Annotated in this window: 30 protein-coding genes; 6 read left to right on the top strand and 24 right to left on the bottom strand. The window is 29.5% G+C overall.

The window, feature by feature from the left end; all coding sequences use genetic code 11:
- The first annotated feature begins 20 nt into the window (after nt 1-20).
- Nucleotides 21-740 (top strand): hypothetical protein, encoded by a 720-nt coding sequence (locus Q0F58_RS04520; RefSeq protein WP_294373065.1) that lies wholly within the window; start codon nt 21-23, stop codon nt 738-740.
- A 39-nt stretch (nt 741-779) separates the two neighbouring features.
- Here Q0F58_RS04520 and Q0F58_RS04515 read toward each other — a convergent pair whose 3' ends face one another.
- The 19 genes from Q0F58_RS04515 to Q0F58_RS04425 form a co-directional block, all read right to left on the bottom strand.
- A complete protein-coding gene (locus tag Q0F58_RS04515; protein WP_294373062.1) occupies nt 780-1,481 on the bottom strand; it encodes an NTP transferase domain-containing protein in 702 nt (233 codons plus the stop codon).
- A 22-nt stretch (nt 1,482-1,503) separates the two neighbouring features.
- On the bottom strand, nt 1,504-3,354 hold the full coding sequence (locus Q0F58_RS04510) for an NTP transferase domain-containing protein (protein ID WP_294373060.1): 1,851 nt from the start codon (nt 3,352-3,354) through the stop codon (nt 1,504-1,506).
- Between the two features lie 324 nt (nt 3,355-3,678).
- Nucleotides 3,679-4,005, bottom strand: a complete 327-nt coding sequence (locus Q0F58_RS04505) for a response regulator (protein WP_294373058.1) — start codon at nt 4,003-4,005, stop codon at nt 3,679-3,681.
- Between the two features lie 311 nt (nt 4,006-4,316).
- Entirely contained in the window at nt 4,317-5,096 is a 780-nt protein-coding gene (locus Q0F58_RS04500) for a response regulator (RefSeq protein ID WP_294373056.1), read from the bottom strand.
- A gap of 35 nt (nt 5,097-5,131) precedes the next feature.
- Nucleotides 5,132-6,958 carry a sensor histidine kinase gene (locus Q0F58_RS04495; RefSeq protein WP_294373053.1) on the bottom strand — a complete coding sequence of 609 codons (1,827 nt, stop codon included), beginning with the start codon at nt 6,956-6,958 and terminating at the stop codon, nt 5,132-5,134.
- 130 nt (nt 6,959-7,088) lie between these two features.
- Nucleotides 7,089-10,205 (bottom strand): N-acetylmuramoyl-L-alanine amidase family protein, encoded by a 3,117-nt coding sequence (locus Q0F58_RS04490; RefSeq protein ID WP_294373052.1) that lies wholly within the window; start codon nt 10,203-10,205, stop codon nt 7,089-7,091.
- Between the two features lie 298 nt (nt 10,206-10,503).
- Complete coding sequence (locus Q0F58_RS04485) at nt 10,504-10,902, bottom strand: hypothetical protein (protein WP_294373051.1); 399 nt, start codon at nt 10,900-10,902, stop codon at nt 10,504-10,506.
- Between the two features lie 160 nt (nt 10,903-11,062).
- Nucleotides 11,063-13,060, bottom strand: coding sequence for an N-acetylmuramoyl-L-alanine amidase (locus Q0F58_RS04480; protein WP_294373049.1), 1,998 nt, complete (start codon nt 13,058-13,060; stop codon nt 11,063-11,065).
- Between the two features lie 292 nt (nt 13,061-13,352).
- A complete protein-coding gene (locus Q0F58_RS04475; RefSeq protein ID WP_294373067.1) occupies nt 13,353-15,563 on the bottom strand; it encodes an N-acetylmuramoyl-L-alanine amidase in 2,211 nt (736 codons plus the stop codon).
- 272 nt (nt 15,564-15,835) lie between these two features.
- Nucleotides 15,836-17,896, bottom strand: coding sequence for a methyl-accepting chemotaxis protein (locus tag Q0F58_RS04470; protein ID WP_294373047.1), 2,061 nt, complete (start codon nt 17,894-17,896; stop codon nt 15,836-15,838).
- 954 nt (nt 17,897-18,850) lie between these two features.
- Nucleotides 18,851-20,446, bottom strand: coding sequence for a peptide chain release factor 3 (locus Q0F58_RS04465; protein ID WP_294373046.1), 1,596 nt, complete (start codon nt 20,444-20,446; stop codon nt 18,851-18,853).
- A gap of 587 nt (nt 20,447-21,033) precedes the next feature.
- Nucleotides 21,034-22,122, bottom strand: a complete 1,089-nt coding sequence (locus Q0F58_RS04460; RefSeq protein WP_294373044.1) for an InlB B-repeat-containing protein — start codon at nt 22,120-22,122, stop codon at nt 21,034-21,036.
- Nucleotides 22,123-22,140: 18 nt separating this feature from the next.
- Nucleotides 22,141-25,206, bottom strand: coding sequence for an Ig-like domain-containing protein (locus tag Q0F58_RS04455; RefSeq protein ID WP_294373043.1), 3,066 nt, complete (start codon nt 25,204-25,206; stop codon nt 22,141-22,143).
- 682 nt (nt 25,207-25,888) lie between these two features.
- Entirely contained in the window at nt 25,889-27,478 is a 1,590-nt protein-coding gene (locus tag Q0F58_RS04450; protein WP_294373041.1) for an N-acetylmuramoyl-L-alanine amidase family protein, read from the bottom strand.
- Nucleotides 27,479-27,795: 317 nt separating this feature from the next.
- On the bottom strand, nt 27,796-30,009 hold the full coding sequence (locus tag Q0F58_RS04445) for a cadherin-like beta sandwich domain-containing protein (protein ID WP_294373038.1): 2,214 nt from the start codon (nt 30,007-30,009) through the stop codon (nt 27,796-27,798).
- A gap of 397 nt (nt 30,010-30,406) precedes the next feature.
- Nucleotides 30,407-31,846, bottom strand: coding sequence for a cadherin-like beta sandwich domain-containing protein (locus tag Q0F58_RS04440; RefSeq protein ID WP_294373035.1), 1,440 nt, complete (start codon nt 31,844-31,846; stop codon nt 30,407-30,409).
- A 177-nt stretch (nt 31,847-32,023) separates the two neighbouring features.
- Nucleotides 32,024-33,745 carry an N-acetylmuramoyl-L-alanine amidase family protein gene (locus tag Q0F58_RS04435; protein ID WP_294373033.1) on the bottom strand — a complete coding sequence of 574 codons (1,722 nt, stop codon included), beginning with the start codon at nt 33,743-33,745 and terminating at the stop codon, nt 32,024-32,026.
- Between the two features lie 609 nt (nt 33,746-34,354).
- Nucleotides 34,355-36,190: an N-acetylmuramoyl-L-alanine amidase family protein gene (locus tag Q0F58_RS04430; protein WP_294373032.1), complete on the bottom strand. Its 1,836-nt coding sequence runs from the start codon at nt 36,188-36,190 to the stop codon at nt 34,355-34,357.
- A gap of 378 nt (nt 36,191-36,568) precedes the next feature.
- The gene (locus Q0F58_RS04425; RefSeq protein WP_294373030.1) at nt 36,569-38,599 is read right to left on the bottom strand and encodes an N-acetylmuramoyl-L-alanine amidase family protein; all 2,031 of its coding nucleotides are present in this window, start codon (nt 38,597-38,599) and stop codon (nt 36,569-36,571) included.
- A 187-nt stretch (nt 38,600-38,786) separates the two neighbouring features.
- Between Q0F58_RS04425 and Q0F58_RS04420 the strand changes: the two genes are divergently transcribed.
- A complete protein-coding gene (locus tag Q0F58_RS04420; protein ID WP_294373027.1) occupies nt 38,787-39,305 on the top strand; it encodes a hypothetical protein in 519 nt (172 codons plus the stop codon).
- A 231-nt stretch (nt 39,306-39,536) separates the two neighbouring features.
- Here the strand turns inward: Q0F58_RS04420 and Q0F58_RS04415 are convergent, their stop codons facing one another.
- Nucleotides 39,537-41,243: an AAA family ATPase gene (locus Q0F58_RS04415; protein WP_294373025.1), complete on the bottom strand. Its 1,707-nt coding sequence runs from the start codon at nt 41,241-41,243 to the stop codon at nt 39,537-39,539.
- A gap of 216 nt (nt 41,244-41,459) precedes the next feature.
- On the opposite strand from Q0F58_RS04415, the gene Q0F58_RS04410 reads away from it, so the two are divergent.
- Both Q0F58_RS04410 and Q0F58_RS04405 read left to right on the top strand, forming a co-directional pair.
- Nucleotides 41,460-41,684 carry a DUF1659 domain-containing protein gene (locus tag Q0F58_RS04410; protein WP_294373023.1) on the top strand — a complete coding sequence of 75 codons (225 nt, stop codon included), beginning with the start codon at nt 41,460-41,462 and terminating at the stop codon, nt 41,682-41,684.
- Between the two features lie 252 nt (nt 41,685-41,936).
- The gene (locus Q0F58_RS04405; RefSeq protein WP_294373022.1) at nt 41,937-42,152 is read left to right on the top strand and encodes a DUF2922 domain-containing protein; all 216 of its coding nucleotides are present in this window, start codon (nt 41,937-41,939) and stop codon (nt 42,150-42,152) included.
- Between the two features lie 308 nt (nt 42,153-42,460).
- On the opposite strand, the gene Q0F58_RS04400 is transcribed toward Q0F58_RS04405, so the two are convergent.
- From Q0F58_RS04400 to Q0F58_RS04385, 4 genes are all read right to left on the bottom strand, one after another.
- Complete coding sequence (locus Q0F58_RS04400; protein WP_294373020.1) at nt 42,461-43,714, bottom strand: DNA replication protein; 1,254 nt, start codon at nt 43,712-43,714, stop codon at nt 42,461-42,463.
- Nucleotides 43,704-43,877: a hypothetical protein gene (locus Q0F58_RS04395; RefSeq protein WP_294373019.1), complete on the bottom strand. Its 174-nt coding sequence runs from the start codon at nt 43,875-43,877 to the stop codon at nt 43,704-43,706. Before Q0F58_RS04395 ends, Q0F58_RS04400 begins: the two co-directional genes overlap by 11 nt.
- A 292-nt stretch (nt 43,878-44,169) precedes the next feature.
- Nucleotides 44,170-44,466 (bottom strand): phage antirepressor KilAC domain-containing protein, encoded by a 297-nt coding sequence (locus Q0F58_RS04390; protein WP_294373017.1) that lies wholly within the window; start codon nt 44,464-44,466, stop codon nt 44,170-44,172.
- An 89-nt stretch (nt 44,467-44,555) separates the two neighbouring features.
- Nucleotides 44,556-44,747, bottom strand: a complete 192-nt coding sequence (locus Q0F58_RS04385; protein WP_294373015.1) for a DUF739 domain-containing protein — start codon at nt 44,745-44,747, stop codon at nt 44,556-44,558.
- 379 nt (nt 44,748-45,126) lie between these two features.
- Between Q0F58_RS04385 and Q0F58_RS04380 the strand changes: the two genes are divergently transcribed.
- The gene (locus tag Q0F58_RS04380) at nt 45,127-45,723 is read left to right on the top strand and encodes a helix-turn-helix domain-containing protein (protein ID WP_294373013.1); all 597 of its coding nucleotides are present in this window, start codon (nt 45,127-45,129) and stop codon (nt 45,721-45,723) included.
- Nucleotides 45,724-45,754: 31 nt separating this feature from the next.
- A complete protein-coding gene (locus Q0F58_RS04375) occupies nt 45,755-46,225 on the top strand; it encodes a hypothetical protein (protein WP_294373011.1) in 471 nt (156 codons plus the stop codon).
- Nucleotides 46,226-46,674 lie beyond the last annotated feature (449 nt).

Below are 46,674 nucleotides of genomic sequence, written 5' to 3'. Positions count from 1 at the left end.
GTATGAAAGGGTGAACATTAATGATAAACATAACTATCATTTATGATGATTCAACAAAAAATAATAAGCATCTTTACACTGATTTTTTATTAAGTAATTTGAAAAATCAGTATGATTTAAACTTAATGAAGTATTATCTTCCTGATAATTTAAATAGTCCTAACGACCATTTTTATAATTATTACTATATGATAAATCAAGATGCATTTTTCTATAATTTCCAATTCAAAGAACTCAAAAACTCAATAGCCAATTCTGATATTATAATATTTTCATGCTCAGATTTAAATAGACATATTCTTCCTAAAAAATTAAAAATTTTGTTAAACTCTCTATCATATTTCTGGATGCCTCATAAAAATACTGTATTTATGAAAAATAAAATCGGCATCATCATTTCCAACGACTCTATTCCTCTAATTATTTCGGCATCCAAATCCATAAAAAAGCATCTAAAATTTTGGGGAATCAAATACATATTTAACGTTACTTCTAAAAATCAAAAATGCGGGCAGTTTTCATCAGAAAATTATTTAAGTTCTATGTTTCTAGCAACTAAAATTTGCAATATAATCTCTTCTAATAATTTATTTTCACATTTAAATTCAGAAAAAGTCATAAGATTTCCACTAAAAATTTTAAAGCAAAATATAATACCTATTAAACATAAAACAGATTCACCTAAAGAACCTGTAAAACTTGAAACTTTCTCACAAAAAAAGTGCCGTAAGTCATTTTAAACTTACAGCACTTTTCTTAAACTTCTAATTAAATTTAAATTACTTTTCTATATGAAGTTTTGATTTTAAATATTCAAAATCTGAAATAGTATCTATTTCAAAAATATCATTACTTTCTATTTTTCTTATATATACATTCGTATCCTTATAATTTTCTAATGCAATATTATCCCAGTATATATCAAATCTCTTATCTTCTTCAACTGCTTTTCTTACTTTTTCAGCTATAAGAACTCCATCCTTCTCAGTCCAGTAAGATGCTCCTGACATAATATAGTTTGGCTTTGAATTTTCATCAGCAATTTCTACATCATAAATTCTGCCATCATCATCATATTTAAAAATCCATTCATTAGCTATTCTTTCTTTGCATGCTGAATAATATTCTGATGTTTCAGGCTGTGACTTAGGAAGAAAATTCCTTGTAAGATAATTATCCGCATCAATTACAAAAGTATCCTTAAGATAATCTCTTGCAACATACATGCTATATATATTGTTGTACACATCAAATTTTTCATTAAACAATTTGATAAGATTATATTTCTTAACTATATCATCAAATTTTTCATGAAGATATCCAGTTACAACTACAATCTCTTCTACTCCTATTTCTCTAAGGTTAATTATCTGCCTTTCAAGAAGTGACATTCCATTAACTTCAAGTAACGATTTAGGTGTGTTTTCTGTTAGCGGTCTGAGCCTTGTTCCCAGCCCTGCTGCCATTAATATTGCTCTCATCTTTTCAACTCCACTCTTTCCTCTATAGTCTCTTCAAATATTCCTTAGCTCTATTGTATCTATCTATTCCATAAGTTCCAAAATCATCGCCTTCTGCTTCTTTAATCAATGTCCATACTGCCCATAAGAAATCCTGGCATATCTGATGAATCAGCAATCTTCTTCTAGCATTTTCATCTGCTTCTTTTCCATTGAAATACAATCTAAACATTAATTCAATATCATCTTCTGAAAATTCATTTTCCAGTGAAAGTGCTGCTAAATCCCACATATCATCATTAACTCCACTGTATTCCCAATCTATTAGATATATTCTTCCATTGACATCCTTAACAAGATTTTCAGATACAAGATCATTATGAGATGGAACATAAACTCTTTTGCATTTTTTAAGTTCTTCTTCTAATGCCATTACCTTTTCTCTTACTTCATCGTAATCATCAAAGAACTGTCCTTCATCACCTCTTAATATATCTTCATATTTTTCAAGTTCCCTGAACATATTAAATTCATTATCCATTTTAAAATCTTCTGATTCATGAAGATCTCTTAAAATTTTTGTTACCTGTTTTAAATTTTCTTCCTTCTTTACGCTTCTATGAGTTAAAGTTTCAGCGTTTTCTATAAATTTAGATATTTTCACACCAGTTTCAAGATTGAAATATGGTACTTCTACATTAAATCCTTTTTCTGATGCTATTGCTGAGTTAAACATTTCAGTATTTCTATTTATCATCTGCTCTGTTCCTATACCCGCAACTCTAAGTATATATCTTGTTCCTTTTACACATATTCTATAGTTCTTGTTAGTCATACCACCTGCTGAAACTACTTCTGTTATATCTTCTGATTTAACTTTAAAAGCCTTGCACACTATTGATTTTATAGAATTTATCTCATAGCTTAATTCTCTTCTTCTTATTGTTGGATATAGATAATTTTTTATCTTTTCATATTCCTTTTCAGTATCTGCATCTCCCCATGCCAAATCATCTATTTTTACAAATCCTATGTTATAATCCCTTGCAACATCCAAAATTACATATTCATAATTTAAATATGGATTTACATTGTCTTTAAATTCTTCAAGCATCATTTCATAAAGTTTATATGAAATCTTTGTAAGTCCAATCATCTCTCCATCTATTTTGTTAAACTGATGTATGTCTTTTGACATTTTATATAAATGATTATCTCTTATTTCAACAAATGCTTCATCTCCTGAACCACTTTCATTTGTAAACAATATACAGTCTCTGTTTGGACTTTCAACAAGTTCCTTTATTGCTCTTTTTTCAAAAATAAGATCATTTTCAATTAGCAAAAAATCATCATCAATATATTTTTTTGCTAATGATAATGAATGCATAGTACCTGTCCACTTATATATATCACTCTTTACAATCTTTATATTTTTCACATTTTTGAAGTACTCTTCAAACATTTCACTCTTATATCCTGTAACAAGAACCACTTTATTAATTCCATTTTCTTTTAATATATTTAAAGTTCTGTCTATAAGTTTAAAGTCTTCAATTTCAAGAAGCCCAACTGGTTTTCCAAAGCTTTCAGCTTTACCTGCTGCCAATATTACAGCTTGTTTAACTACTTTCTTTTCTTCTTCATGAAGTTTTAGTCTTGTATTTTTTGCATTTAATATATTTTCCTCCAGGAATTTCATTCCTTTATCAGTAACTTTATATAAAACTCCCCTATTGTTATCTATTCTGTCTATAAACTCTTCTTCTGTAAATTCTTTCAATACTGAATTTACTTTTCCAAGAGACATGTTTGCTCTTTTAGCTAACTCTCTCTGGTTTATATTAAAATTTTCATTTAATATTTTTAGTATCTCCAATCTATCTTCCAACATTTAAATCTCTCCCTTAAATTGCCCATTAATAATTACTTTTTATCTTTAAATATTATGTTCGTTTTTTGAACTATAATCATTATATTATTATTTATTTCAAAAGTCAATTATTCAAATAAAAAACACATCTTCAGCATAAAAGAAACAAGCATACAGCTCTACCCCTAAAGCTGTATGCCTGTTTTAATTTTTTATATACACTAAATATAATGCTTGAAATACTAATTTTTAATCTCTCTCTTCTTCTCTTTATTTCATTTTACCACAGTTGAACCCATAAAACGTTTCTATATACCTTTACCATAATCTCATATACACCTTTAATTACTGTCCCAATATATCTTTTCTCACAATATACCCATCAGCAGATTCTCTCAATGCATCTTCTTTATATATATTGGTATCAGCTATTAAATAAACTTCAACATTTAGTGTATTTTTTCGTAACACTTTTAAAAATTCAAAACCATTTACAGGTTTTAAATCAACATCTACATAAACCCTATCTACTTTATTATTGCAGATATATTTTGCAGCCATAAATGGATCAGTAAACACTAAGATTTCTGCTTCAATATGTTTATTCTTAATAAATTGCTTTTCAATCTTCAGCTGATCTACATCATTATTAACAATCACAACATATTTCACATGTATCTTCCTTCCTCCATTAACTGTTACTTCGTATATTATTATAACTAAACAAGTGCAAGTATAGTGCAAGTAAAATAGGTAAAATATGAACTATTTTGTTAACTAGCTGTAAACATTTTGTTAATAAAAAAATCTTTACTTATAAATTTATTAATAAGTAAAGATTTCATGCTTTATTGTCAATTGCAACACAACATATATTGCAATATTAAAATTACATCTAAAATTTATCTACCTCACACAAAAATACCAAAGAAATCTTGAAAAGATTTCATCCTTCATTGTCAATTGTCAATTAAAATATATTTCTACATTGATGCATGTGTAAATTCTGCCCAACTGTACTGTGACATATATTCACCATTATACGCATTAATGGCATTTACATCTCCTTCTACCCATCTATAATAGTCACAATCTATATATTCAATTGCAATTCCTAAAACTCCACGCTTTTTTCTTATAACTTCTTCACATCCTGCCTTTTTAAAAGTAGACCGCAAATCACTTACAAGATTTCTTAGCTGACTGGATATTGACAGACTCTTTTCACTCTCTTCCCACAATATTCCTATCAGTTCTCCATTACTGCAGTATGCTCCTCTTCTATCTACAAGATATGCAAACAATTCTTTTGTCTTTGAATATTTAAATTCACAAGGTTTGTTATTTATGTACACTTCAAAATTACCAAAACATTGTATATGTATTAATTTATCATCTATATTCTTAACTGGTTTTCTCAAATCATGAAGTTCATTTCTTATTTCTTCTTCTATAGGAGGCTTCATAAGATATCCTGATGCATGAATCTTCATAGCTTCCATAACATATTCTGAATATGCTGTCATAAATATAATATTGATTTGAGGCTGTATCAATTTAAGTTTCTTTCCTAGTGTAATACCATCTATTTCACGCATATTTATGTCAAGAAAAGCTACATCAATCATATTTTCTTTTGCATAATCGAGAGCTTCTAGTCCATTTGTGAATCCCTTAACTTTTTTTATTTCTTCCATATTATCTAACTGTATTACAAAATCATCTAGTAAAAGCCTTTCATCATCAACTGCTATTACATTCATAACTTACTCCCTTCCAAAGTAAATGCTTCTATTTTTTATTTTTGCTTTATATTTTCTGAAACAATTTCAATTTCATTTTCATCTTTTTCTATTTCTATTGTTACTTTTGTTCCAAATCCAATTCTGCTTTTAATATCAATAGTTCCATTGCACATTTCTTTAAGCCTTTGCTTTGTATTTTCAATTCCAATGTGCAATCTTTTATTATCATTCACTTTTTTATTAATATCAAACCCAACTCCATCATCTAATACCTGTATTACATACTCATAGTCTGTTTCATATGTTTTTATAGTGACAGTTCCTCCTTCAGCTTTTTTACATATTCCATGCTTTACTGAATTTTCCACAATTGTCTGAAGTAATAAAGGTGGACAGGAAAAATCTTCAACCTCAATTTCATACTCAATATCCAATAAATCTCCAAACCTTAATTTTTCTATATAAAGATAACATTTTACATGTTCCAGTTCTTTATAAAAGGGAATACATCTGCTTTCACTTATTGCATTCATATTTGAACGAAGATATTTAGAAAAATAATCAATTGCTGTTCTTGCAGTTCCAATATCTTTAAGGCATAATGCTTTTATTGTTCCTAAAGTGTTATACAGAAAATGTGGTTTTATCTGACTGAGCATAATTTCAATTTTATTCTGTATCATTCTTTTTTCCAGTTCTTCTGCCCTTGATGCTTGTACTATATTTTCTTTTGTATATTTCATTAATACAGCAAATTGTGCAATTGCAAATAAAGATATTCCTATTTGAAATACATATACCCAGAAAACATGAGTTATGTAATAATGATATATTTCTATTCCAGTAAAAATAGTTATCATAATGCCAGAATATAAAACATGTTTTGTTCTTCTTTCATTATAAACTATATATTCATTAATCATAAGAAAAACTTCAACCACTAAAATAATTACTGCTATTATTGCCTGATTTGCAATCTGTACCTCATTTACCATTCCAAATACTCTAAATATAAAATAAAAACATATTATACCTGTCCATATTAACACAAGGTATTTTACAATATTTTTATATTTAGGATATTTTATATACGTACTTAAATACATAATTAGAAATTCACAAATAAACAGCTGAGATATGAAATCAATAATATTCACTATGGCTATATCATTGAATATCAGTGTAATATAATCATAATCCATAAATGTACATATTCCACCTGAAATGAATAATAGTGCACATGAAATATATCCTTTCAATGCAGGCACATTTAAAAACCAAAGCGCTGCTACAACAAAGAGAAGTGAAATCCCCATTCCAAAAGTAAAAAAACATATAATTATGTTAGGCAATTTCTCTTTAATATATTTATGCATTAAAGCATACCTTCCACCATGACTCAATTTATCCAAAAAGGCTCCAAAAGCCCTATTGTAGCTTTTATCATTATCAGTCTCTAACAGTATTGTTATTTCATCTTCTGTTGTTATTTCATCAGTATTCGCAAATCCCCAAAATATATTGTTTCTATCATTGCTTGAATAAATATTCTTATCATTTACAAAAACTTCTGCCTTAATTTTATCCATATAAAAAAATATTTCATCTTTCTGTGGAATATTTTCTTTTACTTTTCCCTTTATAATAAGCTGAAATCCATCTATAATTATATCATCATAATCCTCAAATTTTACCCATTTATCTGTATTTTTTTGTTTATATACCCCCTGAATCTGTAGTGGTTTTACATATAAATCTTCTTCATTTGAAATACCTGTTGATTTATTAGAGTAATATATAAAACTTAAAAATACCACAGTTGATATAAATAATGTAATATAAATACAACTAATAAAACTTATTTTTTTCTGTTTTATCATAAATATCTTATCTCCTGATTTTATGTCACTTCCATAAATGCACTCTAGTTAATTGAAATATATAGCAAAACAAACATACAGTTATTAAAGGAAAATAACTGTATGTTTGTTTTAATTTAAACTATAACTATTAATATATTCTTCCGTCACTTGCAAATCTATACATCTTATCATCTACAAACATAGTCTGATTAGTTATCATTTCACCATTTTCAGTGAAGTAATACCAATTCGGTTTAATCCATAGCCATCCAGTATGCATTACACCATTAGTTCCCAAGTAATACCAGCTTCCATTTAAATTTATAAATCCAGTTTTCATTTCACCAGTTTTATCATCTAAATAATATTTTTGTCCTGTTTCAGCATCGATTTTCCATCCAGTTGCTCTGTATCCTGCTTCATTTATATAGTACCACTTATGTCCTGTTTCAATCCATCTGTCCTTAACTTGACGTCCTCTTTTATCAAAATATGCAACCCTGTTGTTTACTACTCCCCATTCATCATACTTAGTTGTATCAACCCAGCATCTGTTGTCATAATCATAGAAAACATCATCTGTTATTCCCTGACTGCTGTCATCTTCTTCGTCAAAGCTGCTTGTTCTCTTAATTCTCAATGTATAAGTAGATGTGTTATTTCCATCTTCTGATTCAACTTGAATGTCAACTTCAACAGTCTGTTTTCCAGCAAGGCTTACATTTACAGGAGTTCCTTTGAACTTTTGTCCATCTACAGTAACTTTTGCTTTAGCATCTTCAGGTACTGGAGTTATTGAAACCTTATTTGTACTTTGGTCTACATTTACTTTGACAGTATATTCATCTGGATCAAAATCAAATTCTCCAGAACTTAATATTAAATTCTTAAGTTTTGAACTTTGTCCTTTTTTGCTGTTTATAATACTTAATGTATATATTTTTGTTGTTTTTCCATCTTGAGCAGTAACTGTTATTTCCAAGTCTGTTATTCCTGATGAATTAAGCATAAGTTCTGTTTCTTCACCTGGAGCTATGTCATATACCAAATCAGTACCACTTACTGCTGCTGATATTGATTTTACATTTTCATCTTCTGGTTCAATAGTTATAACGGCACTTTCTTGATCTTTTGGTACAGTTACTCTGTAGTTATATGAATCACTACTGAATCCTTTTCCATCAGTATCAAGGTTTTCTAATGTCTGGCCTTTAACTTTAATATTACTTAAATTTGCATTATCTGATTTTCCATTAGTATTATCTGTTGATTTTATATTTTCTCTTAAGAAGAATATATAACTTCCTCCTAATGGATAGCTTCCAATTAATTTTCCAGTATTTTCATCAACTTCATCGTAATAAGCTTGTACTTTTATTCTCTTTACATTATTTAGGTTAATATAAAGATCTGTACTTCTTTCACTGTTTTCAACAAAAACATTATTTACAGAATCTTCAGCTTCAGTAAAGTTACTGCCATCTGCATCTGATGATACCCATGCTTTGAAATATTCATTACTGTTTGTTCTTCCATCACTGTCAAGACTTATTTTTACTTCATTTTCATCCTTTGTATATAAATCAAATGTAGATCTGTTATATGAAAGACCTTCTTTAAAAGTTATTGCTTTTTCTTTTGCTTCGTCTTTCTTTTTGGCTACACCTTCTCTTGTTAAGAAAGTTTCTGCATTATTATCATCAAATATAAAGTTTACATTAAAAGAAGTTTCTGCATCTTCTCTTTCTACAACTGTTAATTTATATTTAGCTAAAAGCTTGTCACTACTACTGTCATATACTTGAAGTTCAAGCTCATTTTGCTCTCCAAGTTTAAAATCAATATAAGCTTTTCCATTGATTAGTTCATATGCTTTTATTGATTTTTTAACACCATTCTGAACATAGTTATTCCATAATATATATTTTGTAGAACTTGAATTTCTCACTAATAATGGTTCCAAGTTTATCATTCTTGCTTTAGGATCAATTATAATTGTTCCTGTATATTCAGTATAAGTACCACCTTCACCATCATCTACTTCTGTCTGTGTAAATCTTTTTCCTATATAAGCTTTAACGCTTGAATCATCAGAATAATCTGCTTTATTTATTCCAGCTGACTGAATACTATAATCATTTTCCCTATTTTTCTTGCTGTATCTCAATTCAGCAGAATACAATTTAGCAAGACTAGTATCGTCAGGAGAAGTTCCGTTTATCTTTATAACTACAAACTGATCCATGCTGCTCATGTTTCCAAGGTATCCTCTTATTGTATCATCTGTAGTATTCTTAGCATTTCCTTTAACACCATTTACATAAACTATAGTGTTTCCTGTATTAAGAGTAACACCTTTAAACTTCATGTTATAATACAATGCACTTAATGAATCAGGTACTCCCCAGGTATATCTCAATTTTACCTTTTCATCTGATTCTGCCTTGGCTGTATATAAAAATGGAGCTTTATTATTTTCCTTAGTAGTATCGGCATCTAAAATATCATTTAATTCGTCTTCTTTTGCATTTCCAGTTCCTATATACTGGTCAAATACAAGTTCGACATTATCACCAACGAAGTCTGTACCATTATTGATGATTATATTTTTTTCATTTGCAGCTATATATTTCTCTGTAAGTTCTTCATCAGCACCAACACGTTGAATAGTCTTTGTTTTTCCGTCTTCACTTACTGTCACCTTATATGTTGTCTTTATTACAGTTCCTTCAATACGATATTGAACCTTGTCTACACCATAAGGAGTCTGTACTATTCTCTGTCCTTTTCTTCCTTGTATAACACCAGCAGGTATGTCTACAATTGGATCCTGAATTCCTGTAAGTTCCTGCAATGCAGCAATACCTGTTCCATTAGTCAAATCAATATTATTAAGTCCTGTTATGATTAAATCAGTATCTGCTATAGAATAAAAATAACCTTCAGTACTTTCAGTAGCATTTTTTTTGATGTCTTCTAATTTTTTTTCTATATCTTCATTATACTGTTTTATAGATATGTCAAAAGTATCTGAACCTTGACTACTATCAAAATAAGGATAAGACGTCAAATCATCTATACCTTCTGGTAAAAACTTTCCTTCAGAACTTACCTGCACTTGCAAATATTCATCTGGAATATTAAAATTCATTGCTGTTGCCGCATTTGCAGGCTTTTCACTTATCTTCATCTGTATGGGGATAAATGACATCACACTGAAAAATGCAACAAGCAATGCAACAAATTTTTTTCCTATTTTGTTCATTCTTCTTTCCCTCCTGATTTAAAGTTTCAAAAATATACTTTTTAAATTATTATCGAATTATTCCTGATTTTCTTAACTGATGATTTTTCATATTAATAAAAATATCAAAAGCAAAACAATATATGGTGCATCAAATCAAACATACACACTGTACATTGGTTTAGATTATATAAATTTATAATTATGAAATATCTACAATTACTTCCAATATATAATACAATAAAAATTTTCAATAATGGACCTTTATAGATATGCTCTAATATTAAAACTAATAATAATTAAAGAAATTTTATAAAATTTAAGATTTTGCCTTAAATGAAGTTTTACATTTAGGACATGTTATTGTTATTTTTCCTTTTCCTCTTGGAACTCTAAGTTCCTGTTTACAGTTAGGGCATTTAAAATATTTATGAGTTTTTGAATCCTGAATTCTGCTTTTATGTTTTCTTAATTTTGAAAGGAAAGAATTTTTAAAACTTAAATACTTGTAATATTCCTGTTGTCTTTTGAATATATTCCTTGAAAAAGTCCTGTATATATATAACACCATAGGAATATATGCAATTGTAGATATTAATTTCAACTTTCCTGGAAGCATTCCTAAGAGTATCATTAAAACAAGTGATAATCCAAGTAATGCTGTTGAAAACTCATCAATTCCATATCTTCCGTACATAAATTTTCTAAACCAATTCATAATAAAATCCTCCTTCGTCCACTGTCAATTATAATTGTTATTAAGATTATACTTCAACATTCTTAATTCTAATATACATTTTCATTAAGAATAATTTAAAATATTGCAATATATTAAAAAGTGCTAGATTAACTCCAGCACTTTTTAAATTTAATAAATTCTATTTTATTGAATTTGCAATTGTTTCTGCTATAGCTGAAGCTGCACTATCCTGTTGTGACCAGCTTGCACATTTTGCTGCTTCATCTGGATTTGATACAAATCCTAATTCCACTAAAACAGATGGCATTTTTGTATTTCTACATACATATAAATTGCTTTCTTTAGCTCCTCTGTTGTACTGTCCAGTTTTAGCAGCAATAGCATTGTTTATCTTTGCTGCCATGTTCTTGCTTGTTGAAATTTTGCTAGCATTATATGAACCACCAAAACTTGAATCCTGAGACCTATCACTATAGTAAGTCTCAACACCATATGCTGAAGCTGAACCTGCTGAATTATGATGTAAACTTACAAAAAAATCAGCATTTAAGCTATTTGCAAGATTTACCCTGTTTGCAAGGCTTTGAGATACAGCCAGTGTTTCTCTGTCAGATTCATTTCTTGTCATAACAACATTATAGCCATATGCTTCTAATTTAGATTTAAGTTTTACTGCAACCTGCATGTTTAAATCTCTTTCACTGTAAGTAACTCCATTATGATAGCCATATGCTCCATCATCTCCGCCAAAATTATGACCTGGATCTATAACTATAAGCTTTGAACTTCCACCACTTACTCTTTCCCCTCTTTTGCCATCAGGTCCGACTTTCCATCCATCTACTGTTGTATTTCTAGCCATGCTTCCTGATCCTGGTGTAAAGTAATAATAGCTGCCGCTATCCTGTACCCAGCCTTCTGCCATATCTCCATTATTTTTATCCATATAGTACTGCTCACCTTTAACTGCAAGCCATCCTTTAGCCATTATTCCATTAGAGAATAAATAGTACCACTGTCCATTGGGTCTGATCCATCCTGTAAGCATTGCTCCATCACTGTTGAAATAATACCATTCACCACTTATCTGGAACCATCCTGTTCTCATTGCACCACTTACATCAAAGAAATATGTCTTTCCATCAATAGAATTGAAACCTGTAACCATAGAGCCTCCGCCCTGAAGATAGTACCATTTTGCACCATCTTTAAGCCATCCAGTTTTCATTGCGCCACTTGGCTGTAAATAGTACCACCCATATCCTGAATAGAACCATCCTGTTGCCATCATTCCATTACTGTATAGATAGTACCAGTCTTTGTCAGGCTTAATCCATCCTGTTGCCTTTGTTCCATCTGATCTATAATAGTACCATGATCCACCTTCAAATCTCCATCCAATAGTTGATGAAATATTTACTGGATCATTTGTCATAGCAGCTGGTTTATTCACAGGTGGTGCCTGTGGAGCTACTGTATCCTTTGGTGGTTCAACTTTTATAATTTCATTTGAATCACCAGAATTGTTTCCAGAGTTATCATCTGAATCATCTTTGATTTCTTCAGAACCTATTGATACTCCTGCTGACTTTAGTAAATTTCTGTACAGAGAATTTACTTCTTCTCCATATGTAGTACTTGGAGCCCACTTTCCTCCAAGAGAGTTAACTGTTGGTGCTTTTCCTTTGATTGTAACAAAATGTCTTGGATCATATGTATCCTTCTTAGGATATCCATCTGCACCTGCATAAAGTGCTAAATGATCAAGATGCGCCCGTACACCCTCATCCCATGAATTGAATTTCTGATGAGCATTTTTATCATAATCACCGCCACCACTGCTTGTTTTCATTCCACATGGATTGTGATATGTTTCATCAAGAACTCCTCCAAATTTGCCATATCCAGTTTCCTTAGCTGCCTGTACATATGCAATTGCCGGATTAACACCGCCACATTCTTCTGCATATTCAAAATATAAATCTGCCAGATTTATAAATGTCTCTGTTGCACCTTTAGATTTAGCCCAGCTCTTTGCCTGAGCTGCTGTCACTTCTGTTTCAGATACTATATTTATGTCATTTAACGTATTTGCCATGACCTGTACTGAAGGCAGAAATGAAAAAGCAACAAATAAAGCCATTAGAAATGAAGCTAATCTTTCCCTGATCTTCAAAACAGTTTTCCCCCTATCGATTATAAATATATAAAGTATAATTCTGAAGCATTTTGTATTTTCTGCTTCGTTATACTATACAAGTATAACATCTAATTTGGGGACTTTGTACACTTTTTGACAATATATTTTATATTTTATACTAAGAAATATTTTCCTATTTGTATATTGTATTTATTTTTTACTTTTTTTGTATTTTTTGTGTTTTTATCGCATATGATTCATTAACAATATGAATAACTTTCCAAAAATTAACAGGTCAATTGAAATATTTCAATTGACCTGTTTTTATTTAATAATTTTGAGCAACTACTTCTGCTATTGCCTCTGCAACTTTCTTTTGACTTTCTGGATCTGCACATCTTGCTGCTTCTTCAGCATTAGTGATAAATCCAACTTCAACCAATACTGCTGGCATCTTTGTATTTCTACATACAAATAAATTTTGAGATTTTCCACCTCTGTTTGTAAGGTTAAGCTTATTTGCAATATTATTGTTTATCTGCACTGCAAGATTCTTACTTTTTTCAATTCTCTGTGCATCATATTGCCCACCAAATGAAGCATCCGCAGATACTTCACTATAAAGTGTTTCAATACCTTTTGCTGCTGGACTTGCTGAATTGTGATGTATGCTTATAAATAAATCTGCATTTGCATTATTTGCCTTATTTGCTCTATATGCAAGACTTTCATTTAATTTAGAAAATGATGTTTTTTCTCCAAGATTTCTAGTCATTATTACAGTGTATCCCCTATTTTCTAATTCAGTTTTAAGCTTATCTGCCACTTCCATATTAAGAACTGTTTCACTGTATTTTACACCATTTAATTCACTTGATGCACCAGCATCTGCTCCGTAATCATGACCAGCATCCACATAGATGACTTTTCCATTTCCACTATTTGAATTTGATGGAGTATTTTTATCACTATCACTTGAAGATTGTGAATTACTTGAAGCATCCTTGTTTCTTCTCTTTCCATCATTGCCTATTTTATATCCATCAATAGTAGTATTTGTAAGAAGCTTTCCAGTTGACTCTTCAAGATAATATGTATCGCCATTTGATGTAACCCATCCAGTCTGCATTGCACCACTTGAATTTAATAAATACCATGAGCCATCAACTTTAATCCATCCAGATGCCATAGCTCCATTGTCATAAAGATAATAACGGCTGTTTCCATCATTAATCCATCCTGCTGCCATCTCTCCACTTGGATTAAAGTAATACCAATTGTTATTTATCTTCTTCCAGCCAATTTCCATAATACCGCTGTCATTAAATGAATATATTTTTCCATCTATTGATTTAATTCCAGTGACCATTGTTCCATCGCCTTGAAGATAATACCAAACTTGTCCTTCTTTAAACCATCCAAGTTTTAGTCTTCCGCCTGACTGAAGATAAATCCATTTATTATCTATCTTCTTCCAACCTTCATCTTCAACCATTGCACCAGACTCATTTAGATAATAACTGTTATCTCCATCTTTTTGCAAACCAGTTGTCATTATTCCATCTTTATTGAAGAAATACCACTTTGAATCAATTAATTTCCAGCCTTTTGTCATAGCTCCACTATTGCTGAAATAATACCATGATTCATTTTCTTTGTGCCATCCTGTTACCATTTTTCCATCTTCATTGTCTAAATAATACCAGCTAGAATCTGGTTTTATCCATCCAAAAGCCTTTGTTTCATCTGATTTATAATAATACCAGTTTCCATCAATCTGCTTCCATCCAATTGAAGAAACTATATTAGGTGTATCATCTACAGCTTCAGTATTATTGCCAGAATTTGAACCTCCAGTAATTCCAATTACAGATTCAATATTTAAATCTGCAGGTTTTGTTTCCATTGTACCTGGATTTGGCTCTCCTGATGTATCTTTTTCATCTTCCCATACGTTATTCTTATCTTCCTCATCTGATTCATATCCTACTTTTGCATAATCCATAAGATTCATATAAAGCTTTCCTACTTCTTCACCATATGTAGAACTTGGTGCCCACTTTCCTCCAAGTGAATTTGTAGTTGAAGCTCTCCCCTTTATTGTGACAAAATGTCTAGGGTCATAAGTGTTGCTTTTAGGGTATCCATCTGCACCTGCATAAAGTGCTAAATGGTCCATATGGGCTTGTACACCTTCATCCCATGAATTAAATTTTTGGTGAGCATCCTTGTCATAATCACCACCACCAGCTGAAGTCTTCATCCCACATGGATTCTTATAACTCTCATCCAAAACTCCGCCAAATTTTCCATAACCAGTTTCTTTTGCTGCCTGAACATATGCTATTGCTGGATTCACTCCGCCACACTCATCTGCATATTTCCAATAGAGTTTTGCCAAATCTGCAAATGTATCAGTTGCACCTTTTGATTTTGCCCATTTTCTGGCTTCTGCAGCTGTAACCTCAGTATCTGAAATTATTTTAAAATCTGTTACTGCATATGCATTTATAGCAGTAACCATGCTAAGCATCACCATACATATCAATGTAACAATAGTAATCTTTTTTCTAATCTTCAAAATACTCTGCACCTCCCTATCCCCCATTGTAACAAAAAATACTATTTCATTAAAGGAAAAATTTTATCAATTTACAATAGACAATTGATAATGAATAATTCTTAATTATAATAAACCAGCAATCACAATTTCTTATGACTGCTGGTTTAACTATTATTTATTCACTTCCAAATCAAAATCAAAAATACAACTATAAACTCTTTTCCCTGGAAATAACCTTTTATATAAAACTATTCTATTATGAATTTTGAGACTACACTATTTAAATTTTCAACTACATCATTTAATTCCTTCGCTGCTTCATTTACCTTTCCAACAGAAGTTAATTGTTCATTAACAGTAGCAGACACTTCTTCTGTTGCAGCTGCTGATTCCTCACATATAGCAATTACTCCCTGCATAGAATTAATTGCAGTTTCCTTACATTCTTCAATTTCATCAACATTATGAATAAGATTATCCATCTGAACTGTCATATCTTCAAAAGAAACTTGAAGCTTTTCAAACATCTTTTTAGATTCATCCATAGTAATATTTACTTCTTGTATGTTATTAGTTGACTGGCTCATATTTTCTCTTGTATTTGAGATTTCATCGGTTATTTCATTAATGATGACACTTATTTTTTTAGTTGCTTCTGCTGTCTGTTCAGAAAGTTCTCTTATCTGTTCAGCAACAACTCCAAAGCCTTTTCCAGCTTCTCCTGCTCTTGCTGCTTCTATTGCTGCATTTAAAGCCAAAAGGTTAGTTTCTTCAGAAATACTATCTATTGTTAAAATAATTTCATTTATCAATGTTGATTTTTCTGATAGTAGTTGTACACTTTCACTTGTTTTAAATCCTATATCTGTAGTCAATTTAATCTTGTTTATAAGATCATTAACAGAAACAATTACCTTATCATTTTCATTTCTAGACTTGTCAAAATTCTCTTTAAAAACTTTTATTATAGATATTATCTTTTCAATGTTATTGCTTAATGCTTCTAATTTATCAGCACTAACCTGCGCATCTGATTCTTGTTGCTGTGCTGCTTTTGCTAATTCTGTAACTGACATATCTATTGCTTCTGCAGATTCCTCAAGAAGCTTTGTAGTTGAATTTAATTTGTCTGAATTACCATACACTTCAACTGATGCTGATTTTATCTCTGTCAAAACATCTTTTACAACTTTTCTTAAACTCAAAACTGCTTTTCCTATTATTCCTGTTTCATCTTTATAATCATTAATCTTTGAATACTTTTCATCTTCTCTAAAATCAAGACCAGATGTAACATTTACAAGTTCTGTAATAAATGCAATAGGATTGCTTATTTTCTTACCCAATATGAATGCTAAAACTGATACTATAATACAAACTAAAACTGTCAATACTACAGACGTGAATATGCTTGTATTAATTTCTTTAAATATGTCACTCTCTTGAACTGTTATAACCATAATATTTCCATTTTTTAATTTTGAATATGCAAGAAGATTCTTTTCTCCATTATTATAATATGTTATTCCTTCATCTTTAGATAAAACGTCTATCCCTGGTATAACATCACTAACATTTTCTTCATTAGTATGGTCATTACCAATAAGATAATTACCTTTTTCATTTAATAAGAATGCATGACCATTATCAAATACTGATATATTATGTACAAGATCTACGTAATTATCAAAGAATAAATCTATAGCAATAACTCCTAATAATATATTATTATCGTTGTATATAGGTTTTGTAAAAGAAATCCTAGCAGAATTTGAAAAAACATCTACATGTACATCACTCCATACACCATTTTCAGATTTTAATACATTATAATACCATTCCATATCTGGATTGCCTTCATAAAATTGTTCCTTAACGAATTTATCAACTTTTTTTACATCTTCATTTCTTGCTGCTCTTTCATATATTACTTGATTAGCATTTTGAGTTATCTCAGGATTTATAACCAAAGCGCATCCCATCATATCGCTATCTTCTTCTAAAATTGTTCTTATATATGAATTTAATCCATTAGTATAATTAGCAATATATGTGTCTGATGAATCTAACTGGTTCACATCCAAAGTTGTTTTAAGTAAAGTACCAATATTATCTGTATAATCCTGTGTTTTTATTAATTCTTCATTTATTTTACTAGCATTATCTCTCGAAAGTTCTAACATTATATCTTCTGCCTGACTTTTAAAAGTCTTTTGAGTAATAATTGTAAATGAAGTTGTTATTACTATTGATGTTACTAAACAAAAAAATACGATTGAAGAAATTATTTTAGTAAAAATTTTTTTCATAGTTTGTCTCCCCCTGTAATTTAAACTTATTATAAATCTCAAACAGATTATTTATTACTTTTGCATATATACTTTATGTCAAACATAATAATTTTTACTTGATATATTTTTACAAAAAAACAAATCTTTTTTATGAAATTTCAAATACATAATAAATTTATACTTTTTAAGAAATATATCCCTAATAATTTTAAAAAATCACAGACACATTCTTTTAAAAAAATACATTTTTTTAATAAAGAAAATTTCTTATCATTTCATTTTTATATATAAATAGTTTTCTATAAAAATGCCAAATTTAATAAATTTCAAAATTCTTTAAACTGTCAAATTCTATAGTTTTACATTTAATATAGATATAATTGCTGTTAATGCTTGTACCGTTATCTGTTATTAATGTTTTTGTCAGCTCAGCAATATTTCCCTTAAATTTACTGTCATCAATTTCATAAAGGTTTTCTATATTTTCAGTGCTTAAACCAGCACCTGATAAATCATCTCCAACAATGCTGCTTCCATATGATTCCTTATCTAATTTAAATATGAGTGATATATTATGATATATTAATAGTAGTGTTTAATCTTAATACTAAGTGTATTGTATCTTCTTTTTGTATATTTAATCAGATAAAATTTTCCCTTCCTCAATTCCATATTTAGTAAATTTCCAAATTTAGAATCTATTAAATCGGCATTTTTTTAACAATCTTAATATATATATCATAATTATAAATTTATATAGTTAAAATCAACATACAATATACAAAACTTTCTTTGATATACCATATGTTGATTAATTTTTGAGATCCATACTAATGTGAAAAAACCTCTATTGTGTAGTTTTATTGTTAGAATATATATATTTCAATAATAAAACTATATAATAATTAAAGAAATCTTGAAAAGTTGTCATCCTTCATTATCAGTTGTACATTGTCAATTAAAACAAAGAATCTAATCTTCATTTTTACCAACTGATGACAATACAAGACCACTGTTATGATCTAAAGCCCAGCTTATACCCCAGTCATTCTGGAATATAAGAATATTTCTATCTCTCATATCCTTAACCTTCTTAGTATCTGAAGTTAAGTTTAATGAATCCATATCAATGTTCTGGTCTTCAATCCATCTTACATATCTGTAATCAAGTCTTTCCATTTTTATATCAACATTATATTCACTCTTTAATCTGTATTCTAAAACTTCAAATTGAAGAACACCAACAACACCAACAATGATTTCTTCCATACCAATGTGTATTTCTTTAAATACCTGAATTGCACCTTCTTGTGCAATTTGAGTACAGCCCTTTACAAACTGTTTTCTCTTCATTGTATCTACAGGTCTTACTCTTGCAAAATGTTCAGGAGCAAATGTTGGAATACCCTCAAATTTAAATTTTTTCGATGGTGAGCATAATGTATCTCCTATTGAGAATATACCTGGGTCAAACACACCAATAATATCTCCTGCATAAGCCTCTTCAACAATTTCCCTGTCCTGAGCCATAAACTGCTGTGGCTGAGCAAGCTTTATCTTTTTGCCACCTTGAACATGATAAACATCTTCACCTTTGTTGAATTTACCTGAACAGATTCTCATGAATGCAATTCTGTCTCTGTGGGCTTTGTTCATATTTGCCTGTATTTTAAATACAAAAGCAGAGAATTTATCATCAAATGGATCTATATCTCCAATTGTAGAATGTCTTGCAAGTGGAGCTGTTGTCATTTCTAAGAAATGTTCAAGGAATGGTTCAACACCAAAGTTAGTTAAAGCTGAACCAAAAAATACTGGTGTAAGTTCACCATTTCTTACAGCTTCCAAATCAAGTTCATCACCAGCAATATCAAGAAGTTCAATATCTTCCATCAATTTTTCATGAAGGGCATCTCCTAAAATTTCTCTGAATTTTGGATCATCTGGAGTACCTTCAATGGCTTCAACTTCGTTCTGTCCATGATTTCCGCCATTAAATGCTATAATTCTGTTATTATCTCTTTCATAAACACCTTTAAAGTCCTTACCTGAACCTATAGGCCAGTTCATTGGATAAGTCTTTATTCCAAGTTCATTTTCGATTTCATCAAGAAGTTCAAATGGATCTCTTGCTTCTCTATCCATCTTATTTATAAATGTAAAAATAGGCATTTCTCTAAGAGATGCAACTTGGAACAGCTTTCTTGTCTGGTCTTCTATACCCTTTGCAGCATCTACAACCATAACAGCTGAGTCAGCAGCCATAAGAGTTCTATATGTATCTTCTGAGAAGTCCTGATGTCCAGGAGTATCTAGTATGTTTATGCAGTGATCATTATAATTAAACTGCATAACAGAAGAAGTAACAGAAATACCTCTCTGTTTTTCAATTTCCATCCAGTCAGAAACAGCATGTCTTGATGCCTTTCTAGCTTTAACAGAACCTGCAAGTCTGATTGCTCCTCCATATAAAAGGAATTTCTCTGTTAATGTAGTTTTACCTGCATCGGGATGGGAAATAATTGCAAAGGTTCTTCTTTTCTCAATTTCTTTTATATAATCAGCCAAAGTTACAACCTCCATTATTAACAATTGACAATTGACGATTAACAATTGTCACTGCAAAATCTAAGTTCTTTATATTTTTTAATTTATAGATATAATTGTCACAACATATATCAATTTTAACTAAACTATTATAACATATATATCTTACAATTAACAATGTACAATTAACAATTGTCAATTAAAGATGAAACCCTTGCAAGACTTCTTTGATTGTTATGTACCTTATATTATTCAGGACACATATATATTGCAATATTAAAATAAAATTTAATATCCATCTTATATTACCTATTGTTCTATGTTTTGCATTGGATAAAAAAATAATAATATAAGGGACTGCTACACAATTGTACATGCAATCCCTTATATCACACCTTATATAATGTATCCTGCTGATTTATTACCTGTATCTATAAATTAAATTTTATATCTAATTCTAAATACATATCATACACTATTAACTACACACCATAAATTTTTCTCATATGGTAATTCATTCTTAAATTTAATCAATAAATTCTGCAAACAACACATTGCACATTTGCTCATGTTCAACTTAACTGTCAATCATCCCTTGTCAATTGTAATTATTGTATAATTACCTTCATTTCTTTATAAACTCTAGAACCATCATTTGCAGCTGCTTTTACAATTACAGTTCCAGCCTTAACTGCTGTAAGAGTACCATTTGATGATATTTTAGCTTCACCCTTAGTTCCATTCACACCATTCTTAACACTCCATGTAATTTTAGTATTTGTAGCATTGCTTGGTGATATCTTTCTTGTAAACTGAAGTGTATCTCCAACAGATACTGTAGGTGTACCTGTTCCATCATCATTATTACTGCTGTTTTTGTCAACAACATATTTTATTGTTATGCCTGTTACCTTTATATTTTCTTCTTCTTCTTCTTTTTCTTCTATTTCACTCCATTGAGCATATAAAGTTAAATCGCCTTTTAATTGTATCTTATCTCCAGCATCATAACTTGTGCCATTACCATTTTTCTTAGTATTCCACTCTATAAATTCATATCCATTCTTTTCTGGTTCATACAATACTATATCTGCTGAAGATTTGCTTATATCGCACTCCACTTTCTTTGTAATTATAGCATCACCATCATCATCTTTATAATATACTCTGAATTCCTTTCTAGCTCTTTCTCCAACATCAAGAGGAATTTCTGTATTCATTTCAATACCAGGAGTTGCTATTTGAGATGGTACATATGGCTGTACTGGATTTCCATAGTAATCATATGCTTTCAAAGGTGTTGGTACTTCAGTACCAACACATGATCCATCAGGTCCAAAATAATACATTTTAGCACCAATTACAACAGAACCTGTTTGCATTTGTCCGCTAGGAGCAAGAATATATATCTTTCCATTAACCTGAATAACACCTGTCTGCATCATTCCTGATTGATCAAGATAATAATAATATCCTCCATCATTAATCCATCCTGTCTGCATCATTCCATTTGAATCAAAATAGTACCATATTTCACCAACCTGTTTCCATCCAGTAGCAAGATATCCTCCATTATCATATGCCCATCTCCCATAATAATTCAACCATGCTGCTTCTGCCTTCAAAGGAGATACTGATAGAATTGTTGTGGCAGTCAATGCTGTTACTAATAAATTTGTTATGAATTTCTTTTTCATATCCATTCTCCTTTTCAATTAATTGTTTCCTGTTGTCTGTGTTGAACCTGTTCCTGTCTGTTCTGGTGGAGTTGGTTCATTTATAAGATTTATTTTAAATTCTTTTGATTTTTCTGTAATATTTCCATTTGAAGATTTGTAATATGGAGTTACAAGTACAAATGCATCACTTGGAATATCTTCACTTCCTATATCTCTTGTTATAGTCACTATTCCTGAATTAACACTTACTTTTACTAAGCTGGTATTTACAGGTTCTGCTTTCCATAGTATAAAATCATTATAATCCTGATTATTTTCATTTCCATTAACTACGGCTTTCAATTCTACTGTCTTTGTATTTTTTCCTGATTCTGAACCTAAAGTTACTGATGCACCACTAGCTGATGATGAATCCTTTAAACGAGCTTCTACTGATGTTATTTCATCTAATACTTTTATCTTATTTGTTTTCTTAGAATATCCATCTGCTTCTGCTTTTATAACCACATCCCCAACAGTTGTAGATACAAATTTTTGAGTTGAAACATTACCATTTACTTTAGGGTTTCCATCTGGTGAAAGTTTTCCTGCTGATCCACTTACATTGCTCCATTCAACATTATCTCCACTCATATAAGTAGGGAATAATCTTGCAGTTATATTAATAGGTTCATTTATTAAAACTTTATTATTTACTGCATCATTGCTAAATGTAATATCATCAATTACATCATTAACATTTATAATGCATTGCTGAGACAAATCATCTACAGTTACCTTTACAGTTATTGTTGAAGTTTCTTTTGAAAGCTTTTTATTTGCTTTTATTATCAATTTATTTTTATTTGATGGATCTTCTGAATAGCTGATAACAGAAGTATCTCCATAAACTGACCATTTAACATTTGTAGCTGTTGGTACCTCAGTACTTTCTTGTCCATTCTCATCTTTCTTCATACCTATTTCTGCAATTAAAGTTATCTCGTCACCTTTCTTAATATCAACCTGACTTGCTGTTGTTACAGTACTTCCAGTAGTCTGAACATTTAAATCAAGTTTAGTTGCTTTGACATACTGATTTGAAATTGCAATATCATAATAACCAACTACTTTTTTATTATCTTCAGCTATTGCATAAACCCTTACTTTACCATTTTTCAATCCAGTTACAACAGCTGTTTTAGTTGAAGGATTAATTCTTGCCTTATCACATGATGTTGTAATGGTTACAGCACTTCCAGTTGTTACAGGAGCCTTATTTTCATCATCAGTTATATCTTCTATTGACCATTTAACAGAAGTTGTATCAACTTCAGCATCTACAGTAGTAGTATTAGGTTTTACAAATAGAGCACTTAATGCCAACTTTCCTGTATTTTGTTTAATTTCATGAGAATCTCCAGTTATATAAATTGCTTCAGCATCTTTTACTGCTGTAAGAGTTGTCTTTCCAACTATGCTGCTGTCAATTTTGCTTGTAGCTGTGATTTCAATCTTTCCTTTAGCATTTGGTTTTAACGTCATTGTATTTCCAGACTCAGATACAATATCTGCTGGTTCTCCAGTCTTAGGTCCAGTTGTATATTTAGCAGTCCATGTAACATCAGTATTTTGTGCATCATCAGGATAAGCTTTTGCTGTTATTACTATAGGTTCACCCACAGAAATCTTCTTCTTATTTCCTTCTGCTGAAACTGTTAACTTCTTAACTTTTACAGTCTGATTAGAAATCTGTATTGTCAATACATTACTGTTTATTCCAGAACCATCTTTTGCAGAAGCCTGTACCTTAACTGTTCCATCTGCAATAGCTTTTAATGTACCATCTTCACTTATAGATGCATAACTGCTTCCTTCAATAACTTTCCACTTAACAGAAGAAGTACTTGCTTCTTTTGGAGTTACATCAGCTGTTATCTTTAATGTTCCTCCATCAGTTGTTATCTTATCAGAATCAGCTTTAATTGTTATTCCAGTAACAAGAGTCTTAGCATCAACTACATTGAATTCCTTAGTAGCACTCATCTTAGAACCATCAGCAGCCTCAGCTTTTACAATTACCTTACCCTTTGCAACACCTCTCAATACACCATCAGAATCTATAGTTGCACTTCCAACGTTATCGCCAGTTGCAGATTCAATACTCCACTTAACCTTTGTATTAGTTGCATTGCTTGGAGTCACATCTGCTGTCAATTGAATTGTCTTTCCAATTTCAACTTCAGAATCTCCACTGATAGTAATACCTGTAACTTCAGTCTTCTCTTCTGCTTCACTCCATATAGCATATAATGTTAAATCTTTAGTAATTTTTATCTTTTCATCATCATCATAGCTCTTTCCAGAACCATCCCTCTTAGTATTCCATTCAATAAAGTTTCTGTCTTGATCAGTTTCATCATCAGGTTCATATGTTTTAACTGTATCTCCATCTGTAACTTTCTTATCCTTAAGCTGCTGACCATTTTCATCTCTAAATGTAACAGTAAACTTCTGCTTTGGTTCTTCATAGTCACCAATTTCACTTTGATCTTCAATAACATTGTCAAATTTAGAACCATCTGGCTTTATTATTGCAGATGTGTCTGTAGATTTATTCTGTTGAATACAATTATTAAACTGATCAAATATCTTGTCAGGAACAATATCGCTGTTTCCAACAACAGCTCCATCACTTCCTAGTGTGTAGAATTGCCCATTGATTATAATGCTTCCTTTTCTCATAACACCATTATTTGAAAAACTATAGACTTTTCCATTGATTTGAATAGTTCCTATCTGCATTATTCCTGCTGAATCAGAATAATACCAGTCTCCATTATAATTAATCCATCCTGTCTTCAAGGCTCCATTTTCATCAAGATAGTACCATGAATCACCATACTGAATCCATCCCTTCTGCATTATTCCTGAACCATTGAAATAATATACAGTTCCATCAATATTTCTCCATCCAACTGCATAATTATTATTTTCATAGAAATAATAATTTCCAGCATTATCACTTAACCATGTTGCTGCATAAGAAGCAGTTGGAAGTGATGCTAAAGTACCTGTTATTGCTGCGTAACATATAAGTTTCTTTACAAAATCACGTTTCATGCTTGTCCCCCTATTTTTCTATAATTTATAATTATTTTTCTTTTCACAATCTATATCTTTCAATGTACAATTAACAATTTACAATGAAGGATTAAGTCTTTTCAAAATTTTTTTAATTATCTTAGTCTTATTATCAAAATGTAAGTTTACAAGTTATTTACATATATTTTTAACAATTAAAACTAAAATTTAATTTTGAAAATATAATTTTTTATAGAATAAAAATGAATTTTGTTCATTTTCAATAAATTGTCCCCTGTCAATTGTCCATTAATCTTATATATATATATTTACATAATATTGTTATAATTTTGAGTACTTTATTTTTTAATTACTACTATTTATTATCGTTTTAAATAAATTTTACTAAATAGGATTAAATGTAAAAACAAAAATATGCTTCACTTGCAGAGACATTTTTTTATTTTTCGTCCTGCAAATGAAACATATTAGAATTCATACATTTCAATGTACAATTGACAATTTACAATTAAGGATGAAGTCTTTTCAAGATTTCTCCTGTATCTTTACTTTAACATATGTCAGATAAATTCCAGATGTAATCGTAATATTGTAATACACCTAATGCATATATTAAAAATTAATCCAAAATATTTTTTAATAATGAATAATTACACAATTCAAAGAATTCTCTAAAAATTTCATATTCAATTTCAGACTATTAAATAAGTCTTCCATCACTTCCAAAATTATATTTTACACCATCAATATATCTTGATTTTGTAAGCATATATCCATTTACATTAAAATAGTACCAGCTTCCGTTACTGTATACCCATTCATTTTTCTTCATCTTTCCAGTATTATCATCCATGTAACACCAATTATCTCCAGAAGGCACCCAGCCTGTCTTCATTGCACCTGTTGAATCAGAATAATACCAGCTTCCATCTGCTCTGAACCATCCTGTTTCCATTGCACATGAATTTTCTCTGAAATAATACCATTTACCATTAATGCAAATCCAGTCATTAGCTGCCTTTCCACTGTCAGTTAAATAGTACCACTTTTCCTTTGACAATTTCCATCTTGAATTTTCCATAATTCCAGTGGTTTCATTAAAATAATACCAGCTATCATCTATCTTAAGCCAGTTTGATGCTCTCTTTCCATCACTTTTAACATAGTAATAATTTCCATTGTCATTTATCCATTCAGATTTCTTTACTGGTCCTTCATCACTCAAAAAATACCAATCGTCTCCATCCTGTACCCACTGAAGGAACAGTTGTCTTCCTGTTTTTTCATCAAAATAGCATCTCTTTCCATCAACAATCTGCCACCCTGTTTCCATTGCTCCATCAATTCTGTTAAAATAATATGTTTTTCCATCTATTTTCTGAACACCTTTTAGACTTATTCCATCTTCATCATAATAATAGATGTATCCATCTCTTTTTCCCCATCCTTCATCATTGTCAAATCTGTCAAAGACTTTATCCCATGCATCATCTATATCATCAGATTTATCTTTTATAGAATCTGAAAGCTTATCCATAGCATCTGCCAAATCGCCAGTAATATCGGTTATATCATCTATCTTGCCTGTTATTTTATCTGTTATGTTTCCAATTATACTGCCTATTTGTCCATTTTGAAGTATATCTTTTATAATCTGATTAAGTTTTTCTTTTATCTTATTTCTTATTTCTTCTTTAATAGATTCATTTAAATCAGATACATTTTGTCCAGATACATATATAGGTTCTCCATTATTAGACTGCATTATTGCTGCTCCAATTGTTCCTCCAACAAAAAAGCCTTTATCTATAACCTGTCCGTCTTTTGATGCTGTATAAGGGTATATAAGTGCTTTTTCATTATTAGCACTCTTTATTATTGCAGAAACCTGCAGAATTACTTTATCTCTTACTGCATCTATTTGTTCATGAGTCATGTTATTTACAGTTTCTTCTGGATATCCGATTTTTATAAGCATTTTCTTTACAAACTTGTCATCTTTACATAAAATGTTTGCTATCTTATCTGCATCTTCATTCCTAATTTGAATATCTAGTTCAAATGGTTCTCGGTCAACAGTCACTTTAGACCCTTCACCATATTTATTTTCTAAATAGCTGATTATTTTTTGTTCTATAGCCTTATCCAATGCATTGCTGCTTTTTACAAAACTCCATATTGATTCTGTTTTATCTGATGCATGAGCTGTTATCATCTGACATGGCATAGCTGCTGATACAACTGCGGCTAATGCAATAACTGCTGTTAAACTTTTTACTCTTTTTATCATTATTAATCCCTCCCAGAAACTTTAATTTCAATGGCCAATTGACAATGAATTATAAAATCCTCACTGGATTTTCTTTATATTTCTATTTGAAAATTCAATTACACATCGTAACATCTTAGCTTATATATAGAAATATAAAGTCTAAAAAAACAATTCATTCTAAATTGTACATTACTAATTATAATAATATTATATAACATTTATACTGATTAGTACAAAAAATATATAAAATTTTTATAAAAAAATTCAAAATAGAACTAAAACAGGGACCTGATTAGAATATTCCAATCAGCCCCCTGTTTTTTCATATTTAAAGATTAAAGTGAATCAAGATTTATCCATCTTCCATCAAGGAATAACATACCAGTCTTCATAGCACCCTTAGAATCGAAATAATAAGTTCTGTTGCCTATTGTCTGCCATCCAGTTACCATTCTTCCTGAATATTCAAAGTAGTACCAAGTCTTTCCGTTATATAGCCATCCTGTTCTCATGCTTCCATCATCGTCTAAATAGTATTTATTCTTATCATAAGTTATCCATCCTTTCTGCATAACTCCATGATCATCTAAGTAATACCATTTTCCTAAATATAATGTCCATCCTGTCTGTAAATGACCTGAATCATTAAAGAAATACCATTTTCCATCAAGCTGAGCCCATTCATTTCTAGCCATTGGACCATTTTCTCTGAAATAATACCAGTATCCTGTGTTATGAATCCATCCATGGCACATTATTCCATTTTCATCAAGGAAATACCATTGTCCACCATCATATAGCCATTTATCTTTATCCAAGTATCCATTAACATCTACATGATACCATTGATTATCATATTTAACCCATTGATTTTTTGCAGGAATTCCCTGACTGTTGTAGAACATCCATTCACCTGCAACAAGAACCCAGTCATCTAATGTTCCCTGAACTCTGTCTCTTATTATACTTAAAACATAATTAGTTGTTGTTTTTCCATCTTCTGCTATTACTTTAACAGTTATATTATTTGCACCAAGATTTAATTTTATCTTATCAGATTGTTGTCCAGTTTGATATTGAACACCATTAATTTCAACCTTAGCCTTTTCATTCTGTGCTTCGAATTTTATTCTTACTTGTTCAACACTTCTTGGAACTTTAACACTGTAAGCATATATTTCAGGGTCAAATTTTGGCGTAAATGTTCCATCTGTAACAGTAAGACTGCTCAAATTAACATTGTTTTTCGAATATTTTCTAGTTACCATCAATGTATATGTGTTTTCTTCACCTTTACTATCAGTAACTGTAACATCTATTACATTTCCACCTTCATCAAGACTTATGAATGCTGAAGTTGCTCCACTTGGAACTTTCTTTCCATTTACCTTTATTGTTGCATTTGCATCTTCTGCTGTTGGTGTAACTGTTATAGAACTTACTGAATTTTCTACCACTACTGCATATTCATAAACTTCTTTATTAAATGCTGGTGATAATTTTCCCGAAGATACTCTTAAACCTTTTAAATTAGCACTTCTGAATTTTTCTGTTCTTGTTACAACTACAGTATATACTGTAGTATCACCATCTTTAGTCTTTACTGTTATAGGAATTTTATTTTCTCCTTCATCAAGTTTGATATCCTGACTTTTCTTTCCGCTTGCAATAGTAACATTCTTTACCTTTATAGTAGTAGAATTATCTACTGCTACTGGTGTAAATGCTATTTTGTCTGTAGCTTCTGGGACTGTAATTGTATATTCTGTCTCATCAGAATTAAATGATGGAGAAAGACTTCCTGTAGATGGAGTAAGGGATTTAAGTTTTGCTTCTCCCTTTTTATCAATTATCAATGTGTATACTTTTGAATAACCTGCACTTGTTACTGTCAATTCAATTTCATTTTCTCCACCAATTAAATTAACAGTCTTATTTGTTCCACCATTAACTTTAAAATTCATTAAAGTATTAGTAGAATCAAGCATTTCTATTTTTGCTTTTGAAGCAGTTGAATCTAATTGATATACTCCATCTTCATCACACTCATCATATCCAAGTGTAACAGGATCTTCATTATCAAATGTTACTCTTAATCTGCTGAATTCCAAAGATGAATCCATATTAAATTCAATTCTTACATCATATGTTGAAACTTCCCCTTCAGGATTCTTCAATTTAACAGTAAGTTTAAAATCACTATAATCTTTTATGTTAGTGATTCTGAAAATATTACTATTTCCCTGCTTAGATTTGTTTATTCTGACCTTACTGTTACTAGCTTTTACATCTTCTATATTATATCCTGCTTCTGGAGCTATAACATAAGAATCAGATAAAGTTACAGATCTTATTACATAATTGTCATTAGAATCTTTATCTATTTCTTTAGTTCTTCCACCATCCAAATCCCCGATTATAAACTTTAAACCAGGTATTTGTGTTTCTGCTTTTGCCGGCTTTATCTGCCCAAACTGCATAAAACTAAAAGCCATTGCAAATACAAGCAGATACGAAAAAATTCTTTTAAAGTTTAGCCTTTTTTCCATTAAGTACTCCTCCCAATTATAATCTCAAAAATATATAAATATGTAAACAAGCAATTATACAACTGCTTGGACACTTATATAACATACTTAAAATTATATATACATTCTAATAATAAAGCTACATAATAATTGAATAAATCTCTAAAAATTTTATTCTAATTATAATTTTATACAATTTTATATTGCCAACATAAATTATTAATGCTAGAACATATATCTAAATCTTACATTATATATATACACAATATTTATCGTACATTTAGTACTATTTTTGATATTAATTTTATATTTTTGTTAATTCAATTAATAATAATGTTCTTAATATTAAAATTACTCTTAAAATTTATTTCATACATGTGAAAATAAGTCTAATTATTTGCAAAATCAAAACTCATCATTATTCATCAAAAGAAACAGAACCATCTTTATTGAAATTATACAAATATCCATCAATAGTTATTGAATCAGTCTGCATTGAGCCATCATCATTCAAATAATAGTATTTATCATCTTTAAATAACCAGCCACGTCTCATGGTTCCAGAATAATTAATATAGTACCATTTATAATTATACTCCAACCATTCTCTAGATTTCATGCTTCCATTACCATTTAAATAATACCATTCGTCATTATATTTTAGCCAGCCTGTCTTCATACTTCCATCATAAGATAAATAATACCATTTTCCATTATCAAGCATCCAGCCTGTTTTCATCTGGCCATCTTTATTTAAATAATACCAGTTATTATTATACTTAACCCATCCTTTTCTCATAACACCATTACTGTCTAAATAATACCATTCATTTTCATATTTAACCCAGCCTGTCTGCATTATTCCTTTACTATTTAGATAATAATTATTTCCATCTGCTATAATCCAACCTGTTTTCATATTTCCACGATCATCAAAATAGAAATAACCATTATAGTTGGAATCATAAAACCATACATTCTTTAATGGATTTCCAAGACTATCATTATATCTCCATCTTCCATTTATTATAAACCATTGATTAGGCGTAATATATGGGTCTACATTAGGAGTTATGAATATTCCATAATAAATGTTTATAACATATGTTCCTTTTCTCTGTGTATCATTATCAATAACATCTATTGTTATTGGATATTTTCCAATTCCTTTGAATTTAATATTTAATACATCAGTATCTTCCAATACATTATTATTTACAAGTATAGTATCATTTTCATCCATTCTTGAAAACTCAAACTGAACAATTTGATTTTCTTCATCAATTTCCAGATTGTAAAATTTACTTTCACTTGCAAATCCTACGTTTTTATTGTCTATAGTAAAATCATCTAAATACACAGCATCTTTTCCTCCTCGGAAAACATATACTGTATATTCTGTCACATCAATATCTTTCTTTATTTCTTTTTCATCATCTGTAATGTTTCTTTTTTTATTTACGATTTTATAATTTTCATCATTTTCAAATTTTTTATTATTACTTACTTGAATAACTATTTTATTTTTACCTTTGTCCAATTTTATTGTCTGCTTATATTTTTCATCTTTCCCTACAACAGCTCCATTTATCCTAACAATGCTGTTTTCATCTTCAGGTCTTGCTTTAAGAGTAAGTTCTTCTATATTGCTTTCTACATCAACTATATAACTGTAGATATCTTTTGAAAAATCAATTTCTTCTCCTTCATCTAAATAAATCCCCTTAAGACCACTGCCTGTATTATTGCTCTGACCATAAACTGATTCTGGCATAGAATAAAATAATTCCACATATTCTGCAATAAAAACAAAACATATGATTAATACTATTATAGAAATACCTTTTATTTTTCTCATACAGTTTCTCCTCACAGTAAATTCTATTTTTATAGTACCATTACAAATAGACAATGTAAACTAATGAAAATTTAATTCTTCTTAAATTTTCATTAAAAAAAACTGCCATATTAATAAATCATTAAATATGGCAGTTTCCAAAATTATAAACTATTCAATTTTATATCTGTTTATAAATTATCTTATCCAAGCTCCGCTTGCACCTAATCTGTAACCATCAACAGTTGTGTTTGCAGCCATAGCTCCTGATGCTTGTAAATAATACCAAGTTCCGTTATCATTTAACCATCCAGTTTTCATAGCTCCTGATGATTGTAAGTAGTACCAAGTTCCGCTAAGGTTTAACCATCCTGTTTGCATTGCTCCTGATGCATTTAAGTAGTACCAAGTTCCATTAAGGTTTAGCCATCCTGTTTGCATTGCTCCCATTGTACCATTTGATACTGGATTTAAGTAATACCAATTTCCGTTAAGGTTTAACCATCCTGTATGCATGATTCCGTTAGCATTTAAATAATACCAAGTTGAACCATCTAATAACCATCCTGTAGCCTTAGTTCCATCAGCCTTAGTGTATGACCAAGTTCCATCTGAATTCTTAACCCATCCAGCTTTAACTGTTTCATCTTTTTTATCATCTGATTCTTTTCCAGCTACTGTAGCGTATATTTCATTATCAGTGTTCCAAACAACTATATCGTCTTGATCGTATACAGAAATCTTATCCATAGTTCTGTCAGTTGTGTATACAGTTTCTAACTTACCTTTAACTAACTTTTGGATTTCTCCTTTGTAAAGAACCCATACGTTTCCATCAACATCTATATCAAAAGCTGTTACTTTTGTTGTATCAAAATCATAATCTTCATCGTAAGAAACTCTGTTGATTCTATCTTGGATAGATGCATCTTCATCTCTGTTCTTAACTAAATCATATTTTTGAACTTCTAATGATCCTGTTGAACCTTCAATTGTGTATACTGAACCATTTACAACTCTTAATTTAGCATTTGTATTTGTTCCATTTAATACTTCAAGTAATCCTTTGTTATCTTCAGTTTTAGAATCATTTTCTATTAAATAGCTTGTTACGCTCTTTGGTAAATAAGCATCATCTTTAGTGTTTCCTTGAGCTTTGCTTATTTTTTGTAAGTATGTAGCAGTTGTTGCTTTATCATTTGTATTTTCTCCAGTTGGGGCTACAGTAACAGTTCTATATATGTAATCAGCATCAGCAAATACTACATCTCCAGCTGTAACAGTGTAACCTTGCTTCTTAGCATCATCTGCGTCATCTAAAGTTACTTTTGTTTTGTTATCATTTAAGTAATGAACTATGTTTAAAGTGTAATCAGCATCTACATATTTTCCTGCTGAATTTACAAATCCATTGAAAGTTTCTCCATCATTTTCAACAGTGTAGCTGTACCAAACTTCACCAAATGAATCTGCATTGATTGCATTATCAGTGTCTATTGTGAAAGTTCCACCTTTATATCTGTCAACTTTCTTTATTACTTGTGAGTTGAATCTTGTATTTAAGTAATCAACCTTATCACTTACTGTATCTTCTTCAACTTTTCCAGTTGATAAGTTGAATAATACTTCATCATCTGTAAAGTTAACGCTGTCTTTTCCATATTTTGTGTGTTCAAAATAGTCAACATCATCAATTTCTACATCTTTTGATCCATTTGAGTAATAGATACCATTGTCTTGAGAATCATCCTTGTATCCTTCATATATGTACTTACCACCATCAAATGCTTGTACTTGATCAATGTTTCCATCTTTAGTTGCTAATTTTGTAGCAGCACTTGCTGAAGTAGCTGGTGCTATTGAAGCAACAGCAGTAGCAGCAACTAATAATGCTGTTAATTTGTTCATTCTTTTTATCATATTCTTTCCTCCTGCGTTCTTCTATCTTTCCCAATATAAAGACTTAGCTTAATGTATAATTAACCCTTAATCAAGCCTTTATTGTCGGTTTTTGTATATTTTTCTATCGACAAGCCTATAATACCACACTTGTTTTAATTTGAAAATAGTTTTTGAATATATTTTAAATGTAATTAAAATTCCTCAAAAACCTTATTATTCCTATTTTTCTATAAAACTTTATAATAAAAATGAATTAAATGATTTATCATCCACTTTATACCACTATATTTTCCTATATTATTCATAAATGCAATTTATATCATTAAAATCAAAGACTATTAAATTCCAATATAAAGAACTCTTCTTAGACTATGTATTTCTACTTTTTTCAAATTATCTAAGATATTATCCAAAAAAGTAATTTTCTCATAGAATTAAAGGTAACTGTGCACGCTCACTTCATAGGTAACATTTCGGCTTTTTTATTTCCATTAACCAATTAGCATGGCCATGTTTCTGTTTTTTTAATTCCATGATTTTCTATATACCAAAAAAAGAATGTAATAGACTTATTAAAAAATCTACTACATTCTCTTGAATTTTTTTACTATATTTAGTTTTCAGTTATTACTTAATCCAAGCTCCGCTGCTTCCCAATCTGTATCCATTAATTGTAGTGTTAGAAAGCATTGCTCCTGAAGAATTCAAATAATACCATGTTCCATTGTCATTAAGCCATCCTGTTTTCATAGCTCCTGATGACTGCATATAGTACCATGTTCCATTATCATTTACCCAGCCTGTTCTCATTGCTCCTGATGGCTGCATATAATACCATGTTCCATTATCATTTACCCAGCCTGTTTTCATGATTCCAGTTGCTAAATCTAAATAATACCATGTTCCATTATCATTAAGCCATCCTGTTTTCTTAGTTCCTGAAGCTTCATTGTAAGTCCAGTTTCCAGTAGAAGTGTCTTTTACCCATCCAACAGTTACATTTCCAGAAGGATTGCTTCCATTTTGGTTTCCGCCATTATTTGCATTATTGTTTGAATTACCATTGTTATTATTATTGTTATTATTATTATTAGCATTGTTGTTTCCATTATCTTCAACAACATCAGTATCAGTCTTCTTTTCATTTCCACCAACTATGCTGTATATCTTTTCATCTTCATTCCATACTACTAAATTATCCTTATTATATACAGAGAAATTAGTGTATTCATCATCTAAATCATATACTTTTTCAAAATCTTCTTTGTTGTCAAATTTACGTATATAATCTTTAGTCAATACCCATATGTTTCCGTCAACATCAATATCAACACATTCTTTTCCACCTTCAAATTTGGCAGTATCAGAATTTTCTACATCGATATAAGAATTTGAGCTCTTTGTATTAAGGCTTATTACAGCTGCTTCCACTGAACTGCTGCCTATTTTATAATTTATCAATTTTCCATTAGCAACTGTAAATGAATCCGTATCAGAATTTAGAAGGTCAACTTTCTTTCCTTCTTTGTCACCTAATATATAATTTGTTACATTCTTAGAATATCTTATTCCATCAATCTTTTTAGAATTATGTCCTTTAGAAATAACCTGAATAACATTAAAGCTGACAGATGCACCATCATTACTTAAAGTAAATGCTGTTGTAGAATCTGTAATGTCCAATCCATTAACAGATTTTATTGTAGTTCCTGATGCCCCTGTTTTAACAGTAATCTTAGCTAATCTGTATATATTGTCCTTATCCTGCGCTATTGTCTTGCTGTCTGTAACCTTTGCTGTAACTGTATCTTCCTTATCATTTGTATTGTTTAAAGTTACATTTTTGCCGCTGCTTAATTTAACTTTAACTTTTCCTAAGTTATAATCTGCATCTATATATTTTCCATCTTTATCTGTATAAACAGTTAATTCTTTTTCTCCACCGTTTATATTTTCACTTACTTCTTTTACCTTATAAGATGTTTCATACCAGTCATCATTAAACTTTGCATTAGGAATGGCCTTGACTTCCTTAATTTCCTTTGCATCACTTTCATCAAATCTTCCATCATTATCTGATTTAACACTGCTTCTTAAATTTACTGCTGCTTTATCTGTTTCTGTTTCTTCAATCTTTTCTTCTTTGACTTTTCCGCTTTCTAAGTCAACATAATAATCTCCATCTTCAACTACAAGATACTTGCTGCCATAAATTTTTATTGTGTCATCTGCATCAATATCTTTCAATTCATTATAACTTCCATTACTGAAATAATATGCACTTTCATCTTTGCTTTTTGGTTCTCCAGCAATATAAAATTTTCCATCTTTATATGCTGCTGCTCTGTATATTGTTCCTTTTGTAGATTTTATTTCTTTTTCTGCAGCAAATGACCCTGTTGGGAACATTGAAACTACAGATGCTGCTGCTATTACACATGCAGTAATTTTGTTTCTATTCATTATAATCTCCCCCAAATTTTCTATAAAATATTAAATTTGTTTTTTATAAAAGCTAAAAATCTTAACTCTATAAAGCAACAATTATAAAACAGTAAGCAAAGAAATCTCGCAAATATTATTGCTTTAATTTACAATTTATAATTGAAGCATATATTATTATCGTAAAAAATATCATAAGTTTAATGTTTTTATAAATTTAGCACAATATATTCCAATATACAATGAATGGTGAAATCTTTTCAAGATTTAATTATTATCTAAATTTTATTATTGAAATATATATTGTAAAATCAAAATTACATTTAAAGTTTATCTGATATATACAAAAATACCAAAAAATCTTGTAAAGATTCTATCTATTGCCAATCATCCATGACATTAAAGCTTCAACATCTTTCCATCAAATCCAAGTATATTTCCTTCAACAATAGTGTGGCTTAACATTTCACCATTAGAACTAAAGTAATACCAGTCTCCATTGATTTGCTGCCACTTTGTTTTCATTTCTCCATTGTCTCCAAAGTAATACCATTTGTTGTTTATTTCCTTCCAGCCTGTAACCATGAATCCACTTTCATCCATGAAATACCATTTAGAACCCAACTCAAGCCATCCCACATGGTTTTTTCCGCCTTCTTCAACATAATTCCATCTACCACTGCTGCTTTCTACCCAGCCTTTCTTTTCATCATCTTTATTAGTATCTTCAGATGTCTTATCTGATGAAGTACTTTTATCAACTTTTACAGAATCACTTTTTTCTGCTTCTGCTTTTGAACTGTCAGCATTATTTGTGCTTTGTGCTGCATCAGACTTTGACTCAGCATTTCCTTCTTTTTCAGAATTTTTTTGTTCTGCTGTTGTAGTCGTTGCAGCTACATCCTTCTCATTATTCTTACTATTGTCTGTTTTGTCAGTTTTATCGTTTTTCTCATTATCACTGGAATTGACTTGGGTATTTTCATTTTTATCTGCTGTCTCTGCTGCAGAACTATCCTGTGATTCAGCCTTCTGTGATAATTCTGAATCTTCTGAGGTACTTTCTACTGTTTTAACATCTGCTGATTGAGATTTGACTGTCTTTCCTCCAATTGTAGAATAAATTTTGCCTTCTTTATTCCATACTGCAATATTTTTATTATCATATGCTGATAAATCGGTATACTGGTTATCTAATTCATAAACCTGTTCAAAACCTTTATTAGTATTAAATTCATACAAATTTTTGCCACTTAATGCCCATAGGTTTCCAGAAGCATCTAAATCTATAGATGATTTTCCTTTATTCACTTTTAATGATACAGTTGATTTCTTTTCTATATATGAATAAGCTCCTTTACTCTTTAATTCTATAACTTCAGCCTGTAAAGTAACTTGATTGCATGAATAATTTATAAGTTTTCCATTACTTAATGAAAATCCATCTTTAGTATTATTTAATAACGCTGTAGATTGTCCAGAACTGTTTCCTAATACATAATTAATTACTTTCTTTGAATATTTAATTCCACCAGTCCTTTCAGCTGCTGCTTCTTTTGATATTGACTGAATAACATCTACAACTATGCTTGTACCATTATCTCCAATTTGGAATACACAATTTCCAGTATTAACATCTATTCCATTTACAGATTTTATCCCAACACCTACTTCATCACATTTCAATGTTATTTCTGCAAGTCTGTATATATTTTTAGAATCCTGTCCAATAACTTCTGTTCTTGCTATTGCTGCTCTTGTTTCTTCTACTTTGTCATGAGTATTTTTTATTTCAGCAGTCTTTCCATTCGTAAGCTGTACCTTTATACTTCCAATACTATAATCTGCATCAATATAATTTCCTTTGCTGTCACTATAAACAACGCTGTCATCTGCTCCATTATTGATGCTGGTACTTGTTTCTTTTACACTGTATCTGCTTTCATACCATCCTTCAGAAAATTTATTTTTAGGAAGTTCTGTTAAAGTTCTAACATTGTTCAGTTCTTCTTTTCTATACCTATCAATATTGTCATTTTTTAAATTTTCATTTAATTTGATTGCTGCATCATTACTTTCTTTTTTCTTTAATCCAGAACTGCTTAAAGTTCCATTAGACATATCTAAATAATAATCTCCACCATGAATCTCAACATATTTTGATCCATAATTAGAAATATCAATATTATCAGCAACATTCTTCAAATTTGAATACGTTCCATCTTTTAAATAACATGCAGAACTTCCCCTGCCCTCTATGTTTCCTTCTATATAAAAACTTCCATCTTTATATGCTGATGCATTATTTATTTCTCCACTCTGGGCTGCTGTTCCTTTTAAAACTTCTGCATTAACTTCTACTGCTGAGAAAAAAGCTAATGATTGGATTGCAAGTAAAAATGCCATTATCTTTTTATTTTTCCTTATCATTACTAAATTCCTCCTAAAATCTTTTTATGTTTCATTTCTATATTATAACACATTATGTCTATATATATTAATTCAGTAAAATCATAACAACTTTTTAACATATTTTCTATGGGATTATTTTGAAAATAATGATTTGTGTGATAATATAATATATACAAAGTATTTTCATTGAAAAAGGGGTTTTAATATGAATTTCAAAAAATTTGTAACAAAATTTGCTCTATTTTCTTCTTTAACATCTTCAGTTTTAACTTGTCTTCCTGCATATGCTGTAACACCTCATGCTGAAATTCCAATGGTAGGAGATTTTAAATGGGTTAAAGAAGACGGATCATTTGCCAAAAGTGAATGGATCTATACTACAAAAACTGATAAAAATGGAAATAGAATTTCTGGCTGGATGTACTTTGGACAAGATGAAAATGTAAAAGATGGATGGTTTAAAGAAAAAGGTCAATGGTATTATGCAAAAAAAGAAGCTGATCCAGATTCTCATCTAAATGATACTTATTTCATATTAATTAACAGCTTTGCACCTAATAAGGCAGGTAATTTAGTCTACTATGTTGATGGAAATGGTGCTTTAGTCAAAAATAAATGGGAATTAGTCGATGGAACATGGTACTACTTTGGTCCTGATGGCGAATATTTAAAAAACACATATGTTGATGGATATAAACTTGATATGTATGGACGTATGGTTTAAAACATATTAATTATTCTTTAAAATATAATGAAACAGCAGACTTTAAGATTCTATTTAAGTCTGCTGCTTTATTTTTAATTATGATTCATCATCAAAACTGTACCTAATATAATTCTGATTAAATAAAATCTAATTATAGAGCATAAAATTCACTTCAAAATATTTTTAACAACTTCAAATACAGTCAACTTGTAAACATTTCTTCCCTCATTGTAAATTGTCAATTATACATTATATATTGCTCTTCATCTTTATAATACAGTCTTTCCTATAAAAAGATATTCCATATTTTATTATATCCTCATATCCTTCTTCATTAAGTTCTTCCTCATATTTCTTTTCTTCTATCTGTTTTAATGCATCATCGCACTTTGTAAATATCTCTTTAGGCTTGTCACATACCTTTAATTCTATAATTACTGCTCTTTCAAATATGGATAATGGCTTTATATAGATGTCACTTCGTCCACTTCCACATTCTCTATTTGATTTTACAATATATCCTTCCATTCCTGATAAAATTCCAACCAAAAATCCATGATAGAAATTTTCATATGCATCATTAAAACTTATAGTTTTTCTCAAAAGTCTGTTTACTTCCTTTTGAAAAACTTCAACATTTCCATTAATAACTGATGTATATAAAACTGATCTGTTTTCTTCCTTTATTTTTGCATTAAACCACTTTAAAATTTTCTGCCTGAATATATATTTAACTTCCTTATTAGGTATTTTGAGCTCCAAATATTTTTCAGTCGTTTTTTCATCAATTCTTTGATTAATCATTTTAAAATAGCCTGTAAAAAACATGAAGTTGTAGAGATTATCCATACTGTCATAAATCTCATCATATGTTATATCTTCATGAACAGGTTTTTCTATTGTTTTTCCTTCTATCAAAGTTTCAATTTCTTTTTTGGCAATATCATCTGCTCTTTCTATAAGGGTTTTTACAATACTGTTTGAACTTGTATTTGCCCAGTATGATGATGGAAATTGATTTATATTTTCCTTTAAATCATCTACATACTGAACCACACTCCATGGATTATAAACATTAGTATTTCCAAAAATATACCCATTATACCATTCTTTAATTGTTTCATATTTAAATTCAATCTTATAATCAGCACACATTTTTTCAACTTCTTCATTGGTAAAACCAAAATATTCATCATATCTGTCATTTAATATTGATATTATTTTTAAATTATTTAACCCTGTAAATATACTTTCTTTTGAAATCCTCAAACAGCCTGTAATTACTGCAAATTCAAGAGAAGAATTTGTTTTAAGTGATGATTCAAAAATTGCTCGAAGAAAACTTACCATTTCCTTATAAAATCCTTCAAAAAATGAATTTTCAAGGGGTACATCATACTCATCTATAAGAATAATTACTTTCTTTTTATAATACTTTTCAAGACACTGACTTAAAAACTTAATTGAATCACTATAATCTGATATACTTCCTTCAAGTTTTAATATCTTTAAATATCTATCCTTCTGATCTTCTAATTTCTTATCCTGCAATATAAATTTATGTCTTTCATACTCATATGAAATAATTTTTTTCAATTCTTCAAAAGATCTTTCAAAAGTAAGCTGCTTTCCACTTTTTAAAGAAAGAGTTATAACCGGATATTTTCCCATACATGAAGTGTAACATTCACCTTCCCTCATTATATTTAAACCTTCAAATAAATATTTGTTATCCTTCTTTTCTCCGCTGAATTCATCTCTCATATCTTCAAAAAAGTACTGAAGCATACTCATATTTAATGTTTTTCCAAATCTTCTTGGCCTTGTAAATAAGCTAACATCAGCTTTATTATCCAAAAGATCTCTTATTAAAAGTGTTTTATCTACATAATAATATTTATTTTTTATAAGCTTTTCAAAATTATCTATTCCTATTGGCAGTGGTTTTCTTTCCATATTTCAATAACCCCTTCTAATTGATAATTGCATATATAATTATATCCTACATCCTCTGTTCTTAAAATAAAAAACATTCTCAGGTTTTTAAAAATAATCAAGTTAATTTTTCCACTTTTTATATGTTTCACATATATCTATTATGTAAACAGGATGTTCAAACTGCTCAGCGCAAAGAACATCAAAAACTTTAGAATTTTTAGGAGGTAATGTTTTATGGCAGTTAACAAAATCCCAGAAAGTGCAAGTTTTTCAATTGAAGTAAGAAAGGGTACAGACTCATCAGGAAATCCTACTTACAGCAAAAAATCATTTTCTAATGTAAAGGAAAATGCAGATCCTGAAAAAGTTCTTGCTGTAGCTGATGCTATTAAAGCTGTCCTTGCCAGCGAAACAAAAAACTGTTATTTAACTGTTTCTGATCAGTTAATACAAGCATAATATAATACCTTTAATATACATGCAATAAATATATATCTGCAGTATTAAAACTGCATTTATAATTTATCTAATGCATGTATATTACCAAAGAAATCTTATAAAGATTTCACTCTAAATCACCTAATTGTAGTTGCATAGCCATACTAATTTCCAAAGAAATCTTGTAAAGATTTCACCCTTCATTGTAAATTGTCAATTGTACATTGTACATTGCAATATATATGAAAAATATTATTTTAAGGAGGACTTATCATGGAATATATTTTAACATTAACATTTTTAACTGAAACAGGTACAAAAAGTTCATTAACTATAAATGGAGTAAAAGATTCAATTACTCAAGATGAAGCCAATTCACTTATGGACACTATAATAACTAACGATATCTTCACTTCAAAAGGCGGCTCTTTTGTAGGTAAATCTGAAGCCAAGCTTACAGAAAGAAAAATCACAAAATATGAAATATAGGATTAAACAGACTCCCTTTAGCTATTGATAATATTCACATAAAACGTATTACACATTAAACAAATTAAGCTGCTGCATAAAGATTAAGTTATACTATATCTAATTCATAATTCCAGCAATAATATTAAGGCATAGTAATTATAATTTTTTAATGCAGCAGCTTTTAATGCTTAATAAATTAATATATATTCAAACAATAAACTTATATAATGATTAAAGAGATCCTAAAAAGATTTTATTTATCATTGTCAATTGTCCAATGTCCATTGAAATATTTATATAAAATACACAGCCTATTATACAATTCTTTATGCCCATCCTAAAAGTTTCTTTTCAAGATCATCATAATCATATTCCCTTGGCTTAAAATTATTAAATGAAAATGAATTAGATCCACACTTGTCACTATAATTTCCTTCAAAAACCTTGATAAAATTATTAGGTTTTATAAACCAGTCAAAAGTTATTGCCCATCCTCTATCATTCTGACCTTTTAAAAAACTGGATTTTTCAATATTGCCTATTGCTTTCATGACATTTCTACTTCCATGTTCATTTATTCTTGCTTTAAGCATTTTCCTTCTATTATTTTTTATACAAGTTATATTGGATATTCCTAAATGATTCCACTTTTCTATAATTTCATTCAAATCACATTCTCCTGAATTTTCAGCTTCTCCATGTTGAAGTTTTTTGACATTTCCATGTTCTAAATATTCACATTCCTTATCTTCTATAATTTTTTCTGATTCATGTTTTTCTAATTCATATTTTTCACATTCTAACAGTTTATTTTTGTCCATTATATCAACTGTTCCTGTTCCATAATTTACAGAATGTTTTTCCTCAATTTCATGTTTACTTTCATCCATTATGTCAACTGTATCCAAAATACTCATATCTGTCTTTAATACACAATCATCATATTTTTCAGAATTTCTCTCTTTTAACTTATCTTTATCTATATTATTCTTATCTATACTAACCTTATCTAATTTATTCTGGGTTTCCAGAATGGATTCATCTGGTATACCAATGGCATCCACCACATCTGTACCTGCACAGCCACAAGCTTGACTTTCTCGTCCAGCTGCCATAAAATCTTGTACATTCCTAAATGTGTCTCCATAATTACAGCAATCTTTATCTCCACATTCTTCAGTCATATCTTTATATTTTATTTCATCATCTTTAAATCTGATATCTTTTAAATCATCATTTAAAATTTTGTACATTTTATTTTCTGTAACAGTGAGCATTTTAAATTCATCCTTATATACTGTAGGCTTGTACCTGTCAGCTCTTATATAATTGTGAAGTTTCCAATGTTTTATTACACATATACCATTTTCAAACATTATAAGAAAATCAGATGAAATAAGAAGTTCAAAATCCTTCCTGGCTGCTCCTATCATTCTTATTATCTTCTGGGAATTATTTAGAAATCCATCATCATCTGCGTTTGAAATGAGATGTATATACAATGCCTGTGTTGTAAGAGGCATATCCAAAAATTTATCGGAATCTAGTATCGTCCTTGAAATCATCCTTCTATCTGCCATAGTAATTTTCCCCCTTTTCACAATTAGAAGCTTGTTCTGATTTTCTCACCTTACTGACTGCTTCTTTGTATTTTAATCCTTTCATATATAATTTACATACTTCATTTGCTTCTTCTTTTGTCAGATTATCTTTAGCCTGAGCATATAAATATATAACATTCATAAAAATTATTTCCTCTCTTAAATCCTTTTTAATCATATAACTAACATCACACAAAAAAATTATTATACATATTACACTATTAAAATTACGTTTAAAATTTATCGCATACATGTAAAACGATCAAAGAAACCTTGTAAAAATTCTATCAAAAAATTTTCAATCATCAATTATTCATTGTAGATTGTATATAACCATAAAAAACAGAATATTTCTCTCCCTTTCATATTTTCATATATTAATATTTTGTCATCAAAATTTCATAATTACTTTCAGACTTATTAAGAATAAATATCTAGGATTTCTCATCATTAAGAATTCTATTTATTATATATTCCTGGCCTTTTGGAGTTACTCTGGTTGTTTTAAATGGAAAAGTATACTTTCCATTCTGAGCAACACCATTAATGACAACAAAAAATCCCCTGTTTATTCCACATTGTTTAGGCTCTGTAGAATTCTTAAATATAAATCCCCATTCTCTTAAAATATTCCATAGCTTCTTTTCTCCAATGATTATTCCATATCTTGAAGCTGATTTTGCCACTTCTCTTACAAGTTTGTTTTCACAGCTTTCTATATCAGCATGCAATTTTACTTCACCGCCTTTCCTGCCAATTTATTAAGAACCATTCATTAAATACTTCATTAAATTTCTATAAATTAGTTTTTCAATAAAATTTAATAAAAAATTTCTTTTGGATTTCTTATATTTAATATTTCAATAAGATTAATGATTTCTTCAACATTAAACTCTACCTTTCCATTAATTTTAGCTTTTAAAATGTTTTCATTAACTTTAAGCATTTTTGAAAGCTCTTCCACACTATATTCACTTGTAAATATAACCCTATTAATTCTCTCTAAATTCATATCAATATCCTCCATTCATTTTTAACACTAATTTTATACTTTTTATATTACGTGGTATCCATATTATTATTTGGGATAAATTCATGATACCATCCCCAGTTTTTGTTTTCAACCTTTTTTTGTTATTTTTTCTATTTTATTCTATTTAATATTGATTTTACATTTTTTTACTTTATAATATAAATATACCTATTAATAAAATATATATTTCAAAGGACAATGAACAATTGGTAATGGACAATTTATAAAGAAATCTTTATACTATCTCCTTAATTATTGAGGATTTTTTATTAAAATGTTTACTATTGTCTAGTTTTATTATTAAAGCATATATAAAAGCTATATTTTATAAAGAGTATTAATTGAGGTAGTAAAAATTATGAGTAGAAATAAAAAGATGCAGGAAATAATGGAAAGAGTAAAAAAAAGACGTAACGAACTAAACTTATCATTTGAAGATCTTTCTAAACGAACAGGTTTTGGAAAATCTACACTTCAAAGATATGAAACAGGTTTAATAAACAGCATGCCCATTAACAGATTTGAATTATTAGCAGAAGGTCTTGAAATAGAACCTTATAAACTCATGGGATGGGATGAAGAATATCTACTTTCTCAAGATCAAAAAGATGAAGCATATGCAGATATAGTAGATCTACATAATATATTTTTGAAATTAAATGAATGTGGCAGAAAAAGAGTTCTAGGCTATATTTTTGATATTGCTTCTATAGATAAATATTTATTATCTAACGAACAAAACTCTGATAATACAATAGATACTGAAAATATTAAAAAACATATCTGTTATGACAGCAATAGTAACTCCTTAAGCAATGCTGAACATGACAATAATAATAAATTGACTTCTATGTTTACAACTGTAGCAGCACATAATGATGATATTGATAATAAAGATGAAACTGCACTTGATGAAATGTTTATGAAAGCAATAATAAAAGATAAAAATAAATAGAATTTTAATTTATGTTGAAGGGAATGAATCAATGTTACATCTAAATCCAGACTCAAATTTATCTGATTTCGAGTTATTAACTATAAAATTGGAAAAGGAAGGTGCCAAAGTTCTTGAATTAGACTATAGGGCTGATGTAGAATATGGCAAATATGCTGATGGATATATTGGAATAAACAGAAACCTTGCTGATAATATAAAATATGAAATACTGGCTGAAGAAGCAGGACATCACAGGACAACTTATGGAGATATAACTGACCTTACAGATATAAAGAATCGTAAACTAGAAGATAAAGCCAGACGTGAAGGATATAATATACTTCTAAAACCTGATGACCTCTTAATTCCTCTTATTAATGGAGCACGTAATGCTCATGAATTTTCAGAATATCTGAACCACTCAGAAAAAAAGCTATTAGAAATCTTTCAGTATTGGAAAAAAATATATGGTCTTGGAATCTATATAGGTGATTACTATTTAAATCTTGCACAATTATAATAATTTAGAGTCAATTTATATTTTCTAGACGTATATTTATTTTGACAGCTTCACACATATTTCAATTGACGATAGATAATGAACTTTTGGCAATTGATGATGAATTCTTTTCAAGATTTCTTTGATTATTATTTAAAATTTTCATACCAAGATAAATATGAAAAGTAAATCAACAACTTCTAAAAGATTTTTTGATATTTTTTATATGTATCAGATAAATCTAAAATGTAATTTTAATCTTACAACACATATTATAACCAAATATTTCAAAAACAGAATTTCTCTCCTGAAATTTAGGAGGGAAACCCAACTCATGAATTATGAATATATTGAAAAATTAGTTGAATATTCAAAAGATGGACATACTGAATCAAAAGAACAACTGATTAAAGAATTTACCCCTTATATATTGAATCTGTGTAAAAAGACATTTATTCATGGATATGACT

It is taken from the genome of uncultured Clostridium sp. (assembly GCF_934754915.1).
In the GTDB taxonomy this organism is placed as follows: Bacteria; Bacillota; Clostridia; order Clostridiales; family Clostridiaceae; genus Clostridium.
Note: the sequence above shows the minus strand (reverse complement) of the source record. Positions and strands in the feature narration are given on the sequence as shown.

What these genes read in the sequence shown, in the direction of transcription:
- Q0F58_RS04420 (WP_294373027.1), top strand. Translation starts at nt 38,787, where the DNA reads ATGAATTTCAAAAAATTTGTAACAAAATTTGCTCTATTTTCTTCTTTA.
- Q0F58_RS04455 (WP_294373043.1), bottom strand. Translation starts at nt 25,206, where the DNA reads ATGAAACGTGATTTTGTAAAGAAACTTATATGTTACGCAGCAATAACA.
- Q0F58_RS04445 (WP_294373038.1), bottom strand. Translation starts at nt 30,009, where the DNA reads ATGGAAAAAAGGCTAAACTTTAAAAGAATTTTTTCGTATCTGCTTGTA.
- Q0F58_RS04375 (WP_294373011.1), top strand. Translation starts at nt 45,755, where the DNA reads ATGTTACATCTAAATCCAGACTCAAATTTATCTGATTTCGAGTTATTA.
- Q0F58_RS04405 (WP_294373022.1), top strand. Translation starts at nt 41,937, where the DNA reads ATGGAATATATTTTAACATTAACATTTTTAACTGAAACAGGTACAAAA.
- Q0F58_RS04515 (WP_294373062.1), bottom strand. Translation starts at nt 1,481, where the DNA reads ATGAGAGCAATATTAATGGCAGCAGGGCTGGGAACAAGGCTCAGACCG.
- Q0F58_RS04425 (WP_294373030.1), bottom strand. Translation starts at nt 38,599, where the DNA reads ATGATAAGGAAAAATAAAAAGATAATGGCATTTTTACTTGCAATCCAA.
- Q0F58_RS04430 (WP_294373032.1), bottom strand. Translation starts at nt 36,190, where the DNA reads ATGAATAGAAACAAAATTACTGCATGTGTAATAGCAGCAGCATCTGTA.
- Q0F58_RS04450 (WP_294373041.1), bottom strand. Translation starts at nt 27,478, where the DNA reads ATGATAAAAAGAGTAAAAAGTTTAACAGCAGTTATTGCATTAGCCGCA.
- Q0F58_RS04410 (WP_294373023.1), top strand. Translation starts at nt 41,460, where the DNA reads ATGGCAGTTAACAAAATCCCAGAAAGTGCAAGTTTTTCAATTGAAGTA.
- Q0F58_RS04495 (WP_294373053.1), bottom strand. Translation starts at nt 6,958, where the DNA reads ATGATAAAACAGAAAAAAATAAGTTTTATTAGTTGTATTTATATTACA.
- Q0F58_RS04510 (WP_294373060.1), bottom strand. Translation starts at nt 3,354, where the DNA reads ATGTTGGAAGATAGATTGGAGATACTAAAAATATTAAATGAAAATTTT.
- Q0F58_RS04460 (WP_294373044.1), bottom strand. Translation starts at nt 22,122, where the DNA reads ATGAAAAAGAAATTCATAACAAATTTATTAGTAACAGCATTGACTGCC.
- Q0F58_RS04500 (WP_294373056.1), bottom strand. Translation starts at nt 5,096, where the DNA reads ATGAATGTAATAGCAGTTGATGATGAAAGGCTTTTACTAGATGATTTT.
- Q0F58_RS04520 (WP_294373065.1), top strand. Translation starts at nt 21, where the DNA reads ATGATAAACATAACTATCATTTATGATGATTCAACAAAAAATAATAAG.
- Q0F58_RS04385 (WP_294373015.1), bottom strand. Translation starts at nt 44,747, where the DNA reads ATGAATTTAGAGAGAATTAATAGGGTTATATTTACAAGTGAATATAGT.
- Q0F58_RS04400 (WP_294373020.1), bottom strand. Translation starts at nt 43,714, where the DNA reads ATGGCAGATAGAAGGATGATTTCAAGGACGATACTAGATTCCGATAAA.
- Q0F58_RS04485 (WP_294373051.1), bottom strand. Translation starts at nt 10,902, where the DNA reads ATGAATTGGTTTAGAAAATTTATGTACGGAAGATATGGAATTGATGAG.
- Q0F58_RS04395 (WP_294373019.1), bottom strand. Translation starts at nt 43,877, where the DNA reads ATGAATGTTATATATTTATATGCTCAGGCTAAAGATAATCTGACAAAA.
- Q0F58_RS04415 (WP_294373025.1), bottom strand. Translation starts at nt 41,243, where the DNA reads ATGGAAAGAAAACCACTGCCAATAGGAATAGATAATTTTGAAAAGCTT.
- Q0F58_RS04440 (WP_294373035.1), bottom strand. Translation starts at nt 31,846, where the DNA reads ATGAGAAAAATAAAAGGTATTTCTATAATAGTATTAATCATATGTTTT.
- Q0F58_RS04380 (WP_294373013.1), top strand. Translation starts at nt 45,127, where the DNA reads ATGAGTAGAAATAAAAAGATGCAGGAAATAATGGAAAGAGTAAAAAAA.
- Q0F58_RS04475 (WP_294373067.1), bottom strand. Translation starts at nt 15,563, where the DNA reads ATGGTGATGCTTAGCATGGTTACTGCTATAAATGCATATGCAGTAACA.
- Q0F58_RS04490 (WP_294373052.1), bottom strand. Translation starts at nt 10,205, where the DNA reads ATGAACAAAATAGGAAAAAAATTTGTTGCATTGCTTGTTGCATTTTTC.
- Q0F58_RS04435 (WP_294373033.1), bottom strand. Translation starts at nt 33,745, where the DNA reads ATGATAAAAAGAATGAACAAATTAACAGCATTATTAGTTGCTGCTACT.
- Q0F58_RS04470 (WP_294373047.1), bottom strand. Translation starts at nt 17,896, where the DNA reads ATGAAAAAAATTTTTACTAAAATAATTTCTTCAATCGTATTTTTTTGT.